This is a genomic window from Streptomyces sp. NPDC041784, from assembly GCF_055591025.1.
In genome coordinates this window covers 10,225-67,667 of record NZ_JBVJAB010000021.1, presented here as the reverse complement: position 1 = coordinate 67,667, position 57,443 = coordinate 10,225, and the positions used below count along the sequence as shown (strand labels likewise).

Sequence of the window (57,443 nt, the reverse complement as noted above, 5' to 3'; positions counted from 1 at the left end):
GTCGTCCGCCGGGTCCTCGCCCGCCACGACCTGATCGGCCCCTACGCCGGCCACCCCACCGTCGAGACCGCCACCCGCGTCACCCCGGACGGAGTCCGCCTGCTCTTCCTCCTCAACCACGCGGCCCAACCGGTCCACCTGACCGCACACTCCACCGCCACCGACCTCCTCACCGGCAAACGGTTCGAACACGGCGAGGACCTGGCCCTCGACCCACTCGGGGTGGCCGTCCTGCGCCTGGTCAGTGAATGACCCGCCCCCGCTCGTCGGGAACCCCCGACTTCCGCAGGAAGTAGCTGTTCACCTGGTCCCGCCACTCCCGCGCGCTGCGCACCTGCTCCTCGTACCGCTCCGCCACGCGCGCGTGGCGCACCGGGTCCACGAGGTCCGCGAGGCCCGCCCACGTCCGGCGGGCCTCCTCGGCTTCCTCGACGCCCTCGAAGTGGGTGTCGTAGATGTGCTGGATCACGGTCTTCCCGTTCTTCAGCACCTGCCCGTACGGCACATGGTGGAAGAACAGCAGCAGCTCGTCAGGGCAGGAGGCGGCCGACTCGTACACCTCGGCCCACGCCTTGGCGTACTGTGCCGCGTACCCGGTGCCGGTCGCCGCGCTGCGGTCGACGCCGACGCCGTCGCGGTCCGCGAAGTGGTAGGTGCCCCAGGGGCTGTACTCGTAGCCGTCCACGCTCGGCCCGTAGTGGTGCCCGGGCTGCACCATGAACCCCACGCCGAGCGGCGCGGTGTACTTCTCGTACGTCCGCCAGGAGCCGCGCAGCACCGCGCGCAGGCCGGTGGCCAGCCGCTCGGGGGCGTCCGGGAAGGTGAGGCCGATCCACTCGTCGAGGACCTCGTACGGATCGGCGTCGGGCCGCCAGGCGAGCCGCCCGAAGGTGTAGAGGTTCGCCTGGGCCAGCGGATGCCCGGTCCAGAACGGGTCGTCACCCACGTTGGACACGGCGACGATCCCCCCGCGCGCCAACTCTCCGACAGCGGAGCCGACGTCACCCTCCGGCCGGAACCGCAGCACCTCGCTCCACATCGGCCCGAGCCAGCACACGTGCCGCTGCTGCCCGGTGTACTCCTGCGTGGCCTGCACCTCCACCGCGAGCCGGGTGCGCGGCATCGCCCCGAGCACCGGGGAGACCGGCTCGCGCACCTGGAAGTCCATCGGGCCGTGCTTCACCTGGAGCACCGCGTTGTCGGCGAACTCCCCGTCCAGCGGGGCGAACTGGTCGTGGGCGGCCCGCGCCCGGTCCGTCCGGCGGTCCCGCCAGTCCTGCCGGTGGTCGTAGACGAAGGCCCGCCAGTGCACCGTGCCGCCGTACGGGGCGAGCGCGGCCGCCAGCATGTTCGCGCCGTCGGCATGGCTGCGGCCGTAGGCGAACGGTCCCGGCTCGCCCTCCGAGTCCGCCTTCACCACGAACCCGCCGAAGTCCGGTATCGCCGCGTACACCCGGCGCACGGCGTCCGCCCACCAGGCGCGCACCCCGGTGTCCAGCGGATCGGCCGTGGGCAGCTTGTCGAGCAGCACCGGTGCCGCGAAGTTCACCGACAGATGCGTGCGGATCCCGTACGGCCGCAACGCCACGGCCAGCGCGGCCACTTCACCGATCCGCTCGGTCAGCAGACGGGTCTCGCTCTCGCGCACGTTGACGTTGTTCACCGACACCGCGTTGATCCCCACGGCGGCCAGCAGCCGGCCGTAGGCCCGGACCCGCTCCAGTTCCCCGCGCGCCCGGCCGTCGCGCCAGAACAGCGAGCCGCCCGCGTACCCGCGCTCCACCTGGCCCATGACCGGGTGCACGGCCACGTTGTCCCAGTGGTCCAGCATCCTCAGCGCCGTCGCCGGCCGGTGCGCCTCGCGTGCCACCGGCCCGGCGAACGCCGCCGCCCCGAGCCGCACGACGTGGAAGAGGCCGTACAGCAGCCCGCGTGGGCCGGACGCGATGACGGTCGTGGTGCCGCCGTCCCGCCCGTACGCGAACCCCTCCTCACCGAGGCCGTCCGCCGCCGACACCTCCAGCACCAGGTCGTACGAGGCACCACCGGTCGCCGCCTCCGCCGCCCCCTCCTCGGCCCGCACCACCTCCCCGCCGAACCGCCCGCAGGCGTCCGCCACTTCACCGTGGACGGTGTCCACGAGGGGACCCGGGCCCAGGATCAGGGTCCGCCGGGTGCCCAGCGGCCGGAACGCCTCCGGCGGCAGCCAAGCGGGGTCGACCCCCTCGGGGAGCACGGGCACGGGAAGCGGCATGGGCGAAGCCCTCCTCAGGATCGGCAGACGACCGCGCCGGTGCCAGGTGCGGCACCGGCGCGGAACGCCCGGCTCAGGACAGCAACTCGACCTCGGCCAGGGTCACTTGGCCGTCGAGCAGCAGTCGGTACCTCCCGTACGTACCCGGTGATCCCACGGTGAACGCGCGGGTCTGTCCGTCCCAGGAGAAGCTCTCCCCGGAACGCCGGTCCAGCGTCGTCCATGTCGTGCCGTCGGAGGAGCCCTGGAGGGTCCAGGCCGTGGGGGCCTTCGCGCGGTCGGACGAGGTCAGGGTGTACTGCACGCCCTTCACCGCGCCGCCGACCGGCAGGTCGACCGTGTCCGACACCGCCGCGGTGGTCGCCGAGGTGTTGTCGAACAGGGCCCCCGGGCCCGTCAGCGCGTCCGTCCGGGGCGTCGGCACCTGGTCGTCCTGGGTGATCGACACCGGTCCGGCGGTCTTGCCGCTGCCCCACGCCGAGGGCTTCGGCCCCATGTCGAACTCCAGCACCCCGCCCTTGGCGAGCAGCGCGTGCGGCAGCGAAGTGGACGTCCAGGCCCGGCCGTTGACCTTCAGGCCCTGGACGTACACGTTCCGCGCGCTGTTCTTGGGTGCCTTGACCACCAGGTCCTTTCCGTTCTCCAGGTGCACGGTGGCCTTCTTGAACAGCGGGGAGCCGACCGCGTACTCACCGCTGCCCATCACCAGCGGGTAGAAGCCGAGCGCGGAGAAGAGGTACCAGGCCGACTGCTCGCCGTTGTCCTCGTCACCGTGGTAGCCCTGCCCGATCTCACTGCCGGTGTACAGGCGCGACAGCACCTCGCGGACGTTCTTCTGCGCCTTCCAGGGCTGCCCGGCCGCGTCGTACATGTAGATGACGTGGTGGGCGACCTGGTTGGAGTGCCCGTACATGCCGAGCCGCACGTCCCGCGCCTCGGTCATCTCGTGGATGACGCCGCCGTAGGAGCCGACGAAGTCCGGGGACGCCGTCTCGGGCGTGGCGAAGTACTCGTCGAGCTTGTCCGCGAGCCCGCCGCGGCCGCCGTACAGATTGGCCAGGCCCCGGCTGTCCTGCGGGGCGGTGAAGGCGTAGCCCCAGCCGTTGGTCTCCGTGTAGTCGTGACCCCACACGCGCGGGTCGTAGTCGGACGAGTCCACGCGCCAGTCGCCCTGCGCGTTCTTCCCCTGGAAGAAGCCCGCCTCGGAGTCGAACAGGTTCACGTAGTCCTGGGCGCGGTCGAGGAAGTACTCCGACTCCTCCTTGTAACGCTTCTCGCCCGTCTTCTTGTAGAGGGCCTGGCCCATCCTGGCGATGCCGTAGTCGTTGACGTACCCCTCCATCGCCCACGAGAGGCCCTCGTGGGCGGAGGTGGAGGTGTAGCCGAGGAAGGGCGAGGTGGCCATCCCCTTGCGGCCCACGCCGGACGACGGCGGGACGACGGTCGCGTTCTTCACCGCCGCGTCGTACGCCGCCTTCGCGTCGAACGTGACGCCCTTGACGTACGCGTCGGCGAACGCCACGTCCGAGGAGGTGCCGGTCATCAGGTCCGCGTAGCCGGGGGAGGACCAGCGTGAGGTCCAGCCGCCGTCCTTGTACTGCTGCACGAACCCGTCGACCATCTCGCCGGCTTGAGAGGGCGTCAGGAAGGAGTACGCCGGCCAGGTCGTCCGGTAGGTGTCCCAGAAGCCGTTGTTCACGTACACCTTGCCGTCGACGATCTTCGCGCCGGTGTGGGTCGGGGTGTCCGGATTCGGCATCGGTGAGAACGGGGACGCGTACTGGTACGTCGAACCGACCTTCTCGAAGCCGGAGTTGGGGTACAGGTACAGCCGGTACAGGCTGGAGTACAGCGTGGTCAGCTGATCCGGCGTGGCGCCCTCGACCTCGACCTTGCCGAGGATCCGGTCCCAGGCGCGCTGGGCGCGCTTCTTCACCGCTTCGAAGGAGGTGCCGTCCGGGATCTCCTGGCGCAGGTTGTCCTTGGCCTGGTCCACACTGATGAGCGAGGTGGCCAGGCGCAGGGTGACCGTGCGGTCGGCGCCCGCGTCGAAGCGCAGGTAGCCCTTGACGCCGCTGGAGGACCCGTCCTTCACCGGCTTGTCGAACACGCCGTACACGAAGAGGCGGGTGGCACCAGTCGACAGTCCGGACTTCACGTCCGAGTAGCCGGTGACGATCCCGTTCGTCTTGTCGAGCGTGAGCCCCGCCTGGTCCGTGACGTTGTCGAACAGCACGCCGGCGTCGTCACCGGGGTAGGTGAAGCGGAGCGCCGCCGCGTGGTCGGTCGGGGCCATCTCGGCCTTCAGGCCGTTCTCGAACCGCACGCCGTAGTAGTACGGCCGTGCCGTCTCGTTCTCGTGCCGGAAGGCCAGCTCCCGCGCCTCACGGCCGGTGTCCGGCGTGCCCGACGCGGCGGACGGCATCACCTGGAAGGTCTGCCGGTCGCCCATCCAGGGGCTGGGCTCGTGGCTCGCGCTGAAGGACTGGATCGTCGGCAGATTGTCGGCGTTGTTCCCGCGGGCGTAGTCGTACAGCCAGCTCAGCGACGCCGAGTTGGTGACGGGCGTCCAGAAGTTGAAGCCGTGCGGCACGGCGGTCGCGGGGAAGTTGTTGCCGCGTGAGAAGCCACTGCTGGAGTTGGTGCCGCGGGTCGTCAGCGCGTAGTCGGACAGGTGTGCCTTCGGCTTCTCCGGCGCCACGCGCTCGATCGCGATGTCGTCCAGCCAGCCGCGGAACTTCGCCGGGCCCTTCGGGGAGTCGTACGCGACCAGGATCCGGTCGACGGTCCTGCCGGCCGCGACCGACCCGATCCGCGAGACCACGCTGTTCCACTGGTTGACGTACAGCGCCTTCGAGGCCCCCTGCGCCTGCGGCGAGAGCCCGAACCCGTGCTGGTCCGTCGCGCCGAGGCCGCTCAGCGAGGTGCCGTCGGTGAAGACCAGGTCCACGGAGACGTTCGTGGCGTCGTAGTCGCGGTCGCCGTCCGCCATCGACGGGAAGACCCGGTACGACAGCTGCGTGTCGCGGCCGACGGCCACGTTCACGTCGAAGACCTTGTTGTACGAGTACGCCCGCGCGTTCGCCGTATGGCGTCCGGCGTACCGCAGCGCCTTCTTCCCGGTGAACCCGGCGCCCGCCTTCGCGGTCGGCGAGCCGCTCGGACCGCGGTCGACCAGCGACAGCATGTCCTGCGGGACCGGGTTGTCGCTGCCGCCCGTGGAGAACTGGACGTCGGCGAGCTGGAGGATGCCCGAGGCGCCGTTGTTCTTCGTGACGTCGAGCCGGAAGTGCTGATACTCGGCCGGTTCGGCGAGGTCGTACGTCCTGGTCCGGAACCGCTCGGGGAAGGATTCGCCGGCGCGGGTGTCGACGGTCTTCCAGTCCTTGCCGTCCGTGGAACCCTGCAAGGTCCAGTCCTTGGGGTCACGCTCGGCGAAGTCATTGGCCGAGGTGAGTGCGTATGCAGTGATTTTGACGGGTTTGTCGAAATCGAACTCGGCCCAGCCCGTGGGTGCGAAGGTCAGCCACTTCGTGCTCGACTCGCCGTCGACGAGGTTCTCCTTCACCTCCCCGCCGCCCGTGTTCTCGCTGCTCGCCCGTACGTCCGTGACGTGATCGGTGACATTGCCCGGAATGCCGCTGCTGTATCCGCCGTCGACGCCCGAAGCCCGCTTGCCGCCGTCCGTCGTCGTGTCGACGGTGTTCAGCCAGTCCGGCGCCGCGTCGTCCGCCTCGAACGAGGAAGCGAACTCCCGGTCTGCCGCCGGTGCCTTGGCCGGCAGTGCGACGGCAGCCCCCTGTGAGCCCACCGCCAAGGCAAAAGCGGCCGTCACGACGACGGTCGAACCCCATCTGTGCCGAGCTCTGTGCCGCATACGCCAGCACCCTCCCTGCGCTCATCCGGACAACGTTGTCAAAATCGACGCAGAGACCAGTAGTGGGTCAAGTGGTCAAGGATGTCAAGGGTGTTGCCTGTGGCATTCGGGGTTCATGTCGCGAATTTCCCGGAAAGCCGCCCACAGCCGGTTCATATGTCCGGGAGGTCTCAACTCGGAAAAGACCCATGACCAACCCTGCATTCGATCTTGCTCAGCTGGCGGGAAGTGGACTATACCTGTCGGCGATTCATGCGATCCGCACGACCCTGCTTGACCTGACCGCGGTGCCGGGGAGGATCCGGTTCACCGCCTGAGTCCTGGAGAAGGCGAGGACTTGAGCATGGGATCCACCTCCGAGAACCATCACTCCACCGGTGTCGGCCGCCGCGATCTGATCAGGCGGTCCGCCGCGCTCGGCCTGATTTCCGTCCCCACGATGAGTTTTCTGGCGGCCTGCGCCAGCAGCGGCGGCGGTGACGAGGACAAGGCCAAGGCCGGAAAGAAGACCGCGAAGAACCCCCTCGCGGTCAACGAGACCGCCCAGATGGAATTCGTCCTGTTCGACGGCGGTTTCGGCAAGGAGTACGCCGAGGACGCCGTGAAGATCTACGAGAAGAACTTCCCCGGGGCGAAGGTGAAGTTCTCGGCCACCCAGAAGATCCAGTCCACGCTCCAGCCCCGCTTCAACCAGGGCACCCCGCCCGACCTCATCGACAACTCCGGTGCCGAGCAGATGGACATGGGCGTCCTGGTCGGCAAGAGCCAGCTCGCCGACCTCACCCCGCTGCTCGACGCCCCGTCGTACGACGACCCGGCCAAGAAGGTCCGCGACACCCTGCGTCCCGGCATCGTCGAGATGGGCCAGTTCGACGGCGACCCCGTCTGGATCATGTACTACGCCTACACGGTCTACGGCGTCTGGTACTCGCAGAAGGCGCTGGACTCGCTCGACGCCACCTATCCCGAGACCTGGGACGAGATGCTCGCGGTCTGCGAGAAGGCCAAGAAGAAGGGCATGGCCGGCTGGACGTACGCGGGCAAGTACCCGTACTACCTCCCCTTCTCGCTCTACCCGATGATCGGCAAGGTCGGCGGGCGCGAGGTCCTCGACGCCATCGACAACCTGGAGCCGAACGCCTGGAAGCACCCGGCCGTCAAGACCTGCTTCGAGGCGTACTACGAGCTGTACAAGAAGGGTTACGTCCTCAAGGGCACCCCCGGCCTGGACCACATCCAGTCGCAGACCGCCTGGGCCCAGGGCAAGGCCCTGTTCATCCCCAACGGCTCCTGGGTGGAGAACGAGTCGGCGAACGTCATCCCGGCCGACTTCGACCTGGCCGTCTCCGCGCCCACCGGCATCGACTCCTCCGACGCGATGCCCTTCGGCACCATCTGGGCCTCCGGCGGCGAGCCGTTCGTCGTCCCCGCCAAGGCGAAGAACGCCTCCGGCGGCATGGAGCAGCTGCGCGTCATGCTCGGCGAGGCGTCCTCCAGGAACTTCACCGCCAAGGTCAAGTCGCTCACCGCCTACAACGGCGGCACCGACGGCATCACCCTCACCCCGGGCCTGAAGTCCGGTGTGGCCGCGCTGGACAAGGCCGGCGACAACGTGGTGAACCCGCGGCTCCAGGACTGGTACGTCAAGCTCCAGAAGGAGCAGATCGGCGTCGGCGGGCTCGGCGAGATGATGGCCGGACGGCTCACCCCGGCGGAGGCCGTCAAGAAGATCCAGGGCTATGCCGACGCGTCCGCGAAGGACACGACGATCAAGCACTACAAGCATCAGTAACCGCATTCACCGCATTCACGACGGCACCGGAGTGGCGATGCAGCACGGCAAGTACCGGTTCATCGTGGGGTTCCTGGCGTTGCCCCTGGGACTGTACGCGCTCTTCGTGGTGTGGCCGTTCATCCAGTCCATCTACTACTCGTTCACGGACTGGACCGGCCTGAGCCCCGAATTCGAGATGGTCGGTTTCGACAATTACCGCAGGATGCTGGACGACGACATTTTCTGGAAGTCCCTCCAGCACAGCCTGCTGTTCGCCCTTCTGGTGCCCGTGGTGACGATCGGCCTGGCGCTGTTCCTCGCCTTCATGATCAATGTCGGCGGGCGAAGAAGGAGGGGCGGCCCGGTCGTCTCCGGCGTCCGCGGCTCCGCCTTCTACAAGATCGTGTACTTCTTTCCGCAGGTGCTCTCGATCGCCATCGTCGCGCTGTTGTTCGCCTTCGCGTACAACCCGGACAGCGGTGCGATCAACTCGTTCCTGCGGGGTGTCGGCCTCGACGGCGTCCAGCCCCTGTGGCTCGGCGACCCGGATCTCGCGCTGTGGTGCGTGATGGCGGTGCTGGTCTGGTCCACGGTCGGCTTCTTCGTCGTCCTGTTCTCGGCCGGCATGGCGTCCATCCCGGCCGATCTCTACGAGGCCGCCCTGCTGGACGGCGCGAACCGCGCGGCCGTCTTCTTCCGGATCACCCTGCCGCTGCTCTGGGACACCGTGCAGTCCGGCTGGGTCTATCTGGGCATCCTCGCCCTGGGCGCCGAGTCGTTCGCGGTCGTGCAGATCATGACGACCGGCCCGGGCGGCCCCGACTACTCGACCACCGTCATGGTCCTGTACGTGTACCAGAAGGCGTTCCGCGACGGTCAGGCCGCCTACGCCACCACCATCGGTGTCGCCCTGCTCGTCGTGACGCTGGCCTTCGCCGCCGTCGTGATGCGGCTCGGGCGGCGCGAGCGGCTGGAGTACTGAGTTGAAGACGACCGAACCGCCCGCCCCCGTGCCCGTCGCCAAGATCGACCTCCCGGCCGGCCGGGCGCGCCCTGAGCCGAAGGCCGAGGGCCGGGTCCTCAATGTCTTCTCGCACGGCATCCTGGTCGTCTGGGCCGTGATGGTGGTGCTGCCGCTGCTCTGGGCGGTGATGACGTCCTTCAAGGACGACCGCTCCATCTTCGGCTCACCCTGGTCGCTGCCGGACCGGCTGCACCTCGACAACTGGTCGCGGGCCTGGACCGAGGCCAGCATGGGCGACTACTTCCTCAACACCGTCCTGGTGGTCGGAGGCTCGCTCATCGGCACCCTGGTCCTCGGCTCGATGGCGGCCTATGTCCTGGCCCGGTTCGACTTCCCGGGAAACCGCTTCATCTACTACCTCTTCATCGGCGGCATGAGCTTCCCGATCATGCTGGCGCTGGTCCCGCTGTTCTATGTGGTGAACAACATGGGCCTGCTGAACACCCTCCATGGCCTGATCCTGGTGTACATCGCGTACTCGCTGCCGTTCACGGTGTTCTTCCTCACGGCGTTCTTCCGCACCCTGCCCACCTCGGTGGCGGAGGCGGCCTTCGTCGACGGCGCCTCGCACAGCCGTACGTTCTTCCAGATCATGCTGCCCATGGCCAAGCCCGGCCTGATCAGCGTGGGCATCTTCAACTTCCTGGGCCAGTGGAACCAGTACATGCTCCCCACGGTCCTCAACACCGACCCCGACAAGCGCGTCCTCACCCAGGGCCTGGTCCAGCTGGCGGTCAGCCAGGGCTACAAGGGCGACTGGTCGGGGCTGTTCGCGGGGCTGGTGATGGCGATGCTGCCGGTCCTGGCCGCGTACATCGTCTTCCAGCGGCAGGTGGTGCAGGGGTTGACAGCGGGGGCGCTCAAGTAAACCGCGCGCCTTCATGCGGCGTACACGGATCACCCGAGCATGGGCTGTCCGCGTACGCCGCTTTTCACGCTGTGCGCCCGGTTTCACCCCGCGGTGCCACGGCACGGAAAGGGCTTCCCGCAACGCCTCGCAGCCAGCCCCGCACACGCCGCGACGATACGGAGCGTCACCACGCCCGGCCCTGTTCGACCGGGCGGATACTGTTCAACCTCTTGACGGGAGGCGACCCGAACAGCTCAGCTTAGAGTTCACTAGTTGGACATAGACGGGGCCTCATCGAAGCGGTCCCGCGCGCGGGAGGTCGTCGTGGAGACTCCGGGGTCGCAGTCGTCACTGCACCGAGCCAACCTGGAGCGAGTCGTACGGGCCGTTCGTCTGGCCGGGTCCCTCACGCAGGCGGAGATCGCCCGGACGACCGGATTGTCGGCGGCGACCGTCTCCAACATCGTGCGGGAGCTCAAGGACGGCGGAACCGTCGAGGTCACGCCCACGTCCGCCGGTGGGCGCCGGGCCCGCAGCGTATCGCTCAGCGGGGACGCCGGCATTGTCATCGGTGTCGATTTCGGGCACACCCATCTCCGGGTCGCCGTCGGCAACCTGGCCCATCAGGTGCTCGCCGAGGAGTCCGAGCCGCTGGACGTGGACGCGTCCGCGGCGCAGGGCTTCGACCGGGCGGAGCAGCTGGTCACCCGGTTGATCGAGGCCACCGGGGTGGACCGTACGAAGGTCGCGGGGGTCGGGCTCGGTGTGCCCGGTCCGATCGACCTGGAGTCCGGCACGCTCGGCTCGTCGGCGATCCTGCCCGGCTGGATCGGCACCAGACCCGCCGAGGAGCTGAGAGGGCGCCTCGGTGTGCCCGTGCACGTGGACAACGACGCCAATCTCGGCGCCCTCGGCGAGATGGTCTGGGGCAGCGGCCGGGGCGTACGTGATCTTGCTTACATCAAGGTCGCGAGCGGTGTCGGCGCCGGTCTGGTGATCGACGGGAAGATCTACCGGGGGCCCGGCGGGACTGCGGGAGAAATCGGGCATATTACACTCGATGAATCCGGCCCTGTCTGCCGCTGCGGAAACCGGGGCTGCCTGGAGACCTTCGCGGCCGCCCGCTATGTGCTGCCGCTCCTCCAGTCCAGTCACGGAACGGATCTGACGATGGAAGGCGTCGTGCGGCTGGCCAGGGACGGAGACCCGGGCTGTCGTCGGGTGATCGCCGACGTCGGCCGCCATATCGGCAGTGGAGTCGCCAATCTCTGCAACCTCCTGAACCCGAGCAGAGTGGTCCTGGGCGGTGATCTCGCCGAGGCCGGTGAGCTGGTGCTCGGTCCGATCAGGGAGTCCGTCGGCCGCTATGCGATCCCCAGTGCGGCGCGTCAGCTTTCCGTTCTCCCAGGGGCACTTGGGGGCCGTGCGGAGGTGCTCGGAGCACTCGCTCTCGCACTCAGCGAGATGGGTGATTCGACCCTTTTGGATGGCACCCTGTCCGCTGCGACACCTGCCTTCACTTAGAGAACGCATGACGCCGTTGCCATCTCGTTAAGTATTTACTTCTTGACGTCGAACTTGCGGCCGAGTTGACTTCGAGCCACCTCGGCCGCAGCGTTGCGGCCCTGTCAGGGAGGCACACCCCAATGAACGCAACGATGCGTAGAGTCGTGATCGGCGCCACCGCAGTGTCCATGGCGCTCTCGATTGCCGCGTGCGGCAAGGCGGGCGACGACGACAGCGACTCCGGCAGCACGGGCTCGGACAACAAGTCCATCGGCCTGCTGCTCCCCGACAGCGTCACCACGCGCTACGAGAAGTTCGACCGGCCGTTCTTCGAGGCCAAGGTCAAGGAACTCTGCTCCGACTGCGACGTCCAGTACGCGAACGCCGCCGCCGACCCGGCCAAGCAGGCTCAGCAGATGAGCAGCATGGTGACCAAGGGCGTCAAGGTCATCGTGGTCTCCGCGCAGGACTCCGCCGCGATCAAGTCCTCCATCCAGTCCGCGGTGGACAAGGGTGTCAAGGTCATCGCGTACGACCGCCTCGCCCAGGGCCCGGTCTCGGCCTACGTCTCCTTCGACAACGTCAAGGTCGGCGAGCTGCAGGGCGAGGCCCTGCTGGCCGCCCTCGGCGACAAGGCGACCACCAAGTCGAAGGTCGTCATGATCAACGGCGACGACGCCGACCCGAACGCCGGCCAGTTCAAGGAAGGCGCCCACAAGGCGCTCGACGGCAAGGTCGACATCGCCTACGAGCAGTCCGGCCTCTGGAAGGACACGGTCGCCGCCCAGAAGATGTCCGCGGCCATCACCCAGCTGGGCGCGAAGAACATCGCCGGTGTCTACTCCGCCAACGACGGCATGGCCGGTGGCATCGCGAACACCCTCAAGGGCGCGAAGATCAGCGGCATCCCGCTGACCGGCCAGGACGCCGAGCTCGCCGCCATCCAGCGGATCGTCGCCGGCACCCAGTCCTCCACGGTCTACAAGGCCTTCAAGCCCGAGGCCGACGCCGCCGCCCAGCTCGCGGTCAACCTGCTCGAGGGCAAGGACATCAAGTCCCTGGCCACCACCGAGCTGACCAGCGGCTCCGGCGACAAGGTGCCCTCGCAGCTGCTGACCCCGGTGTCGGTCACCAAGGCCAACATCAACGACACGGTCGTCAAGGACAAGCTGTACACGGTCGCCGACATCTGCACCGCGGAGTACGCCGCCGCCTGCAAGACCGCCGGCCTGCAGTAAACGGCACGCGCACCCGCGCACCCCGGCCCGGGTCCCGCTGAGGGACTCGGGCCCGGACCGCCGAGTGCGGTCCCGCGATACCCCTCCGACGCCTGCCCCACCTTCACACCCCGCTGCCGGGGCGGGCGTCGGAAGGAACCCGTTGCCAAGCGCCACGGATTCACGCATGTTCATCTTGTAAACCTCGTGCGAAACCGAGGCGGCGACGCCCGGTCCGCACGTCCCTCCGCGCCCCACCCCAAGCGCGGCATCCCCGCCGGTCAGGCGGCGAAGGAGATGGTTCACGTGTCCGCTACGCCCGTGCTGGCGTTGCGCGGAGTCTCCAAGCGATTCGGTGCAGTCCAGGCACTCACCGACGTCGAGCTGGAGGTTCACGCCGGAGAAGTGGTCGCCCTGGTGGGCGACAACGGCGCAGGTAAGTCCACCCTGGTCAAGACGATCGCGGGTGTCCATCCCATCGATGAGGGAGTCATCGAGTGGGAGGGCAAGCCCGTCAGCATCACCAAGCCGCACGACGCCCAGGGACTCGGCGTCGCCACCGTCTACCAGGACCTCGCGCTCTGCGACAACCTCGACGTGGTCGGCAACCTCTACCTCGGTCGTGAGCTGCTTCACCGCGGCATCATCGACGAGGTGACGATGGAGAAGAACTCCCGCGAGCTGCTGTCCACGCTCTCGATCCGCATCCCGAGCGTGCGCATCCCGATCGCGAGCCTCTCCGGCGGTCAGCGCCAGGTCGTCGCCATCGCCCGCGCCCTCATCGGCGACCCGAAGGTCGTCATCCTCGACGAGCCCACCGCGGCCCTCGGCGTGGAGCAGACGGCCCAGGTCCTCGACCTGGTCGAGCGACTGCGCGAGCGCGACCTCGGCGTCATCCTCATCAGCCACAACATGGCCGACGTCAAGGCGGTCGCGGACACCGTCGCCGTCCTGCGCCTGGGCAAGAACAACGGCTCCTTCCCCGTGAAGGACACCAGCCACGAAGAGATCATCGCCGCGATCACCGGGGCCACGGACAACGCCGTGACCCGTCGTGCGGGGCGTCGCACCGCGGAGGCGGCACAGTGAGCGACACGTCGAAGACCGTGAAGAGCGGCTCCTCGGAGCCCGAGAAGGCCGACACGGCCACCAAGGTCGAGGCCGCCGAGGGCGTGGTGGAGGACCAGGACACGGTCGCCCCCGCCGACGACCCCACGGCCGCCCCGGTGTCCGTCGTCGACCCGCGCCTGCTGGTCCGCGAAGAGGGCTTCAAGGGTTACGTCACCGAGTTCAAGCGCAAGGTGAAGGGCGGCGAGCTGGGCTCGCTGCCGGTGTTCGTCGGCCTGATCGTCATCTGGACGATCTTCCAGCTGCAGAACGACCGCTTCCTGAGCGCCGACAACCTCTCGAACATCAGCTACTACATGTCGGCCACCGGCATGCTGGCCATCGGCCTGGTGTTCGTGCTGCTGCTCGGCGAGATCGACCTGTCGGTCGGTTCCGTCAGCGGACTGGCCTCCACCCTGTTCGCCGTGTTCGCGGTGAACAACGGCATGGACCCCTGGCTGTCGCTGATCCTGGCGGTCCTCACCGGTATCGCCATCGGCGCCATGCAGGGCTGGTTCTTCGCCAGGATCGGTGTGCCGGCGTTCGTCGTCACCCTGGCCGGCTTCCTCGGCTGGAACGGCCTGATGCTGTGGCTGCTGGGCGACAGCGGCACGATCAACATCCCGTCCGAGTCGGGCCCGGTCCACCTGCTCGGCCAGAGCAGCTTCTTCATGGACCAGGCGATCATCGGCGCGTACGTGCTGGCCGGTCTCGGCGTGGTGCTGACCCTCGTCGGCAACTTCGGTGAGCAGCGCCGCCGCCGGGCCGCGGGTGTGCCGTTCCGCCCGACCAGCGAGATCCTGCTGCGCGTCGGTGCCCTCGCGGTCGCCTCCTTCGTCGCCGCGGCCGTGCTGAACAACGCGTCCGGTGTCTCCAACGCCCTGGTGATCTTCCTGGCGGCGCTGGTGATCGTGGACTTCGTGCTGCGTCGTACGACGTACGGCCGCAAGGTGTTCGCGGTCGGCGGCGGCATCGAGGCCGCGCGCCGCGCCGGTATCAACGTGCCGATGATCCGCATCACCGTGTTCGCCATCTCCGGCGGCTTCGCGGCGATCGGCGGTATGTTCTTCGCCGGCCAGACCGCGAGCGCCACGCTCAGCGCCGGTGGCGGCAACACCCTGATGCTCGCCATCGCGGCGGCCGTCATCGGTGGCACCAGCCTCTTCGGTGGCCGCGGTACCGTCTGGTCCGCCCTCCTGGGCATGCTGGTCATCCAGTCGATCCAGACCGGTCTGGACCTGCTGAACATGAACACCTCGATCCAGTACATGATCACCGGTGGTGTTCTGCTCGGCGCGGTCGTCATCGACTCGGTCTCCCGCAAGAGCCAGAAGGCCGCCGGCCGCGGCTGATCCGCGGCAGGAACGTCACTGTGCCCGGCGCTCACCAGGTGCCGGGCACAGTCGTGTCATAGGACAGGCTCATCATGGGTACGGCCGATCGCGTGACCTATGAAGCATGGCCCGGAGTCCGCCCGCCGGGGCGGAACATTAGACTCGACAAGCCCGGCAACAGCTCGATCAGCTCAACTGCAAGGAGGCACGGGTGCCGCTGCTGACCCGCATCAGGGGACCGCGCGATCTGGACCGGCTCAGCCTGGAGGAGCTGGACCAGCTGGCAGAGGAGATCCGGACCTTCCTCGTCGACGCCGTGTCCAAGACCGGCGGCCACCTCGGCCCCAACCTCGGTGTGGTCGAGCTGACCATCGCCCTGCACCGCGTCTTCGAATCCCCGAAGGACAAGGTCCTGTGGGACACGGGCCACCAGTCCTACGTCCACAAGCTGCTCACGGGGCGGCAGGACTTCTCCCGGCTGAAGATGAAGGGCGGACTGTCCGGCTACCCCTCGCAGGCCGAGTCCGAGCACGACGTCATCGAGAACAGCCACGCCTCCACGGTGCTCGGCTGGGCCGACGGCATCGCCAAGGCCAACGAGATCCTCGACCGCGACGCCCACGTGGTGGCCGTCATCGGCGACGGCGCGCTCACCGGCGGCATGGCCTGGGAGGCGCTCAACAACATCGCCGACGCCAAGGACCGCCCGCTGGTCATCGTCGTCAACGACAACGAGCGCTCCTACGCGCCGACCATCGGCGGCCTCGCCAACCACCTCGCCACGCTCCGTACGACGGAGGGTTACGAGCGGTTCCTGGCCCGCACCAAGGAGGTCCTGGAGCGGACCCCGGTCGTCGGCAAGCCGCTCTTCGACACCCTGCACGGCGCCAAGAAGGGCCTCAAGGACTTCATCGCCCCGCAGGGCATGTTCGAGGACCTCGGCCTGAAGTACGTCGGCCCGATCGACGGCCACGACATCGAGGCCCTGGAGTCCGCGCTGGCCCGCGCCAAGCGCTTCGGCGGCCCGGTGATCGTGCACTGCCTCACCGAGAAGGGCCGCGGCTACCAGCCCGCCCTCCAGGACGAGGCCGACCGCTTCCACGCCGTCGGCAAGATCCACCCGGACACGGGCATGCCGATCTCCTCCTCCGGCGCCGACTGGACGTCCGTCTTCGGCGAGGAGATGGTCAGGCTCGGCGAGGAGCGCCGGGACATCGTGGCGATCACCGCCGCCATGCTCCAGCCCGTCGGCCTCGACCGCTTCGCCAAGGCCTTCCCGGACCGGGTCTACGACGTCGGCATCGCGGAGCAGCACGGCGCCGTCTCCGCCGCGGGCCTCGCCCACGCCGGAGTGCACCCCGTCTTCGCGGTGTACGCCACCTTCCTCAACCGCGCCTTCGACCAGGTCCTCATGGACGTCGCCCTGCACAAGTGCGGAGTGACGTTCGTCCTGGACCGGGCCGGGGTCACCGGCACCGACGGCGCCTCCCACAACGGCATGTGGGACATGTCGATCCTCCAGGTCGTCCCCGGCCTCAGGCTCGCCGCCCCGCGCGACGCCGAGCAGGTCCGCGCCCAGCTGCGCGAGGCCGTCGCCGTCGACGACGCGCCGACCGTGGTGCGCTTCTCCAAGGGCGCCGTCGGCCCCGCCGTACCCGCCGTGGGACGTGTCGGCGGCATGGACGTCCTGCGCGAGCCCGGGTCGGACACCCCGGACGTGCTGCTGGTCTCCGTGGGCGCCCTGGCGCCTATGTGCCTGGAGATCGCCGGCCTGCTCGAGAAGCAGGGCATCACCACCACCGTCGTCGACCCGCGCTGGGTCAAACCCGTCGACGAGGCCATGGCCCCGCTCGCCGAGCGGCACCGCGTCGTCGTCACCGTCGAGGACAACAGCCGCGTCGGCGGCGTCGGCTCCGCGATCGCCCAGGCCCTGCGGGACGCGGGCGTCGACGTCCCGCTGCGCGACTTCGGCATCCCGCCCCGCTTCCTCGACCACGCCTCCCGCGCCGAGGTGATGGCCGAGATCGGCCTGACCGCCCCCGACATCGCCCGCCAGGTCACCGGCCTGGTCGCGAAGCTGGACGGCCGGTACGACAGCGCGGCGGCCGTGGACTCCGTGCAGCCCGCCCGCGACTGACGCCACCCGACACGCCCGGATGGGCCGGTTCCACCACTGCGAAGAGTGGTGGAACCGGCCCATTCGCGTTGACCGGCCCGTGCCGGGGCATACGCACTACGCCCCCTCTCGATCATGTCTGGGACGACACAGCGTGGGAGGTACGCGCACATGAGCAGCACCCTCTTCCGGACGAAGAACGTCGAGCAGTCCATCCTCGATACCGAGGAGCCCGAGCACGCGCTGAAGAAATCCCTGTCCGCGCTCGACCTGACGGTCTTCGGCGTCGGTGTCATCATCGGCACCGGCATCTTCGTCCTGACCGGCACCGTGGCCAAGAACAACGCCGGCCCCGCCGTCGCCCTGGCCTTCGTCGTCTCCGGCGTCGTCTGCGCGCTCGCCGCGCTCTGCTACGCCGAGTTCGCCTCGACGGTCCCCGTGGCGGGATCGGCGTACACGTTCTCCTACGCCTCGCTCGGGGAGCTGCCCGCCTGGATCATCGGCTGGGACCTGGTCCTGGAGTTCGCCCTCGGTACGGCGGTGGTGGCCGTCGGCTGGTCCGGGTACGTCGCGTCGCTGATGGACAATGCGGGCTGGCACCTGCCGGACTCGCTCGGTACCAGAGACGGGGCCGACGGCTTCGGCTTCGACATCCTCGCCGCCGCGCTGGTCCTGCTGCTCACCGCCATCCTCGTGGTCGGCACCAAGCTCTCCGCGCGCGTCACCGCGATCGTCGTCGCGATCAAGCTCACCGTCGTCCTGACGGTGATCATCGCGGGTGCCTTCTTCATCGAAGGCTCCAACTACGACCCGTTCGTCCCCGACGCGCAGACGGTGGAGGCGGGCGGAAACCTCCAGGCCCCGCTCATCCAGGTGATGTTCGGCTGGGCGCCCTCCAACTTCGGCGTGATGGGCATCTTCACCGCCGCCTCCGTCGTCTTCTTCGCCTTCATCGGCTTCGACGTCGTCGCCACCGCGGCCGAGGAGACCAAGAACCCGCAGCGCGACATGCCGCGCGGCATCCTCGGCTCCCTGCTCATCTGCACAACCCTCTATGTCGCGGTGTCGATCGTGGTCACCGGGATGCAGCACTACACCGAGCTGTCCATCACCGCGCCGCTCGCCGACGCCTTCAAGGCCACCGGGCACCCCTGGTTCGCCGGCTTCATCAGCTTCGGCGCCGCCGTCGGCCTCACCACGGTCTGCATGATCCTGCTCCTCGGACAGACCCGGGTGTTCTTCGCGATGAGCCGCGACGGACTCCTGCCGCGCTTCTTCTCCCAGGTCCACCCGCGGTTCAAGACCCCGCACCGGCCGACCATCCTGCTCGGCGGGCTCATCGCGATCCTGGCCGGCTTCACCCCGCTGAGCGAACTCGCCGAGCTGGTCAACATCGGCACCCTGTTCGCCTTCGTGGTCGTCGCGATCGGCGTGATCGTCCTGCGCCGCACCCGCCCCGACCTGCACCGGGCCTTCCGCACCCCGTGGGTGCCGTTCCTGCCGATTCTGTCGGTGCTGGCCTCGCTCTGGCTGATGATCAACCTGCCGGCCGAGACCTGGGTCCGGTTCGCCGTCTGGATGGCGATCGGCTCCGTCGTGTACTTCCTCTACGGCCGCTCCCACAGCCGTCTGGGACGGCACGAGGAGACGACGCCGGACGAGGTGCGCAGGCCGCCGGGGGCCGACGGAACGGTGTGACGCCGGTGGGACGGCTGCGGGGCGGCTGCGGGGCGGGGCTCAGCCCCGTACCGCCCGCGGTCCCGTGACCTCCGCGCCCAGCTCCGTCACCCGGCGGCGCAGCTCGCGGTCGGCGGTGACGACCAGACGGGGGCGGTCACCCGCCAGGGCGGCCAGCCGGACGATGTGGTCGTCCCCGCTGCCGGCCGCCGACTCCACCCGTACGCCGGGCACCGGCTCCACCCCGCGGGCCGCGCCCTCGACGACGAGGACGATCTCCACGGGCCCGGAGTGCCCCGGCAGCCCGTCCGCCGCCAGCCGGTCGCGCAGCCGCTCCGCGGCGCCCCGCCGGTCCCGCCACCACCCGTCGGGCACCGACCCGACGACGTTCGCGCCGTCCACGATCACCAGCAGGGGGGTGCCGTCGTCCATAGGGCCGTCCATGGGCCCAGCGTCCCATGCCCGGCCGATGCCCCGAACGGCCCATGTCCTCCCGAACGACGCGTGTCCCCGAGTGAGGTGTGTCCCCGACGGCCCGTGCCCTGAACGGCGGATCCCCCGGGCGCCGTACCCCGAGGCCCGCCGGAAGTGGACGGGGAAGGGCCGTCATACAGTGATCGGGTGAACGGCGACTGGCTCATACGTGGCCGCGACGGGCGGCTCATTGTCTACCTGACGTCGGACGACGCCGCCCTGTGCCGGGCGGAGCGCACCCCGGGCGGGCCCTGGGACCCCCCGCGCAGGATCGGCGGTCCGCAGAAGCTGCACCCGGTCCTCGCCGTCGGCCACGGCCCCGACGGCTACGGCCATCTGACGTCGTGGCGGCCCACCGTGCAGGGGGAGGCGGGCCTGGTGCACTCCACCCACTACCGGCCGCTCCTCGCCCCGCTGGACTGGGCGCCGATCGGCCACCCCGGCAAGAAGGGCGTCCGCACGGGCACGCCCGCCGTCGCGGTGGACGCCCAGGGCCGGGCGCACGTCTTCGTGGCCGGCCACGCCGCCGGGATCGCCATGGTCGCCCAGAAGGAGAAGGGCGGCTGGGACCCGTGGCGCGACCTGAAGGGCGAGGGCGTCACGGGGGAGCCCGTCGCGGTGACCGGGGAGTCCGGCCGCGTCGAGGCCTACGCGGCCGGGGCCGGCAGGCTCCTGCACTGGCGGCAGCAGGAGCCGGGCGCCCAGCCGGTGCTGGAGGAGACCCTGGACGCGCCGGTGCGTCCCGGCACCCTGCGGGCGCTGGCCACCTCCCCGGAGCACACCACGCTCTTCTTCACCGACGACTCCGGTGACGTCTGCGCCTGGCGCCCCGGCGACAAGCCGGTCCCCGTGCTCGCCGCGGCGGGCCCCGGCCCGGTCGCCGCGATCCGCTGTGTGCTCGACGGCCACGACTGCACCCTGCTCGCCCAGCGCTCCGCGAGCGGCCGGGTGGCCTTCGCCGCCTACCCCACCGAGCAGGAGTCGGCCGGCGCCTGGTGGACCGAGTCCGGCCCCCAGCTGCCGGCCGACGCCGAGGTGGCGCTCGCCGTGGACCACGAGGACCGGGTGGTGGCGGCCACCCTGTCCCCGTCGACCGGCCGCCTGCTCCTCACCCGCCGCAAGGACGAACCGGGACTGGCCCTCACGGCGTGGGCAGAGGTGTGACCGGGCCCCGCGCGGGGCGTACGTGCCCCGGCCGGACCCCGCGAGCCACCACGTGCCCTGCCGGCCGCCTCTGACCGGTCCCGCCGCTCGCAGCATCCCCTGCCGGCCACCCGTCCCCACGGTGACCGGAGCGGCGCGCTCGGCGCGGCGCGCTCGCCGCGGCGTCGCTCGTCGTCACCCACAGGTCGGCCCGGCCGTCGCCGTCGGGGACGCCCGCCGTCAGCAGCGGACGGTCGGCCGCCGTCCAGGCGCCGCCCGCCACCGCGCGCCAGCGTCCCCGTCCAGGTGTTCGTGCAGAGCCAGAGCGTGTCGGCCGGTCGCGGGCCCACAGAGCGGGGCGCCCGTCGCCGTCGGTGTCGCCTGGCGCGAGCTCGCCGAGGCCGTTCCGGTCCGTCCCACCCAGCCGGACGGGCGCGGCGGCCGCCAGCCGGACGGGCGCGGCGGCCGACAGTGCGGGCACGCCCGCCGCCGGATCACCGGCGTACAGGCGCTGTTGCCGGTGGGGTAGACCCACAGCCGGTCGGCGATCCGGGCGGTGAGGTCCTCGCGGGCGTCGCCCGTCCAGTCGCCTCGGTGGGTCACCAGGGCGCCCGTCCGGCCGCCGGTGCCGATCTGCCGATGCGGGGCGGGGACCAGGCCGCAGCCGCGCCGGAGTGCGGCCGTAGGTCGGCCGGGCTGGGGCGACGGCGGGCGCACGCAAGAGAAAGGGCCTCCGCCGGTCCGGCGGAGGCCCTTCTCATGTCCGTACGACGGTTACGCCGGGACCGACGCCACGCCCGGGGCCAGGAACTTCTTGCCGTTCACCCGCTCGGAGACGCCCTCGCGGTCCAGGTACGGCGTGATGCCGCCCAGGTGGAAGGGCCAGCCGGCACCGGTGATCAGGCAGAGGTCGATGTCCTGGGCCTCGGCGACGACGCCCTCGTCGAGCATGAGCCCGATCTCCTGCGCCACCGCGTCCAGGACGCGCGCCCGCACCTGCTCCTCGGTCAGGGCGGAGTCGCCCTGCTTCAGGAGCGCGGCGACCTCGGGGTCCAGCTCGGGCTTGCCGCTGTCGTAGACGTAGAAGCCGCGCTTGCCCGCCTTGACGACGGCCGCGAGGTTCGCGGAGACCGTGAAACGGTCCGGGAACGCGCGGTTGAGCGTCTCGGAGACGTGCAGGCCGATCGCGGGGCCGACCAGTTCCAGCAGGACCAGCGGGGACATCGGCAGGCCGAGCGGCTCCACGGCCTTCTCCGCGACCTCGACCGGGGTGCCCTCGTCGATGACGTTCTGCACCTCGCCCATGAAACGGGTCAGAATGCGGTTCACGACGAACGCCGGGGCGTCCTTCACCAGAACCGCCGTCTTCTTCAGCTTCTTGGCCACCGCGAAGGCGGTCGCGAGCGAGGCGTCGTCGGTCTTCTCGCCGCGCACGATCTCCAGGAGCGGCAGGATCGCGACCGGGTTGAAGAAGTGGAAGCCCACGACCCGCTCGGGGTTCTTCAGCTTCGACGCCATCTCGGACACCGACAGCGAGGAGGTGTTGGTGGCGAGGATCGCGTGCGCCGGGGCGACCGCCTCGACCTCCGCGAACACCTGCTGCTTGACCCCGATCTCCTCGAACACGGCCTCGATGATGAAGTCCGCGTCCGCGAAGCCCTCAGCCTTGTCCAGGACACCGCTGACCAGGGCCTTGAGGCGGTTGGCCTTGTCCTGGTTGATCCGGCCCTTGCCGAGCAGCTTCTCGATCTCGGCGTGGACGTAGCCCACACCCTTGTCGACCCGCTCCTGGTCGATGTCGGTCAGCACGACCGGCACCTCCAGGCGGCGCAGGAACAGCAGCGCGAGCTGCGAGGCCATCAGGCCCGCGCCCACCACGCCGACCTTGGTGACCGGACGGGCCAGGCTCTTGTCCGGGGCGCCGGCCGGGCGCTTGCCGCGCTTCTGCACGAGGTTGAACGCGTAGATGCCGGCGCGGAGTTCACCGCCCATGATCAGGTCGGCGAGCGCCGTGTCCTCGGCGTCGTAGCCCTGCTGGAGGTCGCCGTTCTTGGCGGCGGCGATGATGTCCAGCGCGCGGTAGGCGGCCGGGGCAGCGCCGTGCACCTTGGAGTCGGCGACGAACCGGCCGCGCGCGACGGCCTGGTCCCAGGCCTCACCGCGGTCGATGACCGGACGCTCGACCTCGACGTCGCCCTTGAGGACCTGCGCGGTCCAGATCAGCGACTGCTCCAGGAAGTCCGCGCCCTCGAACAGCGCGTCCGCGATGCCGAGGTCGAAGACCTGCTGGCCCTTGAGCTGCTTGTTCTGGTTCAGGCTGTTCTCGATGATCACCGAGACGGCCTTGTCGGCGCCGATCAGGTTCGGCAGGATCGTGCAGCCGCCCCAGCCGGGGACCAGACCGAGGAAGACCTCGGGCAGCGAGAACGCCGGCAGGGCCTTGGAGACCGTGCGGTACGTGCAGTGCAGACCGACCTCGACACCGCCGCCCATCGCCGCGCCGTTGTAGTAGGCGAAGGTGGGCACGGCCAGCGCCGCGAGACGCTTGAAGACCTCGTGGCCGCCCTTGCCGATGGCCAGCGCGTCCTTGTGCTCCTTCAGCAGCTCGACGCCCTTGAGGTCGGCGCCGACCGCGAAGATGAACGGCTTGCCCGTGACACCGGCACCGACGATCTCGCCGGCCGCGGCCTCCCGCTCGACCTGGTCGATCGCGGCGTCCAGGTTCGCGAGGGACTGCGGGCCGAAGGTGGTCGGCTTGGTGTGGTCGAAACCGTTGTCCAGCGTGATGAGCGCGAAGCGCCCGGCGCCGAACGGCAGGTCGAGGTGGCGTACGTGCGCGGACGTCACGACCTCGTCGGGGAACAGCTCGGCCGCACCCTTCAAAAGCTCAGCGGTGGTGCTCACTTGTCCCCCTCGAAGTGCGGGTTCTCCCAGATGACCGTCGCGCCCATGCCGAAGCCGACGCACATGGTGGTCAGGCCGTAGCGGACGTTCGGCTGCTCCTCGAACTGGCGGGCCAGCTGCGTCATCAGACGGACGCCGGAGGAGGCCAGCGGGTGACCGAAGGCGATCGCGCCGCCGTACTGGTTGACGCGCTCGTCGTCGTCCGCGATGCCGTAGTGGTCGAGGAAGGCCAGCACCTGGACGGCGAAGGCCTCGTTGATCTCGAACAGACCGATGTCGGAGATCGACAGACCCGCCTGCGCGAGCGCCTTCTCCGTGGCCGGGATCGGGCCGTAGCCCATGACCTCCGGCTCCACGCCCGCGAAGGCGTAGGAGACGAGACGCATCTTGACCGGCAGGCCGTTCTCGCGGGCGAAGTCCTCGGACGCGATCAGGGAAGCGGTCGCGCCGTCGTTCAGACCGGCCGCGTTACCGGCGGTGACCCGGCCGTGGACACGGAACGGGGTCTTGAGCCCGGAGAGGTTCTCCAGGGTGGTGCCCGGGCGCATCGGCTCGTCGGCGGTGACCAGGCCCCAGCCCGTCTCACCGGCCTCCGGGTTGGTGCGGCGCACCGAGACCGGCACCAGGTCGGCCTGGATCTTGCCGTCGGCGTACGCCTTGGCGGCCTTCTCCTGGGAGCGCACCGCGTACTCGTCCGCGCGCAGCTTGGTGATCTGCGGGTAGCGGTCGTGCAGGTTCTCCGCGGTCATGCCCATGAACAGGGCGGACTCGTCGACCAGCTTCTCGCTCACGAACCGCGGGTTGGGGTCCACGCCCTCGCCCATCGGGTGACGGCCCATGTGCTCGACACCGCCGGCCACGGCGATGTCGTACGCGCCGAACGCGACGGAGCCGGCGACCGCGGTGACGGCGGTCAGGGCGCCGGCGCACATGCGGTCGATGGAGTAGCCGGGCACGGAGGTCGGCAGACCGGCCAGGATGCCGGCGGTGCGGCCGATGGTGAGGCCCTGGTCACCGATCTGCGTGGTCGCGGCGATGGCGACCTCGTCGATCTTCTTGGGGTCGAGACCGGGGTTGCGGCGCAGCAGCTCCCGGATCGCCTTCACGACCAGGTCGTCGGCGCGGGTCTCGTGGTAGATGCCCTTCGGGCCCGCCTTGCCGAACGGGGTGCGGACGCCGTCGACGAAGACGACGTCCCTGACGGTACGAGGCACGATGGCTCTCCTCCAGGGTGCGGGATGGCACTGCTGCGAACGCAAGCGCTGAGCGCGCGCTCAGGGCCCATGCTACTTGTGGGTAACGTAGCTGCACAGTCCTGCCGGGGGGAGCGGCGAATGTCACACGGATGGACCCGCCCCCCGCGGTGGCGCCGTCGACCCCCGCGGCGTCAGCACCGGTGTGGGCACCGGATGCGACCCCGGCCCCGTCCCCGTGATCACCCCGAACAGCGTCCGCGCCGCCTCCGCGCCGAACCCGTACACGTCGTGGCTCATCGCGGAGAGCGTCGGATGGGTCAGCCGGCACAGCTGGGAGTCGTCCCAGGCGAGCAGGGACACGTCACCCGGCACGTTCAGCCCCATCTCGGCCGCCACCGCCAGCCCCGCCACGGCCATGATGTCGTTGTCGTAGACGATGGCCGTCGGCCGGTCCGGCGGGGCCGCGGTCAGCAGGGACCGGGTCGCCCGCGCACCCGCCTCCCCGGAGTAGTCCGTGGCCAGCTGCCACGCCCCGGCCAGCCCCAGGCTCCGCGCCGCCTGGTCGAACGCGGCCGTCCGTATCACCGTGTGCCCGAGCGCGGCGGCGCCCCCGACCCGGGCGATCCGGCGGTGCCCGAGCGCCGCGAGATACCGCACCGCCTCCGTCACCGCCGTCGCGTCGTCCGTCCACACCGACGTCAGGCTCCCGGTCAGCGAGGGATGCCCGACGGCCACCACCGGCATCCCGAGCCGCTCGGCCGCCGCCACCCGGGGGTCGTCGGCCCGGAAGTCCACCAGGATCGCCCCACCGATCTGCCGCCCCCGCCACCAGGACTCCTGGAGCCCGACCTCCTCCTCCACGGTCCGCACCAGCCGGAGCAGCAGCGAGCAGGAGTGCTCGGTCAGCACGCTCTCCACGCCCGACACGAACTCCATGTAGAACGGTTCCAGCCCCAGCATCCGGGCCGGCCGGCAGATCGCCAGCCCCACCACGTCCACCCGCGAGTTCGACAGCGACCGCGCGCTGAGGTTCGGTTCCCAGCCCAGTTCCCGGGCCGCCGCGAAGATCCGGTCCCGGGTCGCCTCCGACAGCCCCGGCCTGTGGTTGAAGGCGAGCGACACGGCCCCCTTGGACACCCCGGCGCGCGCGGCGACGTCCTTGATGGTGACCCGGGGGGCGGGGGACGCTGTCATCGAGCGGGCTCCTGGCAGTACAGCGCGGCCCGAGCGGCGGCGGCATCCGGAGTCTCCCAGCCCTCGACCCCGATGGTCACGCGTTCCCCGGGCAGCAGGGTGACCAGCCCCCGGTCGGCCCGCGCGTCCGGCGCCAGCCGGTCGGCCTGGAGCAGCAGGTCCCGCACCAGCGTCCGGGCCGTGACGGCGACCCCGCCCGGCACCAGCTCCACCTCGAACTCCGGCCCGGGATACGGCACTTCACGGTCCGGCACCGGGAAGTGCAGGGCCCGCAGCCCGTCCGCGTCGGCCACCAGGAACTCCTTCGCCCCCTCCGGCACCAGCTCCGCCGGCACCCGCGCGACGGCCACCGCCCGCGCCCCCGCGGCCACCTCGACGACCCCCTCCCCGAGCACGTCCCCCGCGACGGACACCCGCCGCAGCCGCACGGCCGCAGGCCACCTGGCGGCACTCTGGTTGACGGCGGCCACCACCAGCCCCTCGCCCCGCGCCTGAAGTGTCAGCAACCGGTCCGCGTACAGCCTCCGCAACTCGTGATACAGCGGTTTCTCCCGCCCGTCCCCGTCGATCGCCGCCCAGGACGTCACCGGCCAGCAGTCGTTGAGCTGCCAGACGACCGTCCCCGCGCACACCGGCCAGTGCGACCGCCAGTGCTCGATCCCGGCGGCCACCGCCCGCGCCTGGTTGACCTGGGTCAGATAGTGCCAGCGGTCGAAGTCGCCTTCCGGCAGGGCGAAATGCCGGGCGAGCCCCCGCTCCAGCTTGCCGTTGCCGTCGTCCGCCTTCTGGTGGTGCAGCATCCCGGGGGAGTCCGCCCGCAGCTCCTCGTCCGGCAGCGCCCGCCGCAGCGTGGCGTACGCGGGCGGCGCCTGCCACCCGAACTCCGCGACGAACCGGGGCACTTCATCGCGGTACCCGGCGTAGTCCGTCCGGTTCCACACCTCCCACGAGTGGTGCGTCCCGTGCGCCGGATCGTTCGGATGCCGCTCCCAACTCCCGGACCAGGGACTGCCCGCCGTGTACGGCCGGGTCGGATCCAGCTCGGCCACCACCCGCGGCAGGACGCCCAGGTAGTAGCCCTCCCCCCACGAGTCCCCGCCGAGCCGCTCAGCCCACCCCCAGTCCCGGAAACCCCACAGATTCTCGTTGTTCCCGTTCCACAGCACGAGCGACGGATGCGGCATCAGCCGTACGACGTTCTCCCGGGCCTCCGCCTCCACCTCGCCCCGCAGCGGCTGCTCCTCGGGGTAGGCCGCGCAGGCGAACGGGAAGTCCTGCCAGACGAGCAGCCCCAGCTCGTCGCAGACGGCGTAGAAGTCCTCGCTCTCGTAGATCCCGCCGCCCCAGACCCTGACCAGGTCCACCCCGGCGTCGGCGGCCTGCCGCAGCCGTTTCCGGTAGCGCTCCCGGGTCACCCGGGACGGGAACACGTCGTCCGGGATCCAGTTGACGCCTCGCGCGAACAGCCGCTCCCCGTTGACGACCAGCGTGAAACCGGTTCCGTGCTCGTCCGCCGAGGTGTCCAGCGCGACGCTCCGGAAACCGATCCGCCGCCGCCACACATCGAGCGGCGCGCTCCCGTGCGACAACGTCAACTCGGCGTCGTACAGCGCCTGTTCGCCATAGCCGCGCGGCCACCACAGCGCGGCGTCCGGCACCTCCAGTCGGACGGTCCCGCGCGTCCCCGACACCTCGCCGCGCACCCGCGCGCCGCCCACCCGGGCCTCCACGACGAGTTCGGCCTCCACCCGGGTGCGCTCGACGTCGACGTGCAGCTCGACGACCCCGGTGCCCCCCTCGACGGTGACGAGCGGCCGCACCCCGGAGATCCGCGCCGTCGACCAGTGCTCCAGCCGCACCGGACGCCAGATGCCGGCCGTCACCAGCGTCGGTCCCCAGTCCCAGCCGAAGGAGCAGGCCATCTTGCGGACGTACTGGTAGGGCTCGGCATAGGCGGCGGGCCGCTCGCCGGTCCGGCCGCGCACGGCCTCCGCCTCGGCGTAGGCGGAGACGAACCGCACGGTCAGTTCCCCGCTCAGGCCCGTCACGTCGTACCGGTACGAGCGGTGCATGTTCCGTACCCGGCCCAGCGGCCGGCCGTCCAGCCGGATCTCCGCCGCCGTGTCGAGACCGTCGAAGACCAGGTCGGTCTGCTCGTGCCCGGAGCCCACGGCCTCCAGCCCGGTCTCGTACGTCCACTCGCGCCGCCCCACCCACGCCACCTCGGTCTCGTTGCGGCCGAGGAAGGGGTCCGGGATCACGCCCGCCGCGAGCAGGTCGGTGTGCACACAGCCCGGCACCACGGCCGGGAGCGCCTCACCCTCGTGCCGCAGGATCCATCCGTCGTCGAGCGGTGAGGCCTCCAGCATGCGCACTCCCTAAACCGGTCAAGCCCATAACTGAGCGCCATCTCTTCGTCGTTGGCGGGAATGGGACTTTACCGGTTGAGAAAGCGCTGTCAGAGTGCCGAATCAGCCAACCCGCCCTTCCTCGCCCGACCCGCCCGTCCTCGCCCGACCCGTACGTCCCCGACCGACCCGTACGTCCCCGCCCGACCCGCAAGCGCTCGACCGACCCGCACGTGCTCGTCCGTCCCGAGAACGGAAGTGATGCACATGAACCGCCGTACAGTCCTGGCCCTGACCGCGGGAGCCGCCCTGCTGCTCGCCGGCTGCACCGGAACCGGAGGCAGCGCGAAGGGCGCCGACGCCGAGGCTCCCGACGACCCGTCGAAGGTGAGCGGCACCATCACGGTCCTCACCGTGCGGACCGACCTCGTGCAGGACGGCACGATGAAGAAGTACGCCGCCGAATTCAACAAGACGTATCCCAAGGTGAAGGTCGAGTTCCAGGCCCTCACCAACTACGAGGCCGAGATCAAGATCCGGATGAACACGGAGGACTACGGCGACGTCCTGCTGATCCCCGGGGTGATCGAGAAGGACGACTACCCGAAGTTCTTCGCCTCCCTGGGCACCCAGGAGGAACGCAGCGAGAAATACCGTTTCACGGACTTCACCACCGTCGACGGCAAGGTCTACGGCCAGAGCCCCAACGGCGTGATGCCCGGCTTCGTCTACAACAAGAGAGTCTGGCGGGAGGCCGGGATCACCGACTGGCCCACCACCCCGGACGCGTTCCTCGCCGGGCTGAAGGCGATCAAGGCGAGGACCGACGCGGTCCCGTACTACACCAACTTCGCCGCCCAGTGGCCGCTGACCTCCTGGACGTTCGTCAACGGCTCGGTCGGCTGCGACCCGCAGGCCACCACGAAACTCGCCGAGGGCGACCCGTGGGCAAAGGGCTCCGACCTGCGCGTCGGCGACACGCTCCTGTACGACATCGTCGAGCAAGGCCTCGCCGAAAAGGATCCGACGACCAGCAACTGGGAGGAGTCCAAGCCCCGCACGGCCAAGGGCGAGATCGCCACCCAGTGGCTCGGCACCTGGGCGATCATCCAGTTCCAGGACGCGGCCCGCAAGGCCGGGGTGAACCCGGACGACATCGGTTTCATGCCGTTCCCGGCCCAGGTGGACGGCACGTTCTGCGCGACCGTCGGCCCCGACTACCACCAGGCCGTCAACGTCCACTCCCCGCACAAGGAGGCGGCCCGCGCCTGGATCGACTGGTTCACCGACAAGTCCGGCTACGACCGCGACAACCTGGCCATCTCCCCGCTCAAGGACGCTCCCATGCCCGAGGTGCTCAGGCCCTACGAGGACGAGGGCGTGAAGCTCATCGAGCTGGACGACTCGGCGGGCGGCAGGGTGAAGCTCATCGACAACGAGTCCGAGGTCGGCATCAACAAGCCCGAGTACCGCCAGGACCTCGTCGACCTCGCGCGCGGCGCCAAGAAGGGCAGCCTGGACGACTTCCTCGCCGATCTCGGCGAGAGGTGGACCGACACGCAGAAGAACGTGGACGACTGATGCCCCCCGCCCCGCCGTCGCGGCGCGCCCGCACCTGGCGCCTCGTCACCCCCTGGCTGTTCCTGCTCGCGCCCCTCGCCCTGCTGATCACCTTCACCTACGCGCCGATCGCCAACATGGTCGCGTACAGCTTCACCGACTGGGACGGCGTCAGCCCCGAGCTGCACTACACCGGCGTCGAGAACTACGCGGAGATCTTCACCAGGGAGGACCTCTTCCAGGTGTTCTTCGTGAGCGGTTACTACCTGGTCGCCTCGGTGATCCAGATCGTCGCCGCGCTGTACTTCGCGACGATCCTGAGTTTCGACGTCCGGTTCCGCACCTTCTTCAAAGGCGTGATCTTCTTTCCGTCCCTGGTCAACGGGGTGGCGATCGCCTTCGTCTTCCTCTACTTCTTCCAGGACGGCGGCACCCTCGACACGGTCCTCGGCCTCTTCGGGTACCACACCGACCACGCCTGGCTGTCGACGCCGACCTCGGCGAACGTCTCCCTGGCCGGCGTCTCGGTCTGGCGCTACCTCGGTATGAACTTCGTCCTGTTCCTGGGCGCGATCCAGTCCATTCCGGGGGAGCTGTACGAGGCGTCGGCGCTGGACGGCGCGAACCGCCGGCACCAGTTCCGCCACATCATCCTGCCCGGCATCAAGCCGGTGCTGACCCTGACCGTGATCCTCTCGGTCTCCGGCTCGCTCTCGGCGTTCGAGATCCCGTACATCATGACCGGTGGCGCGACCGGCACCGAGACCTTCGTGATCCAGACCGTGAAGCTGGCGTTCCAGTTCAACAAGACAGGCCTCGCCTCCGCGGCCGCCGTGGTCCTGCTGCTGATCATCCTGCTGGTGACCTGGGTGCAGCGACGTCTCGTCCCGGACGAGAGGGTGGACCTCGTATGACGCGCCGAGCCGTTGCCCGCACCCTCGTGTATCTGTCGCTGGTCGTCGCCTCGGCGGTCGTCCTGCTCCCGCTCGGCGTCGTCCTGCTCACGTCCCTGAAGACCGAGAACGAGACGGCGAACGACGGCGGGGCGCTGACGCCGCCGCGGGACCCGTTCCACTTCGGCAACTATGTGACGGCGTTCCAGGACGGCGGCATGCTCACGGCGTTCGCCAACACCGCTTTCATCCTGGTGATCTCCGTCGGCGGGACGGTGCTGATCGGTTCGATGACGGCGTACGCGATCGACCGTTTCACCTTCCGTTTCCGGAAGTTCGTCGTAGCCCTCTTCCTGGTCGCCGCCCTGGTCCCCGGCGTCACCACCCAGGTGGCGACCTTCCAGATCGTCCACAGCCTCGGCATGTTCGACACCCGCTGGGCCCCGATCGCCCTCTACATGGGCACGGACATCGTGTCGATCTACATCTTCCTCCAGTTCGTCCGGTCGATCCCGGTCTCCCTGGACGAGGCGGCCCGTCTGGACGGCGCCAACGCCTTCACCGTCTACCGCAAGATCATCTTCCCATTGCTGAAACCGGCGATCGCGACCGTCGTGATCGTGAAGGGGATAGCCGTCTACAACGACTTCTACATCCCGTTCCTCTACATGCCCTCACAAGATCTTGGCGTGATCTCGACGTCCCTGTTTCGCTTCAAGGGCCCCTACGCGGCCCACTGGGAAACGATTTCCGCGGGAGCGGTCCTGGTCATCCTGCCGACCCTGATCGTCTTCCTGGCGCTGCAGAAGTACATCTACAACGGTTTCATGCGAGGCGCGTCCAGGTGACCGGCGCCCAGGGGTGTCCCGGGGTGTCCAGAGGCATCCAGGGGCATCCACGGGCACGGGGACCCGCGCCGACCGCCGTGAACCACCCCGAACGGCCCGCGGCCGCCGTATGACAAGGATGTCCACGGCGGCCGGGCGAACGTCGAACGGACGCCACGAGGGCGTCGGACGTCACGAGGACGCCGCCCGTCGGGCGTACGGGGCGTCGGACGTCAGGCGGACAGCGCCGCGACGAGTACGGGAGCCACCTGCTCCACCTGCCACGGCCGTGCCCCGAGTCCGGTGAGCGCGTCCGCAACCGTTTCCCCGTCGACGGGCTGCGGCGGCTCCCAGCAGACCCGCCGCACGGTGTCGGGAGCGATCAGGTTCTCCTGCGGCATGTTCAGCTTCTCGGCCACCGCGGAAACGGCCGCCCGCGCCGCGCTGAGCCGGGCCGCCGCCGCCGGATCCTTGTCCGCCCAGGCCCGCGGCGGCGGCGGTCCCGCCACCGGCTGTCCCGGCTGCGGCAGCTGCGCCTCGGAAAGCGCCTTCACCCGGTCGACCGCGGCCTGCCACTGCTCCAGCTGCCGCCGCCCCATCCGGTGGCCGAAGCCGTTCAGCGCGGCCAGCGCGTGCACGCCGGCCGGCAGGGCGAGCGCGGCCTCCACGATCGCCGCGTCGGACAGCACCTTGCCCGGCGACACGTCCCGCCGCTGGGCGATCCGGTCGCGGGTCTCCCACAGCTCCCGCACCACCCCGAGCTGCCGCCGCCGGCGCACCTTGTGCATGCCGGACGTACGGCGCCACGGGTCCTTGCGGGGCTCCGGCGGCGGGGCGGAGGCGATCGCGTCGAACTCCTGGCGGGCCCACTCCAGCTTGCCCTGCCGGTCCAGCTCCTTCTCCAGCGCGTCGCGCAGGTCGACGAGCAGCTCGACGTCCAGCGCGGCGTACCGCAGCCAGGGCTCGGGGAGCGGCCGGGTCGACCAGTCGACGGCGGAGTGCCCCTTCTCGAGGGCGAAGCCGAGGACGCCCTCGACCATGGCGCCCAGGCCGACCCGCGGGAACCCGGCCAGCCGTCCGGCCAGCTCGGTGTCGAACAGCCGCGTCGGCACCATGCCTATCTCGCGCAGACACGGCAGGTCCTGGGTGGCCGCGTGCAGCACCCATTCGACGCCGGACAGAGCCTCGCCGAGTCCGGAGAGATCCGGGCAGGCAACGGGGTCGATCAGCGCGCTGCCGGCGCCCTCGCGCCGCAGCTGCACCAGGTAGGCGCGCTGGCCGTAGCGGTAGCCGGAGGCGCGCTCGGCGTCCACGGCGACGGGGCCGGAGCCGGCGGCGAACGCGGCGATCACCTCGGCGAGGGAGGCCGCGTCGGCGATCACGGGAGGGATGCCCTCGCGTGGCTCGAGCAGAGGTGTCGATTCCGGAGTCGATTCCGGAGTCGATTCTGGAGTCGGCTGAGGTGTCGGCGCCCCGGAAACAGAAGAACCAGTAGATCCGCCGTCGTCCGGAGGGGCGCCTCCGGTGGTTCGCAGTGAACTGGCTGCTGCGGTTTCTTGGGCGTCGGTCACCTGTCAAGGGTATCCGTGTATGGACGGCGCCCGCCGACGGAACGTTCCGTCGACGGGCGCCTCAGGGTCGTAAACCAGTCAGGTCGGCAGGTCGGTGACAACAACCGAGTAACCGCTTTCCCCCTGTCTCGGCGGGGCTGGGGTGGGCTCGGTGGGCTCAGTGGACTCGGTCAACTCAGTGGGCTCGGAGCACTCGGCGCGCTCGGTGGACTCAGTGGATGATGCCGGTCCGCAGGGCCACCGCCACCATCCCGGCGCGGTCGCCCGTGCCGAGCTTGCGGGCGATGCGGGCCAGGTGGCTCTTGACGGTCAGTGCGGACAGTCCCATCGAGACGCCGATCGCCTTGTTGGACTGCCCCTCCGCGACCAGCCGCAGCACCTCGACCTCACGGCCGGAGAGCTCGCGGTAGCCACCCGGGTGACTCGGGGCACCCGGGGGGCGGCGGTGCAGACGGGCGGCGGCCGCGCCGATGGGGGCGGCACCGGGCCGGGTGGGGAGCCCGACGTTGGTGCGGGTGCCGGTGACGACGTAGCCCTTCACCCCGCCCGCGAGGGCGTTGCGCACGGCGCCGATGTCGTCGGCGGCGGAGAGGGCGAGGCCGTTGGGCCAGCCCGCGGCGCGGGTCTCGGAGAGGAGGGTGAGGCCCGAGCCGTCGGGCAGATGGACGTCGGCGACGCAGATGTCGCGGGGGTTGCCGATGCGGGGACGAGCCTCCGCGACGGACGAGGCCTCGATGACATCGCGCACACCGAGCGCCCACAGATGGCGGGTGACGGTGGAGCGGACGCGCGGGTCGGCCACGACCACCATGGCGGTGGGCTTGTTCGGGCGGTAGGCGACCAGGCTTGCGGGCTGCTCGAGGAGAACGGACACCAGGCCTCCTGGGTGGGGGAAGGGCCGGCTCGTGGGGCTCGTGGGGATGAAGCCGGGACGAACCGTGCTTTCAAGGTCACAGTCGTCTTCGGCAACGAACCCTGGCTCCTTTAGAAAATGATCACGATCTAGTGAGTAACAATACGTGCAATTCGGACACGCGATCGATCATCCGAAGATCGAATCGGTTTGGGTGGGTGCAGTACAGGATCGAAAGTGGCCGTATCGACAAAGAGATGGTCAATCAGGGCGGCCGAACGGGTTGGACGCCCCGATTCAAACCCGAAACCGGTTCGATCAGCGTGAGGAGGGCCGGCGCGACGGCCGGCTGTGGTGAGTGAGGCAGGCGCGACGGCCGGCGGTGAATGAGACCGGCGTGCCCCAGGCCGGGATGACTGCGGTCGGCGTGATCGCGATCGGCGTGACCGCGGTGGACGTGAGCGAGGTCCGCTTCCCTCAGCGCGACTGCGGCCCGCGCCGCTGCGGCAGCGTCACCACGGACGCGTCGCCCGGCCCGGCCGGCGGCAGCCCCGCCACCTGCGCGAGCAGATCGCACCAGGATGCCAGGTGCGCCGCCGTGTCCGGGGTCCCGCCCAGCCCCTCTCGGGGCGTCCAGGACGCCCGGATCTCGATCTGCGAGGCCGCCGGCCGCTCGGCCAGCCCGCCGAAGTAGTGCGAGCTGGCGCGCGTGACGGTGCCGCTCGGCTCGCCGTACGTCAGTCCGCGCGCCTGGAGCGCGCCGGTCAGCCAGGACCAGCACACCTCCGGCAGCAGCGGGTCCGCGGCCATCTCCGGCTCCAGTTCGGCCCGGATCAGGGTCACCAGGCGGAACGTTCCGTGCCAGGCGTCGTGCCCGGCGGGGTCGTGCAGCAGCACCAGCCGGCCGTCGGCCAGCTCCTGCTCGCCGTCCACGACCGCGGCCTCCAGCGCGTACGCGAACGGGGCGAGCTTCTTCGGGGCCGGTACCGGCTCGACCTCGATCTGCGGGCGCAGTCGTGCGGCCCTCAGGGCGTCGACGGCGGCCCGGAAGGGCCCCGGTGCCGACCTGCTCCCATCGCGGTCCCCCTCGTTCGCCTCGTCCATCCCGCCAGCGCCGTCCGACAGTCGTCCCTGAGCCGCAGCCATGCGGGGAAGATTAAGGGGAACGGGGGCCTCGCGCAGGGCAAGACACCCGTGCGGGCACCTCGGACGGCTGCGCGCTGGGCGAACACGCGCACGGGCCGCGGGCCGTGCGGGGGGCGGCCGACGGGCCCCCGGCGGCGTGCGAGACTTGCCGACGTGAGCGCGAACGAGAGCCCCGCGGGCCACCAGCCGACAGCGACGTACGACAGTGCCTTCCTGAAGGCGTGCAGGCGCGAGCCCGTGCCGCACACGCCCGTCTGGTTCATGCGGCAGGCCGGACGCTCCCTGCCGGAGTACCGCAAGGTCCGCGAGGGCGTCCCGATGCTCGAGTCCTGCATGCTGCCCGAGCTGGTCACCGAGATCACCCTGCAGCCGGTGCGCCGCCACGGCGTGGACGCGGCGATCTACTTCAGCGACATCGTCGTCCCGCTCAAGGCGATCGGAGTCGACCTCGACATCAAGCCCGGCGTCGGACCGGTCGTCGAGCGCCCGATCCGCACCCGCGCCGACCTCGCCCAGCTGCGCGACCTCACCCCCGAGGACGTCTCGTACGTCACCGAGGCCATCGGCCTGCTCACCGCGGAACTCGGCGCCACCCCGCTGATCGGCTTCGCGGGCGCGCCTTTCACCCTCGCGAGCTACCTCGTCGAGGGCGGCCCCTCCCGCACGTACGAGAACGCCAAGGCGATGATGTACGGCGACCCGCAGCTCTGGGCCGACCTGCTCGACCGCCTCGCGGAGATCACCGCGGCGTTCCTGAAGGTGCAGATCGAGGCGGGCGCCAGCGCCGTCCAGCTCTTCGACTCCTGGGCCGGCGCCCTCGCCCCGGTGGACTACCGCCGCTCCGTGCTGCCCGCCTCCGCGAAGGTCTTCGACGCCGTCGCCGGGTACGGCGTCCCGCGCATCCACTTCGGTGTCGGCACCGGTGAGCTGCTCGGCCTGATGGGCGAGGCCGGCGCGGACGTCGTCGGCGTCGACTGGCGCGTCCCGCTCGACGAGGCCGCCCGCCGGGTCGGCCCCGGCAAGGCGCTCCAGGGCAACCTCGACCCGACCGTCCTGTTCGCCGGCACCGAGGCCGTCGAGGCCAAGACCCGCGAGGTCCTGGAGTCGGCCGCCGGGCTGGAGGGCCATGTCTTCAACCTGGGCCACGGAGTGATGCCGTCCACCGACCCGGACGCTCTCACCCGGCTCGTCGAGTACGTCCACACGCGAACGGCCCGCTGAGCGGCGCTCACCACGTGTGCCGGGGCCGGGCCCGCCTGCCGAACAGCAGGCCGCGCGGCTCCGGCGGCGGGGGTGTCCCCGCCTTGAGCGGCCAGGCGAGCAGCATCCCCACGAGGAACCCCGCGATGTGCGCCGCGTACGCCACAGTGCCCGCGTCGGAGACGCCCTCGCCGGAGGAGTACACCGCCTGGAGCACGAACCAGAAGCCCAGCACCAGCCAGGCCGGCAGCCTGAGGGGCAGGAAGACCAGGAACGGGACGAGCACCCAGACCCTGGCCTTCGGATACAGCACCAGATAGGCGCCCAGCACCCCCGCGATCGCGCCCGACGCCCCGATCAGCGGGTCGGTCGAGTCGGCGTTCAGCAGCGCGAAGCCGTACGACGCCGCGTAGCCGCAGACGACGTAGAACAGCGCGAAGCGGACGTGGCCCATGCGGTCCTCGATGTTGTTCCCGAAGATCAGCAGGAACAGCATGTTGCCCAGCAGGTGCAGCCAGCCGCCGTGCAGGAACATCGCGGTGAACACGCTCAGCACCGGGGACTTGTCGTAGCCCGGCGAGCCCAGCAGACAGCCTCCGGCGCGTACGTCGCCGGTGGGGACGAGCTGGGGCAGCTGATGGTGGATCAGCTCGCGCGGTACGGCCGCGTAGTGCTCCAGGAAGGCGTGCAGATGGCAGGTCTGGGCCAGCGTGCTGTCACCGGCCACGGAACCGGACAGGCCGGGCATGAAGAGGAACACGAGGACGTTCGCCGCGATCAGCGCGTAGGTGACCACGGGGGTGCGGCGCGCCGGGTTCACGTCATGGACGGGGATGACCACAAGGAAGTACTGCCCCCGATCCGTTCGACGAATCGGTGAACGCGCCCCAGGGGCCTTGCGTATGAGTCGGCAATGGCCCGTGACCCGGGAAGGAGGGGCGCGGGGACGACGTGAGGAACAGGCGATGAACGAGCGAGTCACTCCCCCCATGCACGCCACGCCCGACGGGGAGGCGGAGCTGGCCCTGGTGATCCGGCTGCCCTGGGAGGACGTGGCACGGCTCGGCCAGGAGGCCGGGCGGCTCGCCTCGCAGATGCAGCGGCCGGTGACGCTGGACGAGGCGGTGTCGCACCGGCTGCGGTCCCGGTCGGCGGCGGCCGCGCACGCGAAGCCCGCGGAGCAGCCTTCCACCGCCGCCGCGCAGGTCTCGGCCCTGCCGCGGCTCAGCGGGACCGCCTGAGCGCGTGGCGGGCCTGAGCCCGCTCAGGCGCCGGCGCTGCGCACCTTCGCCGCCGCCTTCCTCGCCGCCACCAGCACCGGGTCCCACACCGGGCTGAACGGCGGGGCGTAGCCCAGGTCCAGGGCCGTCATCCGTTCCACCGTCATACCGGCCGTCAGGGCCACCGCCGCGATGTCGACGCGTTTGCCCGCGCCCTCACGGCCGACGATCTGGACGCCGAGCAGGCGGCCGGTGCGGCGTTCGGCGAGCATCTTGACGGTCATGACGGCGGCGCCGGGGTAGTAGCCGGCGCGGCTGGTGGACTCGATGACGACCGTCTCGTACTGGAGCCCGGCCCTGCGCGCGTCCTTCTCGCGCAGGCCGGTCCGGGCGATCTCCAGGTCGCAGACCTTGCTGACGGCCGTGCCCACGACCCCCGGGAACGTGGCGTAGCCGCCGCCCACGTTGGTGCCGATGACCTGGCCGTGCTTGTTGGCGTGGGTGCCCAGCGGCACATGGCGCTCCTGCCCGGAGACCAGGTCGAGGACCTCCACACAGTCGCCGCCCGCCCAGATCTCCGTGTGGCCGCGCACCCGCATCGCCAGGTCGGTGAGCAGGCCGCCGTGGGCGCCCAGGGGCAGGCCGGCCGCCTCGGCCAGCGTGGTCTCCGGGCGGACGCCGATGCCGAGGACCACCACGTCCGCCGGGTACTCGGCGTCCTCGGTGACCACCGCCCGCACCCGGCCGTCCGCGCCGGTGAGCAGCCCGGTGACCTCGGCGTCGTTCACCATGGTGATGCCCAGGCCCTCCATGGCCCCGTGCACCAGCCGGCCCATGTCCGCGTCGAGCGTCGACATCGGTTCGCTGCCCCGGTTGACGACGGTCACCTCGAAGCCGCGGTTGATGAGCGCCTCGGCCATCTCCACGCCGATGTAGCCCGCCCCGACCACCACCGCGCGCCGCCCACGCGCGCGTGCCAGCGTGTCGATCAGCTCCTGGCCGTCGTCGAGCGTCTGCACCCCGTGCACGCCCTCGGCGTCCGCCCCGGGCATCTCCGGCCGGATCGGCCGGGCCCCGGTCGCGACGACGAGCTTGTCGTACGACGTCCAGGACTCCGCCCCGGAATCGACGTCACGCGTGTGTACCCGCCGCCCGGCCACGTCGATCCGCGTGACCTCGGTGCGCAGCCGCAGGTCGATCCCGCGCGCCCGGTGCTCCTCGGGCGTGCGGGCGATCAGCGCGTCCCGGTCGTCGACGTCACCGCCGACCCAGTACGGGATGCCGCACGCCGAGTACGAGGTGAAGTGGCCGCGCTCGAAGGCCACGATCTCCAGCTGCCCGGGCCCCTTGAGACGGCGGGCCCGGGACGCCGCGGACATGCCCGCGGCGTCCCCGCCGATCACGACCAGTCGTTCCATGCTCATACGAACACGCTACGGGGGCCCGGCACTTCAGTCCTGCTCGGGCTCGCCCGCCGAGGCCGTCCGGCGGCGCGGCCGCAGCAGCCGCAGCCACGCCAGCACGAGCAGCACGGCCACCGCGAGGAACGGCAGCACCGCGCCGAACGCGACGGCGATCCAGCGCAGCATCGTGACGAACGCGTCCCAGCCGCCCGCGAGCGCGTCCACGAACCCGGGGTCGTCGTCCTCGGCGGCCTCCTCGACCGGCTTCTCCCACAGGTTCAGGGTGACGGTCGCCAGGCTGGTGCGGTCCTTCAGGGAGGCCTGCTGGGCGAGCAGCGCCTCCAGGTCGGCCTCCCGGCGGCTCAACTCTCCCTCCAGGGTGACCACGTCGCTCAGCTTGGTGGCCCGGTCCATCAGCTCACGGACCCGGGCGACGCTGGCCTGCTGCGACTTGATGCGGCTGTCGACGTCGACGACCTGGTCGGTGACGTCCTGGGCCTTGGCCGTGCGCTCCAGGAGCTTGCCCGCGCCCTGGAGGTCGGCGAGGACGTCGTCGTACTCCTCCACCGGTACGCGCAGGACGACACGTGTGCGTTCGGTGTCGTCCTCGTCCCGTGTGGTGGTCTCGTCGCCGACGTAGCCGCCCGCGTTCTCGGTGGTCGTGCGGGCCTCGTCGAGGGCCTTCGGTACGTCCTTGACCTGCACGGTCAGGGAGGCGGTGCGGATGATGCGGTTCGCGGTGGGCTTCGGTGCCGCGGTCGCCTTCGAACCGCTCGCGCCCGCGCCCTGCCCGGCGTCCTCCTGGGCGTCGCCGGCCTGGGCCTCGGACCGGGCCGCGTCGTCCCCGGCGCCGGCCTTGTTGGCTGCGCTGCTCGCGCCGCCCGAATCGTTCGCGCCGCTGCATCCGGTGAGCGCGAGGGCCGCGGCCAGCAGGACGCCGGCCAGGGCGTGGACCGGTCGTACGGAACGTCGTGTGCGCATGTCTGCGTACCCCCCGAGGGTCGTGTCGGCTGACTTCTCGACTCTTCGACGCCGGACCGGGCCGGGACGTTTGGGGGGAACGGTTCCGAAGAGGTCACGGTCGGGACGCGGCGGGGCCACGGGGTCCCGGCCGGACTGTCGGTGGCGTTTGAGAGAGTGGGGACATGAGCGCAACGGGTACGGGCACGGGGCGGCACGTCGTCGTCGTCGGAGCCGGGATCGCCGGGCTGGCCGCGGCCCACCGGCTGCTGACACACGGCGCGCGGGTCACCGTGCTGGAGGCGTCCGACCGCGTCGGCGGCAAGCTGCTGCCCGGCGAGATCGCGGGCGTCCGGGTCGACCTGGGCGCCGAGTCGATGCTGGCCCGCCGCCCCGAGGCGGTCGCTCTCGCGCGCGAGGTGGGTCTCGACGCCCGCCTGACGCCGCCGGCCACCGCGACGGCCGCGATCTGGACCCGCGGCGCCCTGCGCCCCATGCCCAAGGGCCATGTCATGGGCGTCCCCGGCACGGCGGCCGCGCTGAGCGGCGTGCTCTCCGCCGAGGGGCTCGCCCGCATCGAGCGCGACGCCGACCTGCCCCGCACCGAGACGGGCGAGGACGTGGCGGTCGGGGAGTACGTCGCGGCGCGCCTGGGCCGCGAGGTCGTCGACCGCCTGATCGAGCCGCTCCTCGGCGGCGTGTACGCCGGGGACGCCTACCGCATCTCGATGCGCTCGGCCGTACCTCAGCTCTTCGAGGCCGCGCGCACGCACACCTCGCTGACCGAGGCGGTCCGCGAGATCCAGGCGAAGGCCGCCGCGGGCCCGCAGACCGGCCCGGTGTTCATGGGCATCGAGGGGGGCGTGGGCGCACTGCCGCTCGCCGTCGCGGAGTCCATCGCGGCACGTGGCGCGCGGATCCACACGCGTGCGCCGGTGAGCGAGCTGCGCCGGGAGGCCGTGGGCGGCTGGCGGGTGAGCGCCGGGGACCGCGTGCTGCACGCGGACGCCGTGGTCGTCGCCGTCCCCGCGCCCGTCGCCGCCCGGCTGCTGGCCGCCGAGTCCCCGGCCGCCGCCGCCGAACTGGCCGCCGTCGAGTACGCCTCCATGGCCCTGGTCACCCTCGCCTACCGCCGCTCCGACACCGCCCTGCCGGCCGGCAGCGGCTTCCTCGTCCCGCCGGTCGACGGCCACACCATCAAGGCGTCCACGTTCGCCTCCCAGAAGTGGGGCTGGATCGCCGACGAGAACCCCGACGTGGTCGTCCTGCGCACCTCCGTCGGCCGGTACGGCGAGACGGAGATCCTCCAGCGGACCGACGCCGAACTGTCCGACGTCTCCCGGCACGACCTGCGCGCGGCCACCGGCCTGGCCGCCACCCCGTTGGAGACCCGCGTCACCCGGTGGACGGACGGCCTGCCCCAGTACCCGGTCGGCCACCACGCGCGCGTGGCGCGCATCCGCGAGCACGTCGGCAGGCTTCCCGGCCTCGCCGTCTGCGGCGCGCCGTACGACGGCGTCGGCATCCCGGCCTGCGTCGCGAGCGCGTACGCGGCCGTCGACCAGATCGGCGGCGACCTGAGCGCCGTCCGGGAGCTGACGGCCAACCCGGTGCAAAGTCTGCACGGCGGAGCGGGAGAATGAGAACCATGAGTGACGACGCCCCCACCACCGAGGCCGGCAGGATCCCGAACAAGGGCAAGCTGGCCAAGGACCTCAACGAGGTCATCCGCTACACACTGTGGTCCGTCTTCAAGCTGAAGGACGTGCTGCCCGAGGACCGCGCGGGCTACGCCGACGAGGTTCAGGAGCTGTTCGACCAGCTCGCCGCCAAGGACGTGACGATCCGCGGCACGTACGACGTGTCCGGCCTGCGCGCCGACGCCGACGTCATGATCTGGTGGCACGCCGAGACCGCCGACCAGCTCCAGGAGGCGTACAACCTCTTCCGGCGGACGAAGCTGGGCCGCGCCCTGGAGCCGGTCTGGTCGAACATGGCGCTGCACCGCCCCGCCGAGTTCAACCGCTCGCACATCCCGGCGTTCCTCGCCGACGAGACGCCCCGCGACTACGTGAGCGTCTACCCCTTCGTGCGCTCCTACGACTGGTACCTGCTGCCCGACGAGGACCGTCGCCGCATGCTCGCCGACCACGGCAAGATGGCCCGCGGCTACCCGGACGTCCGCGCCAACACGGTCGCCTCGTTCTCGCTGGGCGACTACGAGTGGATCCTGGCGTTCGAGGCCGACGAGCTGTACCGCATCGTCGACCTCATGCGCCATCTGCGTGCCTCCGAGGCCCGGATGCACGTCCGCGAGGAAGTCCCGTTCTACACGGGCCGCCGCAAGGACGTCGCGGAGCTGGTCGCGGGCCTCGCCTGATCACTGCGCCGGGCGGACGGCCCTGACCTGGGTCTTTCCGGACTCCTCGGAGACGTCCGCCGGCTTCGGCTCCTGGTGCGGTGCGCAGGCCGCGCGCCGCACGGGCAGCCGTCCTTCCAGCAGATACGCGTCGAGGTGGCCGTTGACGCACCGGTTCGGTCCGCCCGCGATGCCGTGCGTACCCGAGTCCCGCTCGGTCACCAGCACCGAGCCCGTCAGTCGCCGGTGCATCTCCAGCGCCCCGTCGTAGGGGGCGGCCGCGTCCCGCTCGGCGGCCAGGATCAGCGTCGCCGGCAGTTCACCCGGCCCGGTCCGCACGTCCAGCGGCTTCTGCCGGGCCGCCGGCCAGTAGGCGCACGGCAGGTTCGCCCACACGTTGTCCCACGTCTCGAACGGCGCGACCCGCGCGAGCCGCGTGTTGTCCCGGTCCCACGTCCTGAAGTCCGTCGGCCAGGACGCGTCGTTGCACTCCACCGCCGTGTACACCGCCGAGGAGTTCTCCGCCTCGGCCGCGGCCTCGGTGATCGGCCCGGCCTGTGCGATCAGCTCCTCGGGCTCGCCCTTCAGGTACTCCGACAGCGCCCGCGCGCGGTGCGGCCAGAAGTCGTCGTAGTAGCCGGCCTGGAGGAACGCGCCCTGGAGTTGCCCGGGGCCCACCGTCCCGCCGGCCGGCTCCGCGGCCAGCCGGGCCCGCGCCCGCTCGTAGCTGCGCAGCACGGCGTCCGCCGTCCGGCCCAGGCCGTACACCTTGTCGTGCTTGGCGATCCACTCCCGGAAGTCGGTCCAGCGGCTCTCGAACGCCATCGACTGGTCGAGGTTGTTGCGGTACCAGATCTTCTCCGGGGCCGGGTTCACCGCCGCGTCGAACACCATCCGCCGTACGTGCGAGGGGAACAGCGTCGCGTACACCGCCCCGAAGTAGGTGCCGTACGACGCCCCCATGAACGTCAGCTTCTCCTCGCCGAGCGCGGCCCGCAGCACGTCCAGGTCGCGGGCGTTGTTCAGCGAGTTGTAGTGCGGCAGCGCGCCGCCCGCCCGCTTCGCGCAGCCGCGCGCGTACGCCTTCGCCTCGGCGATGCGCTCCCGCTTGTACGACTCGGACGGGTGGGTCGGAGCGGGCGAGGGTCCCTTGAAGAAGTGCTTCGGGTCCTGGCAGGACAGCGGCGCCGAGCGGCCGACGCCGCGCGGGTCGTAGCCGACGAGGTCGTAGGCGGCGCCGATCCGCTTCCACTCCGGAAGCAGCCCGATCATGGGGAAGTGCAGGCCGGAGCCGCCCGGGCCGCCGGGGTTGAACACCAGCGCACCCTGCCGGGGCACCCGGTGCTTGCTGTTGTTCGGGTCGCGGTGGGTGGCCCGCACCCGGCTGACCGCCAGCTTGATCTGCCGGCCGTTCGGCCGCGCGTAGTCGAGCGGGACGGAGACCGTGCCGCACCGCATCCCGGCCGGCAGGTCCCGCGCGTCCGGACAGGCTGTGAAGGCCACCCCCTGCTCGGCGGCCCGCGCGGCGGCGAGCGCGACGCCCGCGGAGGCACCGGCGGTGTCCGGGACACCGCCCGCGGGGGCGGCGGAGAGGGTGGCCAGGAGCAAGGCTCCGGTGGCCGAGTAGAGGGCGGCAGCTCTCATGGCGAGTCCCTTCGGTGCGCGGCGGCGACAAAAGGGATGTTTCGTTCGGCTGTGGGGGAAGGCAAGCACCGTCCCCGGGTGTCGGCTCCAATGCTCCCTGTGCGCCCCCCTGGGCGGTCCGGCGCGCGCCCGACGGTGCGTCGGATTCGCCCGAACCTCCGGGCGGCTGAACATCAGGGGCGCGAACGTCAGGGCGGCCGGGGCGTCCGGGCGGCCGAACCGTCCGAGCCGTCGCTCGCCTGACCGTGCGTCGGCCGCCCCTCAGCCCCGCTCGAACAGCTCGCGATGGCCGAAGGCAGCCCGCAGGTCGGGCTCGCCGACCGCCCGTATCCCGAGGACGGCGACGGAGGTCAGATACGTCCGCTCGTCGGCCGCGCCGCCCGCGTCCCCCTCACCGCCCCCGCCCTCGGCCCGGTGGGCCAGCGCGCCCAGCAGCCGCCGGCCGGCCGGGGAGGCCCAGCGCGCGTACGGGGGCACCTCGACCCGCGCGATCGCCAGGCAGCTCAGGGTGAGCGCGAGCGGCAGCGCGAACCACAGGGCGACGAGCCCGCGCGGCATGTCCGAGGGGACCGGCATCAGCAGCGCCACCGCCCCCACCGCGAGGACGAACAGGGCGGCGCCGCGCACCTGCCGCAGGCCGGCGGAGACCGTCGTACGGGCCCCGTCGGGCACCGCGAGGCCCGCGCTGACCAGCCGGTCGGCGATGCCGCGCACCGCGTCCGCGGCCGCCGCGGCGGCCCGCACCGGCGCTATCCGGGACTGGCCCTCCGGCCCGATGGCCCCGATGACCGACCGCTCCATCTCGTCCCGCCCGCGCGGGTCCACGACGGTCGCCCACCCGGTGTGGGCGAGCAGCAGCCGCCGCTGCCGGGCCATGGAGACCAGGGTCAGCTCGGCGACCCTGCCGGGTCCGCCGGAGAGGAACGCGGCCTCGTAGAGCGTCAGGTCGTGCGCCTGGCCCGCGTCCGGGTCGACGGCCGCCGCGCGGACGGCGGCCAGACACAGCCGGGTGCACGCCGCGCCGGCGACGCCCCATGCCAACACCAGGAGAAGGACCCAGAACATGCCCTGTTTCTATGCCAACACCCCGGGAAGCGCCATGCTTTGTTCACCATCCGGACCGAGCGTTGTGGGTATGTGACGTTCCGGTGCATTGCGTTGTGGTCCGGTGCGGGGCGTTCCGTCGGTTCAGGAGGCGGACGGCGGACTCGTCGCGGCGGGTGGCAACGTGTAGCTCGGGGCCGGCGACGGGGACAGCGGCACGACCGGACCGGGATCGGTGGTCGGACCTGGCGGGGCGGGGGAGCGGGTGATCGGCGGGGTGCTGCCCATCGCCAACTCCCGGGCCAGGGCGTCGAAGTCGACGTTCCCGGTGGCCTCCAGGATCTGGATGTGGTCCAGCACGGTGGTGTTGGCGTCGTCGGCGAGGGAACGCACCAGCGAGTTGCGGGTGCCGGCCCGAACCTGCGCGACGACGGAGAACACCCGGCCGTGGGCCAGCCGCAGGATGTTGGCGAACTTCCAGTCGTACTCCGTGCCCTGCGCCGCGTTCAGCTCCGCCAGCCAGCCCCGCTGCTGGTCGTTGGGCTCGTTCGGCAGCGCGAGCCCCAGCTTCGCCGCCACGTCGCGCACCCGCTCGTCCAGGAAGACGTGCCCCTCGACGAGGTGCCGGCCCGCCGTCCGTACGGCCTCCGTGGTGCCCTTCTGCTGGGCCTGCCGGCCGGCCGGCAGCTCCCACAGCCCGGCCAGCCGGACCTTGGTGACGAAGTCCCGGTCGAGCGCGGACAGCGGTCCGTACTGGGTGGCCACGCTCTGCGCGTTCAGCACGTCGACGCCGGTGCCCGACCGGTCCTCGTAGGACCAGATCGGGAAGGCCAGGGCCGCGAGGGTGGCGGTCAGGCACACGATGATGATCCCGGTGCCGCTGAAGATGCCTCTGCCCCTGATCGGGGGGCGGGGTCGGGATCGCATGGTGCCTCCTGCGCATGGCACCGCACGCGCGGGTACAACGGGTGCGGGAGTCCTTATTTTACTGTGCCGCTTCCGTCAACCGCCGTACGGGTGGACGCCGTCCCGCACGTGATGAACCGTGAGCGACGAGCGACGACCGAAATCCGGCGGTGGCGCGACGTATCCCGACTTTCCGGGCGCGGACGTACGGCTCACCCGCCTCCTCGACAGCGGGGACGCGGCACGAGGGCGGTGCCCGAACGCGCGCGGTGCCCGGTGGCCTACCGCCCGATCAGCGTCCGCCCCACCCGGGCCAGCCGGGAACCGGACCGCGGAGCGGAGCCCGAACGGTCCAGCCACCAGCGGCGGAGGTCCCGTGCGGCCCGGCCCTCGGCCGCCCGCCCGGCGAGCAGCACGTGCTCCGCGAAGTCCAGGGCGTCCTGGCGGTAGCCGGCGCGCATCGGATGACCCTGGGCGTAGGCCAGGAACGACGGGCGGTAGGCGGAGCCCAGGATCTCCGGCAGTTCCGGGGCCACCTTCGCCACGACGTCCGCCCGCTTCGCCGCCAGGGCCCGCGCCTGGACGCCCAGCCGGACCCGGTCGAAGCCCTCCGGCGCCGGGGTCCCCGCGACCAGGGCGGACAGCAGTGCCGCCTGGGCGAGGCCGAGGCGCTGGCGGGTGGCGTCGCCGGCGGCCGGCACCGGGGCCGGGTCGCGCTCCTCGCGCCCGCGCGGCGGCTCCGGCGCCGTGCCGCGGATCGCCTCGCCCGCCTCGCCCGCCTCGACCGCTTCCCTGATGGTCCCCAACTCCCGCTCCAGCTCGCCCGGTTCCGGGAAGTTCTCGTCGCGCTCCAGGAGCACGCCCGGCGGGGACACCCGGGAGGCGAGATCGGCCAGGATGTCGAGGACCGGGCGCGGCACGGGATGGGCGTGGCTGTCGTGCCAGACGCCGTCCCGTTCGAAGCCGCCCGCGACATGGACGTACGCGATGGCCTCCAGGGGCAGTTCGGCGAGCGCCTTGGCGGGGTCCTCGCCGCGGTTGACGTGGTTGGTGTGCAGGTTCGCCACGTCGATCAGCAGCCGGACGCCCGTCCGGTCCGCCAGCTCGTACAGGAACTGCCCCTCCGTCATCTCCTCGCCCGGCCAGGCGATGAGCGCGGCGATGTTCTCGACGGCGAGCGGCACGGGCAGCGCGTCCTGCGCGATGCGCACGTTCTCGCAGAGCACGTCGAGGGCGTCGCGAGTACGCGGTACCGGCAGCAGGTGCCCGGCCTCCAGCCGCGCCGTCGCGGTCAGCGGGCCGCCCGCGCGGACGAACGCGATGTGCTCGGTGACCAGCGGCGAGCCCAGGGCCTCGGCCCGCTCGGCGAGGGCGGTGAGCCGCCCCTCGTCGGGCCGGTCGGCGCCGCCGAGTCCCAGCGAGACGCCGTGCGGGACGACGGTGACGCCGCGGTCGAGCAGCCGCAGCAGGGATTCGGGGAGGTGTCCGGGGCAGGTGTTCTCCGCCACGACCTCGACCCAGTCGATGCCCGGCATCCGCTCCACGGCGTCCGCGATCTCCGGCCGCCAGCCGATGCCCGTTCCCAGTCGTGTCATGGCCCCCGCCTCCTTCGTGCCGTGCCCCCTCGGTGGTGACGGGGGTATGACCCCGCCGGGTTCCCCCGAACCGCCCCCGCCGCACCTTCAGAGGAACATTTGAGGTTGGGCGCCGGCCGCTCGCCGCAAGGTCGGTCGCTCGCCGCAGGGTCGGTCGCTCGCCGCAAGGTCGGTCGCTCGGCGCAGGGTCGGTCGCTCAGCGCAGCGCAGGGTGGTCCGCGACCACCGTGCAGCTGCCGGGCGCGATCTCGGTGAATCCCGCGTCCCTGACCACCGGCAGCCCGCTCGCCGTCAGCTCGTCCCACCGCCCGGCCGCCGCGGTCCGTACCGCCAGCGGGAATCCCGCCTCGCGCCAGGCGGTCCGCTCCTGCTCCGACAGCTCCCACCAGGCGAGCTGCGCGCCGTGCCCGGCCTGGGCCATCGCCTTGCCGGCGGACATGCCGAGGTCGGGATTGAGCCAGATCACCGGCGCCGACGGGTCGGCGTCCACCGGCGGCTCCGGGTCGTCGAGGTCGGTGCCGGAGACCTGGAGCCTGGCCAGGTCCTTGGGCCAGCCGTCCAGCGGGACGGGCGGGAAGACCCGTACCTCCGCCGCCTTGCCGGTGACCGTGATGCCGGGCAGCGCCTCGGCCCGCCGCCACTCCGCGCCGCGCGCCCGCCGCACCACCTTGCGGATCCGGGCGTCCTGCCAGTCCCGCACGGCCTGCGCCCACGCGCCGTCGCCCAGCGCCCGCTCGTCGGCGAGGAGGGTCAGCACGGCCCGCGCGGCCGTCTCCAGCGCGTCCGTGCGCGCCGGCGGGGCGGCCCGCTCGATCCGTACCACCAGGGGGAGGACGAACTGCGGGGCCTCGTCGCGTGACGAGGGCTCGGAACGGAAGGGGCTGTCGCCGGGAACGGTGGGATCACTGGTCACGTCCTCCAGTCTGCCAGGCGGAAGATCGGTTCCCCGGACCGAGTGACCCGGACCGAGTGACCCGGAGCGAGTGAGAGGACGGCCGGCATGGACAGTGCGCTACGGCTGGAGGCCGTCGGCCGCCGCTACGGCCTGCGCGGACCGTGGGTCCTGCGCCGGGTGGACCTCACCGCGGCGCCCGCCACGCTCATCCGCGTCGAAGGCCCCAACGGCACCGGCAAGTCCACCCTCCTGCGCCTCCTGGCCCGCGTCGACACCCCCACCGAGGGCAGGGTCACCGGCCGCCCCCGCACCGCGTACGTCCCCGAACGCTTCCCCGCCGAACTCCCCTTCACCGCCCTCGGGTACCTCACGCACCTCGCCGCCGTCCACGGTCTCTCCCGTACGGCGGCCGAGCGCGCGGCGGGCGACTGGCTGGAGCGCTTCGGCGCCGGCGCCCACGCCCGCACCCCGATGACCCGTCTCTCCAAGGGCAGCAGCCAGAAGGTGGCGGTGGCCCAGGCCCTGCTCGCCGAACCGGAGTTGCTGATCCTGGACGAGGCCTGGACCGGCCTCGACGCCGACGCGCGCGCCGAACTGGAACGCGCGGTCGCCGAGCGCACGGCCGAGGGAACGGCCGTCGTCTTCGTCGACCACGACCCCCGCCGCCTCGCCGCCACGACGGACGCGGTGTACGCGCTGCGCGACGGCACCCTGCACCGCCGTACCGCCGAACCGGCCGCGGGCACCGCCGACGGTCCGTACACGGTGGTCGAGGTGCGCGGACCGGCGCCGCTGCCGGCGGAGGCGCTGCGCCTGGTCGCCTCCGCCGAGGAGACGGCCGACCGTGCCCACCGCCTCACCGTCCCGGCCGCCCGCTCCGACGTCCTGCTGCGTGCCCTGCTGACCGCCCGCCCGCCGTGGCACGTCGTGAGCGTGTGCCCGGCCGACCACGAAGGCCGCCCATGACCGCCCTGCTGCGCTACCGGACAGCCCTGCTCGTCCGCTCCCAGCGCTGGCTCGCGCCGTTCCTGCTGTACGCCGTCTTCCTGGGCGTCGGTGTGCAGGGCGGCCAGCCGCTGCTGGACTCGCTCGGCTACGCGGCCGCCGCGCTGCTGCCCGTCGCCGCCTGGCTGGTGCGGATCTGCGTCTCCGCCGAGCCCCCGGCGGCGCGGACCGTCGTCGCGGCGGCGGCCGGGCCCGCGCGGGCGCACCTGGCCTCGGTCCTCGTCGCCCTGGGCGCCTCGGCCCTCCTGGGTACGGCGGCCACTGCGGTCGTCGCCCTCGTCAGCGACCCGGTCGGCGCCGACCACCAGCAGCGCGTCCCCGTGCTCGAAGGCACCGCGGCCGGACTGCTCGCCGCCCTGACTTGTGCCCTGCTCGGCACGGCCGTCGGCGCGCTCACCGCCTGGCCCGTGCTGCGCTCACCCGGCCGGGCGGTGCCCGCGCTGCTGCTGGCGGCCCTCCTGGCGCTGGTGGTCACGGGATCCCCGGCGCACGCGGCGGTCAGCGACCTGGTCGGCGGCTCGCACGCGGCGACCGTCCACCTGCCGCTCCTCCCGCTCGCGGCCGCGGCGCTGCTGACGGCCGCCGCGACGGCCGCGGCCTGCGCGCTCACCTCCCGCCGGTCACCCTGAGCAGGCGGTGCGCTGCGCCTCCTGCCACTCACAAACGGGGCACAGCGTGATCCCCTTGTACGACTCCGGGTACTCGGTCGGCTCCCGGCACAGCACGCAGTCGGCGTACGGCGGCCCCTCGGCCCTGGGCGGCTCCGTCGCGTCGACCGGACAGCAGGCGTCCTCGCTCATCCCTCCAGCGTACGGTCACCGGTGCCGCCCGCTCGCCGCCCCGATCAGTTCGGACACCTTCACGAACCGGTACCCCTGGCGGCGCAGTTCGGGCACGATCGCGCGGACCGCCCGCTCGGTCGTCGGCGCGGCGCTGCGGGTGCAGTGCATGACGACGACGGAGCCCGGCCGCACCCCGTCCAGGACGTCCCGGGCGACCGCGTCCGCGTCCGTGGCGAAGGCGTCCCCGCTCACCACGTCCCACTGCACGGCGGTGACCCCCGTGCCGCTCACCGCGCGCAGCGCCCGCCGGTCGTAGCAGCCGCCGGGGAAACGGAAGTACGGCATCGCGTCCGCCACCCCGGCCTGGCGGAACGCGGTGTAGGCCCGCTCCACGTCCGCCCGCATCCGGTCCCCGGAGACGGTCGGCAGGCCGTAGCAGTCCTCGGTGAAGGCGTAGTGGCTGTAGGAGTGGTTGGCGACCTCGAACAGGGGGTCGCGGCCGATGGAGCGGGCCTGATCGGGGTACTCGTCGGCCCACCGGCCGGTCATGAACACGGTGGCCGGCACCTTCAGCCCCCGCAGGGCCGCGATCAGCCCCGGGTTGTCGAAGTGCTCCCCGTGGGCCGCCCGCCGCCCCTGGTCGGCGGTCATGTCGGCGTCGAAGGTGAGGGCGACGGTCTTCCCGGCCGTACGGGGCCCGTGCCGGAAGACGGGCGTCAGACCGGCGGGGCCCGGGGCGAGCGTCGGCGGCCGGGAGGGCACGGCCGAGCCGGCGGCCGGGGCCGGGCGGGCCGGGTGCGCCGCCGGGGAGGTGCCGCAGGCGGTGAGCACGGCACCGAGGGCACAGAGGGCGGCAAGACGGCGTACAGGAAGGATCACCGTACGAACGTAGGAGCCGAAAAGCGTTACGTATGACGATATGCGTCTCGGCTCTCCGAACGTGTCACCCGCCCGGCCGCGCCCGGGGGTCCGGGCGCTTCCCGGCGGTGGCACGCGGCGCGGGACACCGCGGTCGCCGTCAGCGGCGCCAGGGGCCCGTCACCGCGAACGTCGTCCCGGGGGTGTAGCAGTTGACGTACATCGTGCGGCCGTCGGGGGAGAAGGTGACGCCGGCGAACTCGCCCCACTCCGGTTCCCCGGGGGTGCCGATGTTCTGCCGGCCGCGGGCCATCGGATAGACCTCGCCGTGCCGGGTGACGCCGAAGACGTGCTGGGCGCCGTTGCCGTCCTCGCACACCATCAGACCGCCCCCGGCGAGGCAGATGTTGTCGGGGGACTCGCCGGGCAGCTGGACGTCGGTGTCCGGGCCGAAGACGACGACGAGGGTGAGGCGGCGGCGCGCCGGGTCGTAGCGCCAGACCTGGCCGTAGTGGTCGGCCGCCGAGCCGTCCGCGCTGCGCGCGAACGACGACACGAAGTACACGCACCGCCCGCCCCAGTAGCAGCCCTCCAGCTTCTGGGCGTGCGTGATGCCCCGCGGGCCGTAGTCCTGGAGGCGGGTGGGGGTTTGGGCGGCGAGCGGGTCCGGTACGTCGGCCCACTCCACGCCGTCGAACACCGCGCCGGTCTCCTGGATCGACGAGAGGTCCGGTACGCCGGGGACACGCATCGCCTGGAGCCGGCCGCCGGCGCGCAGCGAGCCGATCCCGCCCAGCGGCTTCTTCGGCAGGAAGCGGTAGAAGAGGCCGAACGGTTCGAGGAACGCGTCCTCCGTCTCGTAGACGACGCCGAGGTGCGGGTCGACGGCGATCGCCTCGTGCTGGAAGCGGCCCATCGCGGCCAGCGGGACGGCGCCGGTGCGGCGCGGGTCGGCCGGATCGACCTCGAAGATGAAGCCGTGGTCCTTCGTGTACCCGTTGGTGCCGGCCTTGTCCTCGGTCTCCTCGCAGGTCAGCCAGGTGTGCCACGGGGTGGGCCCGCCCGCGCAGTTGACGGCCGTACCGGCGACGGCGACCCGCTCCGACAGCACCCGGCCCCGGGCGTCGAGCGTCAGCGCCGTACAGCCGCCCTTGCCCGCCGGGTCGTAGGTCAGGCCCTCGACCGTGGGGACGGGGTGCTGCGCGGTGGGGCGGTTCTCGTGGTTGCGGACCAGGTGGACGCGGCCCTGGCGGCCGGGGAGGGCCGTCATGCCGTCGTGGTTCGAAGGGACGGGGCCCTCGCCGGAGCGCAGCGGGTCGCCCTCGCGGGAGAGCACCCGGTAGCGGAAGCCCTCGGGGAGGTCGAGCAGGCCGTCCGGGTCGGGGACGAGGGGGCCGTAGCCGCCGTGGCCGAGGTCCTGCGCGGTGGCGGTGCCCGCGAAGAGGTCGGAGAGGGCGCCGGTGAAGGCGATGCCCGCTCCCAGGGCGCCGGTGCGGGCGAGGATCTGACGGCGTGTCGAAGACATGCGGGAACCTTCCTGCTGGCGGACAGGAACTGTGATCCCGCTGTGTCTATCACTCCATGCACGTCCCGGGAACCACGCCCGTCGCACGTGTCACCGGTCGAGGTCAGGGGAGGCGGTGGGGGGCTCGTGCCGGGGAGCCGGCGGGTGCGGCTGGGCCGGCGGTTCGGGGCCGGGCGGTGGTTCCGTGGGAGCGGCGAGGCGTTCCTGGAGGCCGGGCGGTGACGGCGGGGGAGCCGCCGGTGCGCCCTGTACCGGCTGCTGCTGGGCCTTCTCCAGGAAGCGCAGGAGTTCCACCGGGAAGGGCAGCACCAGGGTGGAGTTCTTCTCGGCGGCGACCGCCACCACCGTCTGGAGCAGCCGCAGCTGGAGCGCGGCGGGCTGCTCGGACATCTCCTTCGCCGCCTCGGCGAGCTTCTTCGACGCCTGGAGCTCGGCGTCCGCGTTGATGATCCGCGCGCGGCGCTCCCGGTCGGCCTCGGCCTGGCGGGCCATGGAGCGCTTCATGGACTCCGGCAGCGACACGTCCTTGATCTCGACCCGGTCGATCTGCACGCCCCAGCCCACCGCCGGGCTGTCGATCATCAGCTCCAGGCCCTCGTTGAGCTTCTCCCGGTTCGACAGCAGGTCGTCCAGCTCGCTCTTGCCGATGATCGAGCGCAGCGAGGTCTGGGCCATCTGGGAGACGGCGAAGCGGTAGTCCTCGACGTTGATGACGGCGGCCGCCGCGTCCACCACCCGGAAGTACACGACCGCGTCGACCCGGACGGTCACGTTGTCGCGGCTGATGCCCTCCTGGGCGGGGATCGGCATCGTCACGATCTGCATATTGACCTTGCGCAGCCGGTCCACGGCCGGGATCACCATGGTGAACCCCGGCGGCCGGACGTCACCGCGCAGCCGGCCGAGCCGGAGGACCACGCCGCGTTCGTACTGCTTGACGACCCGTGCGGCCGCCGCGGCATACGCGAGGCCCGCGACACCCGCCGCCACGGCCACGCCCAGCAGTTCCTGGAGCATGACGACCTCCTCGACCAGAGGGCCGATCCGTCCGCTCCTGTCAACGATATGCCCGCCGTCCGGACCGGGGCCAAAACCGGCCTCCGGCCCCGACGGCGGGCCGCCGGACAGGCCTCAGACCGCCGTGACCTTCACCGGCTCCGTGCCGGCCGCGCTGTGGCGCTCGGCCCAGGTCTCCAGGGCCGTACGGCAGGCGTGGTCGAGGTGGTGCAGACCGGACAGGTCCAGCTCGACCGGGCGGTCCTGCGGAAGGGCCTCCAGGCTGTCGAGGATCTTCGGCAGCCGCAGGAAGGTCGCGTTGCCCGACAGGTACGCCTGGACGGGGCCGGCGCCCTTGTCGACGACCTCCAGCCTGATGTGCGAGGCCTCCCAGGCCGTCTTCCCGACGGCCAGCGCGAGACCGATGAGCACCCCCTCGAACATGCTGACCGCGACGATCGACACGGCCGTGACGACCAGGATCAGCGCCTCGCCGCGGTGCTCGCGCCACAGGGACACGATCGCGCGGACGGGGACGAGCTTGGCGCCGGCGTGGACCAGGATGCCCGCGAGCGCCGAGATGGGGATGTAGGACAGCACACCGGGCAGCAGAGCCGCGAACAGCAGCAGCCACACGCCGTGCAGCACCCGGGACGCCTTGGTGCGGGCGCCCGCCTGGACGTTGGCGGCGCTGCGCACGATGACCGCGGTCATCGGCAGCGCGCCGAGCATCCCGCAGATCGTGTTGCCCGCGCCCTGCGCGAGAAGCTCCCGGTCGTACTGGGTGCGCGGACCGTCGTGCAGCCGGTCCACCGCGGCGGCGCTGAACAGCGACTCGGCGGACGCGATCAGGGCGAACGCGACGATCGTGCCGAGCAGGCCGACGTCTCCCAGCTCGCCGAACGCGGACAGCGGCGGCGGCTGGACCGAGCCCAGCAGGCCCCGCACCTCGACGGTGGCCACCGGCAGGTCCAGCACCAGCGCGGCGAGCGTGGCCAGGCCGACCGCGGCGAGCGGGCCGGGCACGGTCCGGACCGTCGCCGGCATCCGCTTCCACAGCACGAGGACGGCGATGGTTCCGGCGCCGAGCGCCAGGGACGCCGACGCGCCGCTGTCGCCGAGCGCGTCCACGAGCGCCCCGGGCGCTCCGGCGATCTTCGCCGGACCGGAGTCGGGGGCCTTGGCACCGATCACCGAGTACAGCTGACCGGCGATCAGCACCAGGCCGATCCCGGCCAGCATGCCCTCGACCACGGAGACCGAGATGGCCCGGAAGTACCGGCCGAGCCGCAGGGCGCCCATCGTGATCTGGAGGGCGCCCGTGGCCAGGACGATCACTCCGAGGGCGGGCAGGCCGAACTCCCGCACCGCCTCGAAGACCAGCACGGTCAGACCGGCGGCCGGACCGGACACCTGGAGGCTGCTGCCGCGCATCAGCCCGGTGACGAGGCCGCCGACGATGCCGGTGACGAGCCCCAGCTCGGCCGGCACGCCGGAGGCCACGGCCACGCCCACACAGAGCGGGAGTGCGACCAGGAAGACGACGAGCGAGGCGGCGAAGTCCTGCCTCAGATGGGGGAAACGGGATATTGGGCGGGGGGTGGTGGTGTCGTCGGGCATCGGGGCGCTCACAGGGCCTCGAAGCCGTCGGTGGCCACGCGGTGTTCGAGCACCGCGCCGGTGTGGACCTCGTAGTACCAGCCGCGCACCCGCAGCCGGCCGTCCGCCAGCCGCTTCTCCACGCAGGGGTAGGAGCGCAGCCTGAGCAGCTGGGCGAGGACGTGCTGCTGGACGGCGAGGGCGACCGCCGGGTCGTCCGGGTCGGCGGTGCCCGGCTCGTCCGCGGCGTGCGCGAGCCAGTCGCGGACGGCGGGGACGGCGTCGAGGTCGTCGCCGCGCACCAGCGCGCCGACGGCCCCGCAGTGCGAGTGGCCGCACACCACGACGTCCTGGACGCCGAGGACCTCCACGGCGTACTCGATGGTGGCGGCCTCGCCGGTGGGCCGGTCGGAGCCGTACGGGGGCACGATGTTGCCCGCGGTGCGCAGCTCGAAGAGCTGGCCGGGGCGGGCGCCCGTGATCAGGGCGGGCACGACCCGCGAATCGGAGCAGGTGATGAACAGGACCTGCGGAGACTGGCCTTCGGCCAGCTTGGCGAACTCCTCAGGGCGCTGTCCGAACGTACGGGCGTTGTCGATGAGGGGCTGCATGTGGTGACTCCTCCTGGCGCGCTGTGGGGGCGCGTCGGACGTGCAGAACACAGGACAGTGGTTGCGGCAGTGGTCACGACAGTGGTCGACGTGCAGAACACCGGACAGTGGGGGAACTGCTGTGCTGCTCCGCTCCGTCAGCAGCGGAAGACCTGGAGCGCCGCCGGGGAACGGCCCGTCGAGGATCTCGACGAGCGTTCGTAGGGTTCGGCGGGCCGGGCCGGCTCGTGGTCGGCCGCGGGATCCAGTGCCAGCAGTGCGCGCTCGGGCTCCTGGGGAGCCTGCGCGGCGGTGAAGGTGGCGCGGTGACGGTCGCGCGAGCGCAGCGGGTCGGCGGGGCCGCCGGCGTGGCCGCAGTCGCGGACCGTGACGATCTCGTTGCGCAGGGACTTGCCGGAGGGTTTGAATCCGGGCTGGGTCTTGGCCTCGACCTGACGCGCCGTGTACGCGGATGCGAAGGGGGACGCGGGTGCGAAGAACGGGAGTGCGAGCAGGACGGCGGCGAGGAACGACACCACGGTCCGGGCCGTCGGACCTCGGAACATGCGCCCCCCTCCCGCAGTTCGCGCCACAGCGACAGATCTAGTCCAGACCAACGGTTGGTCAATGACTGGTCAAGAAACACGTTAACCCTGCAAAGAACTTTGCAGGGTTAACTCGGCGTTTCGAGAAGAAGTGCGCCTCAAAAGGGGGGGTTTTCTGGCGCGAACCGATCCTTGACCGGGACCTGGTGGATCGTCTAGTGGGCGTCCACGACTCGCTGGGCGTCACGGGCCAGCGCGGTGAGCCGGGAGATGGCCCGGAAGTACTTCTTGCGGTAGCCGCCGTTCAGCATCTCCTCGCTGAACAGCTGGTCGAAGGGGAGCCCGGAGGCCAGCACCGGGACCTCGCGGTCGTAGAGCCGGTCGGCCAGGACGACGAGCCGCAGGGCCGTCGACTGGTCGGGGATCGGAGCCACGTCCGTCAGGCACACCGCCTTCAGGCCATCGGTCAGCGCGCCGTAACGGCTGGGGTGGACCTTGGCGAGGTGCTCCAGCAGATGCGGGAAGTCGTCCAGCGAGGCGCCCGGGGTGGCGTACGCCGTCTTGGTCACCTGTTCGTCGGAGTAGGGCGCCGGCGCCTCGGGCAGGCCGCGGTGGCGGTAGTCCTCGCCGTCGATGCGCAGGGCGCGGAAGTGCGCCGACAGGCCCTGGATCTCGCGCAGGAAGTCGGCCGCCGCGAACCGGCCCTCGCCCAGCTTGCCGGGCAGGGTGTTGGAGGTGGCGGCGAGCGCGACCCCGGCGTCGACCAGCTTGCCGAGCAGGGTGGAGACCAGCACGGTGTCGCCCGGGTCGTCCAGCTCGAACTCGTCGATGCACAGCAGGCGGTGCCCGGAGAGCGTGCGCACGGTCTGCTGGAAGCCGAGGGCGCCGACCAGGTTGGTCAGCTCCACGAAGGTGCCGAACGCCTTGAGCGCGGGCTCGGCCGGGGTGGCGTGCCAGAGGGAGGCGAGCAGATGGGTCTTGCCGACGCCGTAGCCCCCGTCCAGGTAGACGCCGCGGGGGCCGGCCGGGACCTTGGGGGCCTTTGCCCTGCCGAAGCCGAGGAACCCCCGTTTGGCGGTGCCGACCGCGTGCGCTCCGCCGAGCCCGCCCGCGAAGCCCTCCAGGACCCCTACGGCCTCGGTCTGGCTGGGCTGGTTCGGGTCGGGGAGGTAGGTGCTGAAGCGGACCGAGTCGAAGCGCGGCGGCGGCACCATCTCGGCGACCAGCCGGTCCGCGGGGACGAACGGCTCACGGGCGCACAAGGACAGCGGGGCCGCGTCGGCTATCTCGTCGATGCCGGGGGCGGGGGTGGAGGACGACACGGTTCCCCATGCTAGTCCGCGTGCCAGACTGCCTGACATGCGACGGCTGTTCCCTGTGACCGACCAGACAGTGGCGGGGGGGGGGGGGGGGGGGGGGGGGGGGGGGGGGGGGGGGGGCCACGCCCACACGCACAGAAGAACGAAACCCAA

General features: G+C 71.5%; 48 protein-coding genes (1 of these 48 running past the window's edge). 21 read left to right on the top strand and 27 right to left on the bottom strand.

The annotated features are described in order from the left end of the window. On the top strand, positions 1–252 hold the 3' portion of the coding sequence (locus tag ACZ6D7_RS34260) for a beta-galactosidase (RefSeq protein WP_469499564.1). It extends 1,770 nt beyond the left edge of the window; 252 of the gene's 2,022 nt are visible here — the last part of the coding sequence; its start codon lies off the left edge, out of view; its stop codon occupies positions 250–252. Here the strand turns inward: ACZ6D7_RS34260 and ACZ6D7_RS34255 are convergent. Both ACZ6D7_RS34255 and ACZ6D7_RS34250 read right to left on the bottom strand, forming a co-directional pair. Beyond that, positions 242–2,254 (bottom strand): alpha-glucuronidase, encoded by a 2,013-nt coding sequence (locus ACZ6D7_RS34255; RefSeq protein WP_469499561.1) that lies wholly within the window; start codon positions 2,252–2,254, stop codon positions 242–244. The two genes, ACZ6D7_RS34260 and ACZ6D7_RS34255, sit on opposite strands and share 11 nt — an antisense overlap. Before the next feature lie 73 nt (positions 2,255–2,327). After that, the gene (locus tag ACZ6D7_RS34250) at positions 2,328–6,131 is read right to left on the bottom strand and encodes a GH92 family glycosyl hydrolase (protein ID WP_469499558.1); all 3,804 of its coding nucleotides are present in this window, start codon (positions 6,129–6,131) and stop codon (positions 2,328–2,330) included. Positions 6,132–6,319: 188 nt separating this feature from the next. Here ACZ6D7_RS34250 and ACZ6D7_RS34245 point away from each other — a divergent pair, with 188 nt between their 5' ends. The 10 genes from ACZ6D7_RS34245 (at position 6,320) to ACZ6D7_RS34200 (ending at position 18,757) form a co-directional block, all read left to right on the top strand. Further along, positions 6,320–6,448, top strand: a complete 129-nt coding sequence (locus ACZ6D7_RS34245; protein WP_469499555.1) for a hypothetical protein — start codon at positions 6,320–6,322, stop codon at positions 6,446–6,448. Positions 6,449–6,474: 26 nt separating this feature from the next. After that, complete coding sequence (ngcE, locus tag ACZ6D7_RS34240; protein WP_469499553.1) at positions 6,475–7,923, top strand: N-acetylglucosamine/diacetylchitobiose ABC transporter substrate-binding protein; 1,449 nt, start codon at positions 6,475–6,477, stop codon at positions 7,921–7,923. 37 nt (positions 7,924–7,960) lie between these two features. Continuing rightward, a complete protein-coding gene (locus tag ACZ6D7_RS34235; RefSeq protein WP_469499551.1) occupies positions 7,961–8,887 on the top strand; it encodes a carbohydrate ABC transporter permease in 927 nt (308 codons plus the stop codon). A 1-nt stretch (position 8,888) separates the two neighbouring features. Further along, positions 8,889–9,797 carry a carbohydrate ABC transporter permease gene (locus ACZ6D7_RS34230; RefSeq protein WP_469499548.1) on the top strand — a complete coding sequence of 303 codons (909 nt, stop codon included), beginning with the start codon at positions 8,889–8,891 and terminating at the stop codon, positions 9,795–9,797. A gap of 306 nt (positions 9,798–10,103) precedes the next feature. Continuing rightward, positions 10,104–11,303 carry an ROK family transcriptional regulator gene (locus tag ACZ6D7_RS34225; protein ID WP_469499545.1) on the top strand — a complete coding sequence of 400 codons (1,200 nt, stop codon included), beginning with the start codon at positions 10,104–10,106 and terminating at the stop codon, positions 11,301–11,303. A 134-nt stretch (positions 11,304–11,437) separates the two neighbouring features. Continuing rightward, the gene (locus ACZ6D7_RS34220) at positions 11,438–12,523 is read left to right on the top strand and encodes a sugar ABC transporter substrate-binding protein (RefSeq protein WP_469499542.1); all 1,086 of its coding nucleotides are present in this window, start codon (positions 11,438–11,440) and stop codon (positions 12,521–12,523) included. Positions 12,524–12,799: 276 nt separating this feature from the next. Beyond that, positions 12,800–13,591, top strand: coding sequence for an ATP-binding cassette domain-containing protein (locus ACZ6D7_RS34215; protein WP_469499539.1), 792 nt, complete (start codon positions 12,800–12,802; stop codon positions 13,589–13,591). After that, positions 13,588–14,961 (top strand): sugar ABC transporter permease, encoded by a 1,374-nt coding sequence (locus ACZ6D7_RS34210; RefSeq protein ID WP_469499537.1) that lies wholly within the window; start codon positions 13,588–13,590, stop codon positions 14,959–14,961. The genes ACZ6D7_RS34215 and ACZ6D7_RS34210 overlap by 4 nt, the downstream gene beginning before the upstream one ends. A gap of 193 nt (positions 14,962–15,154) precedes the next feature. Beyond that, complete coding sequence (gene dxs / locus ACZ6D7_RS34205) at positions 15,155–17,080, top strand: 1-deoxy-D-xylulose-5-phosphate synthase (protein ID WP_469499534.1); 1,926 nt, start codon at positions 15,155–15,157, stop codon at positions 17,078–17,080. A 150-nt stretch (positions 17,081–17,230) separates the two neighbouring features. Further along, complete coding sequence (locus tag ACZ6D7_RS34200; RefSeq protein ID WP_469499532.1) at positions 17,231–18,757, top strand: amino acid permease; 1,527 nt, start codon at positions 17,231–17,233, stop codon at positions 18,755–18,757. 39 nt (positions 18,758–18,796) lie between these two features. On the opposite strand, the gene ACZ6D7_RS34195 is transcribed toward ACZ6D7_RS34200, so the two are convergent. After that, positions 18,797–19,168, bottom strand: a complete 372-nt coding sequence (locus ACZ6D7_RS34195) for a PIN domain-containing protein (RefSeq protein ID WP_469499736.1) — start codon at positions 19,166–19,168, stop codon at positions 18,797–18,799. A gap of 189 nt (positions 19,169–19,357) precedes the next feature. Between ACZ6D7_RS34195 and ACZ6D7_RS34190 the strand changes: the two genes are divergently transcribed. Continuing rightward, on the top strand, positions 19,358–20,374 hold the full coding sequence (locus ACZ6D7_RS34190; protein WP_469499529.1) for a DUF8189 domain-containing protein: 1,017 nt from the start codon (positions 19,358–19,360) through the stop codon (positions 20,372–20,374). Between the two features lie 219 nt (positions 20,375–20,593). Here the strand turns inward: ACZ6D7_RS34190 and ACZ6D7_RS34185 are convergent, their stop codons facing one another. The 5 genes from ACZ6D7_RS34185 to ACZ6D7_RS34165 form a co-directional block, all read right to left on the bottom strand. Then, the gene (locus ACZ6D7_RS34185) at positions 20,594–21,070 is read right to left on the bottom strand and encodes a hypothetical protein (protein ID WP_469499528.1); all 477 of its coding nucleotides are present in this window, start codon (positions 21,068–21,070) and stop codon (positions 20,594–20,596) included. Positions 21,071–21,127: 57 nt separating this feature from the next. Beyond that, on the bottom strand, positions 21,128–23,257 hold the full coding sequence (locus ACZ6D7_RS34180; protein ID WP_469499525.1) for a 3-hydroxyacyl-CoA dehydrogenase NAD-binding domain-containing protein: 2,130 nt from the start codon (positions 23,255–23,257) through the stop codon (positions 21,128–21,130). Further along, positions 23,254–24,471, bottom strand: a complete 1,218-nt coding sequence (locus tag ACZ6D7_RS34175; RefSeq protein ID WP_469499522.1) for a thiolase family protein — start codon at positions 24,469–24,471, stop codon at positions 23,254–23,256. The genes ACZ6D7_RS34180 and ACZ6D7_RS34175 overlap by 4 nt, the downstream gene beginning before the upstream one ends. Before the next feature lie 123 nt (positions 24,472–24,594). After that, positions 24,595–25,647 (bottom strand): LacI family DNA-binding transcriptional regulator, encoded by a 1,053-nt coding sequence (locus tag ACZ6D7_RS34170; RefSeq protein ID WP_469499519.1) that lies wholly within the window; start codon positions 25,645–25,647, stop codon positions 24,595–24,597. Further along, the gene (locus ACZ6D7_RS34165) at positions 25,644–28,016 is read right to left on the bottom strand and encodes a glycoside hydrolase family 2 protein (protein ID WP_469499516.1); all 2,373 of its coding nucleotides are present in this window, start codon (positions 28,014–28,016) and stop codon (positions 25,644–25,646) included. Before ACZ6D7_RS34165 ends, ACZ6D7_RS34170 begins: the two co-directional genes overlap by 4 nt. A 246-nt stretch (positions 28,017–28,262) precedes the next feature. On the opposite strand from ACZ6D7_RS34165, the gene ACZ6D7_RS34160 reads away from it, so the two are divergent. Genes ACZ6D7_RS34160 through ACZ6D7_RS34150 form a run of 3 tightly spaced genes read left to right on the top strand, consistent with a single transcriptional unit; the run spans position 28,263 to position 31,296 of the window. Next, positions 28,263–29,576, top strand: coding sequence for an ABC transporter substrate-binding protein (locus tag ACZ6D7_RS34160; RefSeq protein ID WP_469499513.1), 1,314 nt, complete (start codon positions 28,263–28,265; stop codon positions 29,574–29,576). Then, entirely contained in the window at positions 29,576–30,469 is an 894-nt protein-coding gene (locus ACZ6D7_RS34155) for a carbohydrate ABC transporter permease (protein WP_469499510.1), read from the top strand. The genes ACZ6D7_RS34160 and ACZ6D7_RS34155 overlap by 1 nt, the downstream gene beginning before the upstream one ends. Continuing rightward, complete coding sequence (locus ACZ6D7_RS34150; protein ID WP_469499508.1) at positions 30,466–31,296, top strand: carbohydrate ABC transporter permease; 831 nt, start codon at positions 30,466–30,468, stop codon at positions 31,294–31,296. Before ACZ6D7_RS34155 ends, ACZ6D7_RS34150 begins: the two co-directional genes overlap by 4 nt. Positions 31,297–31,508: 212 nt before the next feature. On the opposite strand, the gene ACZ6D7_RS34145 is transcribed toward ACZ6D7_RS34150, so the two are convergent. The 3 genes from ACZ6D7_RS34145 to ACZ6D7_RS34135 form a co-directional block, all read right to left on the bottom strand. Further along, positions 31,509–32,846 carry an HRDC domain-containing protein gene (locus ACZ6D7_RS34145; RefSeq protein ID WP_469499505.1) on the bottom strand — a complete coding sequence of 446 codons (1,338 nt, stop codon included), beginning with the start codon at positions 32,844–32,846 and terminating at the stop codon, positions 31,509–31,511. Between the two features lie 211 nt (positions 32,847–33,057). Continuing rightward, complete coding sequence (locus ACZ6D7_RS34140; protein ID WP_003972894.1) at positions 33,058–33,720, bottom strand: response regulator transcription factor; 663 nt, start codon at positions 33,718–33,720, stop codon at positions 33,058–33,060. A 456-nt stretch (positions 33,721–34,176) separates the two neighbouring features. Further along, positions 34,177–34,845 (bottom strand): DUF3000 domain-containing protein, encoded by a 669-nt coding sequence (locus tag ACZ6D7_RS34135; RefSeq protein WP_469499502.1) that lies wholly within the window; start codon positions 34,843–34,845, stop codon positions 34,177–34,179. Between the two features lie 153 nt (positions 34,846–34,998). Here ACZ6D7_RS34135 and hemE point away from each other — a divergent pair, with 153 nt between their 5' ends. Continuing rightward, on the top strand, positions 34,999–36,066 hold the full coding sequence (gene hemE, locus ACZ6D7_RS34130) for a uroporphyrinogen decarboxylase (protein ID WP_469499499.1): 1,068 nt from the start codon (positions 34,999–35,001) through the stop codon (positions 36,064–36,066). A gap of 7 nt (positions 36,067–36,073) precedes the next feature. On the opposite strand, the gene ACZ6D7_RS34125 is transcribed toward hemE, so the two are convergent. Beyond that, the gene (locus tag ACZ6D7_RS34125) at positions 36,074–36,886 is read right to left on the bottom strand and encodes a rhomboid family intramembrane serine protease (RefSeq protein ID WP_469499496.1); all 813 of its coding nucleotides are present in this window, start codon (positions 36,884–36,886) and stop codon (positions 36,074–36,076) included. Positions 36,887–37,010: 124 nt separating this feature from the next. On the opposite strand from ACZ6D7_RS34125, the gene ACZ6D7_RS34120 reads away from it, so the two are divergent. Next, positions 37,011–37,286, top strand: a complete 276-nt coding sequence (locus ACZ6D7_RS34120) for a hypothetical protein (RefSeq protein ID WP_469499494.1) — start codon at positions 37,011–37,013, stop codon at positions 37,284–37,286. Positions 37,287–37,309: 23 nt separating this feature from the next. Here ACZ6D7_RS34120 and ACZ6D7_RS34115 read toward each other — a convergent pair whose 3' ends face one another. Beyond that, positions 37,310–38,689, bottom strand: coding sequence for an FAD-dependent oxidoreductase (locus tag ACZ6D7_RS34115; RefSeq protein WP_469499491.1), 1,380 nt, complete (start codon positions 38,687–38,689; stop codon positions 37,310–37,312). Positions 38,690–38,716: 27 nt separating this feature from the next. Then, positions 38,717–39,649, bottom strand: a complete 933-nt coding sequence (locus ACZ6D7_RS34110) for a DUF4349 domain-containing protein (protein WP_469499489.1) — start codon at positions 39,647–39,649, stop codon at positions 38,717–38,719. A 164-nt stretch (positions 39,650–39,813) separates the two neighbouring features. Here ACZ6D7_RS34110 and hemG point away from each other — a divergent pair, with 164 nt between their 5' ends. Together hemG and hemQ are read left to right on the top strand one after the other, a co-directional pair. After that, positions 39,814–41,271, top strand: a complete 1,458-nt coding sequence (hemG, locus tag ACZ6D7_RS34105; RefSeq protein WP_469499486.1) for a protoporphyrinogen oxidase — start codon at positions 39,814–39,816, stop codon at positions 41,269–41,271. 5 nt (positions 41,272–41,276) lie between these two features. Next, positions 41,277–42,008, top strand: a complete 732-nt coding sequence (hemQ, locus tag ACZ6D7_RS34100) for a hydrogen peroxide-dependent heme synthase (RefSeq protein WP_469499483.1) — start codon at positions 41,277–41,279, stop codon at positions 42,006–42,008. On the opposite strand, the gene ACZ6D7_RS34095 is transcribed toward hemQ, so the two are convergent. The 5 genes from ACZ6D7_RS34095 to ACZ6D7_RS34075 form a co-directional block, all read right to left on the bottom strand. After that, positions 42,009–43,631 carry an alpha/beta hydrolase gene (locus tag ACZ6D7_RS34095; protein ID WP_469499480.1) on the bottom strand — a complete coding sequence of 541 codons (1,623 nt, stop codon included), beginning with the start codon at positions 43,629–43,631 and terminating at the stop codon, positions 42,009–42,011. 261 nt (positions 43,632–43,892) lie between these two features. After that, positions 43,893–44,696 (bottom strand): TIGR04222 domain-containing membrane protein, encoded by an 804-nt coding sequence (locus ACZ6D7_RS34090; RefSeq protein WP_469499476.1) that lies wholly within the window; start codon positions 44,694–44,696, stop codon positions 43,893–43,895. A 123-nt stretch (positions 44,697–44,819) separates the two neighbouring features. After that, positions 44,820–45,602: a DUF4142 domain-containing protein gene (locus tag ACZ6D7_RS34085; protein ID WP_469499473.1), complete on the bottom strand. Its 783-nt coding sequence runs from the start codon at positions 45,600–45,602 to the stop codon at positions 44,820–44,822. Between the two features lie 260 nt (positions 45,603–45,862). Next, the gene (locus tag ACZ6D7_RS34080; RefSeq protein WP_469499470.1) at positions 45,863–47,176 is read right to left on the bottom strand and encodes an MbnB/TglH/ChrH family RiPP precursor modification enzyme; all 1,314 of its coding nucleotides are present in this window, start codon (positions 47,174–47,176) and stop codon (positions 45,863–45,865) included. A 196-nt stretch (positions 47,177–47,372) separates the two neighbouring features. Beyond that, positions 47,373–48,089 (bottom strand): aminoacyl-tRNA hydrolase, encoded by a 717-nt coding sequence (locus tag ACZ6D7_RS34075; protein ID WP_469499468.1) that lies wholly within the window; start codon positions 48,087–48,089, stop codon positions 47,373–47,375. An 87-nt stretch (positions 48,090–48,176) separates the two neighbouring features. On the opposite strand from ACZ6D7_RS34075, the gene ACZ6D7_RS34070 reads away from it, so the two are divergent. Both ACZ6D7_RS34070 and ACZ6D7_RS34065 read left to right on the top strand, forming a co-directional pair. Then, entirely contained in the window at positions 48,177–49,037 is an 861-nt protein-coding gene (locus ACZ6D7_RS34070) for an ATP-binding cassette domain-containing protein (RefSeq protein ID WP_469499465.1), read from the top strand. Next, positions 49,034–49,705: an ABC transporter gene (locus tag ACZ6D7_RS34065; protein ID WP_469499462.1), complete on the top strand. Its 672-nt coding sequence runs from the start codon at positions 49,034–49,036 to the stop codon at positions 49,703–49,705. The genes ACZ6D7_RS34070 and ACZ6D7_RS34065 overlap by 4 nt, the downstream gene beginning before the upstream one ends. Here the strand turns inward: ACZ6D7_RS34065 and ACZ6D7_RS34060 are convergent. The 8 genes from ACZ6D7_RS34060 to zapE form a co-directional block, all read right to left on the bottom strand. After that, positions 49,697–49,876 carry a hypothetical protein gene (locus tag ACZ6D7_RS34060; RefSeq protein ID WP_469499461.1) on the bottom strand — a complete coding sequence of 60 codons (180 nt, stop codon included), beginning with the start codon at positions 49,874–49,876 and terminating at the stop codon, positions 49,697–49,699. The two genes, ACZ6D7_RS34065 and ACZ6D7_RS34060, sit on opposite strands and share 9 nt — an antisense overlap. 15 nt (positions 49,877–49,891) lie before the next feature. Then, positions 49,892–50,737: a polysaccharide deacetylase family protein gene (locus ACZ6D7_RS34055; RefSeq protein ID WP_469499459.1), complete on the bottom strand. Its 846-nt coding sequence runs from the start codon at positions 50,735–50,737 to the stop codon at positions 49,892–49,894. A gap of 139 nt (positions 50,738–50,876) precedes the next feature. Then, positions 50,877–52,241: an alkaline phosphatase PhoX gene (locus ACZ6D7_RS34050; protein ID WP_469499457.1), complete on the bottom strand. Its 1,365-nt coding sequence runs from the start codon at positions 52,239–52,241 to the stop codon at positions 50,877–50,879. A gap of 90 nt (positions 52,242–52,331) precedes the next feature. Then, positions 52,332–53,258, bottom strand: coding sequence for a slipin family protein (locus ACZ6D7_RS34045; protein ID WP_469499456.1), 927 nt, complete (start codon positions 53,256–53,258; stop codon positions 52,332–52,334). Between the two features lie 114 nt (positions 53,259–53,372). Beyond that, on the bottom strand, positions 53,373–54,857 hold the full coding sequence (locus tag ACZ6D7_RS34040) for a SulP family inorganic anion transporter (RefSeq protein ID WP_469499453.1): 1,485 nt from the start codon (positions 54,855–54,857) through the stop codon (positions 53,373–53,375). Positions 54,858–54,865: 8 nt separating this feature from the next. Further along, positions 54,866–55,447 (bottom strand): carbonic anhydrase, encoded by a 582-nt coding sequence (locus ACZ6D7_RS34035; protein ID WP_469499449.1) that lies wholly within the window; start codon positions 55,445–55,447, stop codon positions 54,866–54,868. Positions 55,448–55,584: 137 nt separating this feature from the next. After that, positions 55,585–55,992 carry a hypothetical protein gene (locus ACZ6D7_RS34030; RefSeq protein ID WP_469499447.1) on the bottom strand — a complete coding sequence of 136 codons (408 nt, stop codon included), beginning with the start codon at positions 55,990–55,992 and terminating at the stop codon, positions 55,585–55,587. Between the two features lie 194 nt (positions 55,993–56,186). Continuing rightward, complete coding sequence (gene zapE, locus ACZ6D7_RS34025; RefSeq protein WP_469499445.1) at positions 56,187–57,293, bottom strand: cell division protein ZapE; 1,107 nt, start codon at positions 57,291–57,293, stop codon at positions 56,187–56,189. Positions 57,294–57,443: the final 150 nt, after the last annotated feature.

Bases quoted from the DNA above. Each gene is read 5' to 3' on its own strand.
- hemG (WP_469499486.1), top strand. From the start codon at position 39,814: ATGAGCGCAACGGGTACGGGCACGGGGCGGCACGTCGTCGTCGTCGGA.
- ACZ6D7_RS34220 (WP_469499542.1), top strand. From the start codon at position 11,438: ATGCGTAGAGTCGTGATCGGCGCCACCGCAGTGTCCATGGCGCTCTCG.
- ACZ6D7_RS34135 (WP_469499502.1), bottom strand. From the start codon at position 34,845: ATGGCTGCGGCTCAGGGACGACTGTCGGACGGCGCTGGCGGGATGGAC.
- ACZ6D7_RS34200 (WP_469499532.1), top strand. From the start codon at position 17,231: ATGAGCAGCACCCTCTTCCGGACGAAGAACGTCGAGCAGTCCATCCTC.
- ACZ6D7_RS34155 (WP_469499510.1), top strand. From the start codon at position 29,576: ATGCCCCCCGCCCCGCCGTCGCGGCGCGCCCGCACCTGGCGCCTCGTC.
- ACZ6D7_RS34255 (WP_469499561.1), bottom strand. From the start codon at position 2,254: ATGCCGCTTCCCGTGCCCGTGCTCCCCGAGGGGGTCGACCCCGCTTGG.
- ngcE (WP_469499553.1), top strand. From the start codon at position 6,475: ATGGGATCCACCTCCGAGAACCATCACTCCACCGGTGTCGGCCGCCGC.
- ACZ6D7_RS34030 (WP_469499447.1), bottom strand. From the start codon at position 55,992: ATGTTCCGAGGTCCGACGGCCCGGACCGTGGTGTCGTTCCTCGCCGCC.
- ACZ6D7_RS34080 (WP_469499470.1), bottom strand. From the start codon at position 47,176: ATGACACGACTGGGAACGGGCATCGGCTGGCGGCCGGAGATCGCGGAC.
- ACZ6D7_RS34085 (WP_469499473.1), bottom strand. From the start codon at position 45,602: ATGCGATCCCGACCCCGCCCCCCGATCAGGGGCAGAGGCATCTTCAGC.
- ACZ6D7_RS34170 (WP_469499519.1), bottom strand. From the start codon at position 25,647: ATGACAGCGTCCCCCGCCCCCCGGGTCACCATCAAGGACGTCGCCGCG.
- ACZ6D7_RS34115 (WP_469499491.1), bottom strand. From the start codon at position 38,689: ATGAGCATGGAACGACTGGTCGTGATCGGCGGGGACGCCGCGGGCATG.
- ACZ6D7_RS34045 (WP_469499456.1), bottom strand. From the start codon at position 53,258: ATGCTCCAGGAACTGCTGGGCGTGGCCGTGGCGGCGGGTGTCGCGGGC.
- ACZ6D7_RS34120 (WP_469499494.1), top strand. From the start codon at position 37,011: ATGAACGAGCGAGTCACTCCCCCCATGCACGCCACGCCCGACGGGGAG.
- ACZ6D7_RS34215 (WP_469499539.1), top strand. From the start codon at position 12,800: ATGGTTCACGTGTCCGCTACGCCCGTGCTGGCGTTGCGCGGAGTCTCC.
- ACZ6D7_RS34150 (WP_469499508.1), top strand. From the start codon at position 30,466: ATGACGCGCCGAGCCGTTGCCCGCACCCTCGTGTATCTGTCGCTGGTC.
- ACZ6D7_RS34050 (WP_469499457.1), bottom strand. From the start codon at position 52,241: ATGTCTTCGACACGCCGTCAGATCCTCGCCCGCACCGGCGCCCTGGGA.
- ACZ6D7_RS34040 (WP_469499453.1), bottom strand. From the start codon at position 54,857: ATGCCCGACGACACCACCACCCCCCGCCCAATATCCCGTTTCCCCCAT.
- ACZ6D7_RS34165 (WP_469499516.1), bottom strand. From the start codon at position 28,016: ATGCTGGAGGCCTCACCGCTCGACGACGGATGGATCCTGCGGCACGAG.
- ACZ6D7_RS34065 (WP_469499462.1), top strand. From the start codon at position 49,034: ATGACCGCCCTGCTGCGCTACCGGACAGCCCTGCTCGTCCGCTCCCAG.
- ACZ6D7_RS34160 (WP_469499513.1), top strand. From the start codon at position 28,263: ATGAACCGCCGTACAGTCCTGGCCCTGACCGCGGGAGCCGCCCTGCTG.
- ACZ6D7_RS34090 (WP_469499476.1), bottom strand. From the start codon at position 44,696: ATGTTCTGGGTCCTTCTCCTGGTGTTGGCATGGGGCGTCGCCGGCGCG.
- ACZ6D7_RS34245 (WP_469499555.1), top strand. From the start codon at position 6,320: ATGACCAACCCTGCATTCGATCTTGCTCAGCTGGCGGGAAGTGGACTA.
- ACZ6D7_RS34035 (WP_469499449.1), bottom strand. From the start codon at position 55,447: ATGCAGCCCCTCATCGACAACGCCCGTACGTTCGGACAGCGCCCTGAG.
- ACZ6D7_RS34110 (WP_469499489.1), bottom strand. From the start codon at position 39,649: ATGCGCACACGACGTTCCGTACGACCGGTCCACGCCCTGGCCGGCGTC.
- ACZ6D7_RS34070 (WP_469499465.1), top strand. From the start codon at position 48,177: ATGGACAGTGCGCTACGGCTGGAGGCCGTCGGCCGCCGCTACGGCCTG.
- ACZ6D7_RS34195 (WP_469499736.1), bottom strand. From the start codon at position 19,168: ATGGACGACGGCACCCCCCTGCTGGTGATCGTGGACGGCGCGAACGTC.
- ACZ6D7_RS34060 (WP_469499461.1), bottom strand. From the start codon at position 49,876: ATGAGCGAGGACGCCTGCTGTCCGGTCGACGCGACGGAGCCGCCCAGG.
- hemQ (WP_469499483.1), top strand. From the start codon at position 41,277: ATGAGTGACGACGCCCCCACCACCGAGGCCGGCAGGATCCCGAACAAG.
- ACZ6D7_RS34250 (WP_469499558.1), bottom strand. From the start codon at position 6,131: ATGCGGCACAGAGCTCGGCACAGATGGGGTTCGACCGTCGTCGTGACG.
- ACZ6D7_RS34235 (WP_469499551.1), top strand. From the start codon at position 7,961: ATGCAGCACGGCAAGTACCGGTTCATCGTGGGGTTCCTGGCGTTGCCC.
- ACZ6D7_RS34095 (WP_469499480.1), bottom strand. From the start codon at position 43,631: ATGAGAGCTGCCGCCCTCTACTCGGCCACCGGAGCCTTGCTCCTGGCC.